General features: G+C 66.8%; 60 protein-coding genes and 2 pseudogenes (2 of these 62 only partly in view). 40 read left to right on the forward strand and 22 right to left on the reverse strand.

What is annotated here, in order from left to right:
* On the reverse strand, positions 1-106 hold the start of the coding sequence (locus SALPAC4_RS0108415) for an acyltransferase domain-containing protein (RefSeq protein WP_019869939.1). Its footprint begins 926 nt before the window's first position; only the first 106 of its 1,032 coding nucleotides appear in the window; the start codon lies at positions 104-106; the stop codon falls past the left edge of the window.
* 257 nt (positions 107-363) lie between these two features.
* Between SALPAC4_RS0108415 and SALPAC4_RS0108420 the strand changes: the two genes are divergently transcribed.
* The 10 genes from SALPAC4_RS0108420 (at position 364) to SALPAC4_RS0108465 (ending at position 7,330) form a co-directional block, all read left to right on the forward strand.
* Positions 364-771 carry a hypothetical protein gene (locus SALPAC4_RS0108420; RefSeq protein ID WP_019869940.1) on the forward strand — a complete coding sequence of 136 codons (408 nt, stop codon included), beginning with the start codon at positions 364-366 and terminating at the stop codon, positions 769-771.
* Positions 768-1,289 (forward strand): 3-hydroxyacyl-ACP dehydratase FabZ family protein, encoded by a 522-nt coding sequence (locus SALPAC4_RS0108425; RefSeq protein WP_019869941.1) that lies wholly within the window; start codon positions 768-770, stop codon positions 1,287-1,289. Before SALPAC4_RS0108420 ends, SALPAC4_RS0108425 begins: the two co-directional genes overlap by 4 nt.
* Entirely contained in the window at positions 1,286-2,803 is a 1,518-nt protein-coding gene (locus tag SALPAC4_RS0108430; protein ID WP_019869942.1) for a peptide MFS transporter, read from the forward strand. The genes SALPAC4_RS0108425 and SALPAC4_RS0108430 overlap by 4 nt, the downstream gene beginning before the upstream one ends.
* An 81-nt stretch (positions 2,804-2,884) precedes the next feature.
* Positions 2,885-3,226 (forward strand): TcmI family type II polyketide cyclase, encoded by a 342-nt coding sequence (locus SALPAC4_RS0108435; RefSeq protein ID WP_019869943.1) that lies wholly within the window; start codon positions 2,885-2,887, stop codon positions 3,224-3,226.
* A 12-nt stretch (positions 3,227-3,238) separates the two neighbouring features.
* Positions 3,239-3,667 (forward strand): cupin domain-containing protein, encoded by a 429-nt coding sequence (locus SALPAC4_RS0108440; RefSeq protein ID WP_019869944.1) that lies wholly within the window; start codon positions 3,239-3,241, stop codon positions 3,665-3,667.
* Entirely contained in the window at positions 3,664-4,959 is a 1,296-nt protein-coding gene (locus tag SALPAC4_RS0108445) for a beta-ketoacyl-[acyl-carrier-protein] synthase family protein (protein ID WP_019869945.1), read from the forward strand. Before SALPAC4_RS0108440 ends, SALPAC4_RS0108445 begins: the two co-directional genes overlap by 4 nt.
* Positions 4,956-6,200 (forward strand): ketosynthase chain-length factor, encoded by a 1,245-nt coding sequence (locus tag SALPAC4_RS0108450; RefSeq protein ID WP_019869946.1) that lies wholly within the window; start codon positions 4,956-4,958, stop codon positions 6,198-6,200. Before SALPAC4_RS0108445 ends, SALPAC4_RS0108450 begins: the two co-directional genes overlap by 4 nt.
* A gap of 57 nt (positions 6,201-6,257) precedes the next feature.
* Positions 6,258-6,515 carry an acyl carrier protein gene (locus SALPAC4_RS0108455; protein WP_019869947.1) on the forward strand — a complete coding sequence of 86 codons (258 nt, stop codon included), beginning with the start codon at positions 6,258-6,260 and terminating at the stop codon, positions 6,513-6,515.
* 1 nt (position 6,516) lies between these two features.
* Positions 6,517-6,975 carry an SRPBCC family protein gene (locus SALPAC4_RS0108460; protein WP_019869948.1) on the forward strand — a complete coding sequence of 153 codons (459 nt, stop codon included), beginning with the start codon at positions 6,517-6,519 and terminating at the stop codon, positions 6,973-6,975.
* 49 nt (positions 6,976-7,024) lie between these two features.
* On the forward strand, positions 7,025-7,330 hold the full coding sequence (locus SALPAC4_RS0108465) for an antibiotic biosynthesis monooxygenase family protein (protein WP_019869949.1): 306 nt from the start codon (positions 7,025-7,027) through the stop codon (positions 7,328-7,330).
* Positions 7,331-7,565: 235 nt separating this feature from the next.
* Here SALPAC4_RS0108465 and SALPAC4_RS0108470 read toward each other — a convergent pair.
* From SALPAC4_RS0108470 to SALPAC4_RS0108480, 3 genes and pseudogenes are all read right to left on the reverse strand, one after another.
* Positions 7,566-8,330: pseudogene (locus SALPAC4_RS0108470) on the reverse strand (IS1634 family transposase); the annotation flags it as partial.
* Between the two features lie 627 nt (positions 8,331-8,957).
* On the reverse strand, positions 8,958-9,704 hold the full coding sequence (locus tag SALPAC4_RS0108475) for a SchA/CurD-like domain-containing protein (RefSeq protein WP_019869951.1): 747 nt from the start codon (positions 9,702-9,704) through the stop codon (positions 8,958-8,960).
* 135 nt (positions 9,705-9,839) lie between these two features.
* Positions 9,840-10,295 (reverse strand): DUF1772 domain-containing protein, encoded by a 456-nt coding sequence (locus tag SALPAC4_RS0108480; RefSeq protein WP_019869952.1) that lies wholly within the window; start codon positions 10,293-10,295, stop codon positions 9,840-9,842.
* Positions 10,296-10,482: 187 nt separating this feature from the next.
* Here SALPAC4_RS0108480 and SALPAC4_RS0108485 point away from each other — a divergent pair, with 187 nt between their 5' ends.
* The 5 genes from SALPAC4_RS0108485 to SALPAC4_RS29115 are packed head-to-tail and all read left to right on the forward strand — an operon-like array spanning position 10,483 to position 13,528.
* Entirely contained in the window at positions 10,483-10,944 is a 462-nt protein-coding gene (locus SALPAC4_RS0108485) for a DUF1772 domain-containing protein (RefSeq protein ID WP_019869953.1), read from the forward strand.
* Positions 10,945-11,002: 58 nt separating this feature from the next.
* On the forward strand, positions 11,003-12,064 hold the full coding sequence (locus tag SALPAC4_RS25220; protein WP_019869954.1) for a methyltransferase: 1,062 nt from the start codon (positions 11,003-11,005) through the stop codon (positions 12,062-12,064).
* Between the two features lie 49 nt (positions 12,065-12,113).
* Positions 12,114-12,863, forward strand: coding sequence for an SDR family NAD(P)-dependent oxidoreductase (locus tag SALPAC4_RS0108495; protein ID WP_019869955.1), 750 nt, complete (start codon positions 12,114-12,116; stop codon positions 12,861-12,863).
* 3 nt (positions 12,864-12,866) lie between these two features.
* Positions 12,867-13,220, forward strand: a complete 354-nt coding sequence (locus SALPAC4_RS0108500; RefSeq protein ID WP_019869956.1) for an antibiotic biosynthesis monooxygenase family protein — start codon at positions 12,867-12,869, stop codon at positions 13,218-13,220.
* Positions 13,217-13,528 carry an antibiotic biosynthesis monooxygenase family protein gene (locus tag SALPAC4_RS29115; protein ID WP_033775430.1) on the forward strand — a complete coding sequence of 104 codons (312 nt, stop codon included), beginning with the start codon at positions 13,217-13,219 and terminating at the stop codon, positions 13,526-13,528. The genes SALPAC4_RS0108500 and SALPAC4_RS29115 overlap by 4 nt, the downstream gene beginning before the upstream one ends.
* 276 nt (positions 13,529-13,804) lie before the next feature.
* On the opposite strand, the gene SALPAC4_RS0108505 is transcribed toward SALPAC4_RS29115, so the two are convergent.
* The 3 genes from SALPAC4_RS0108505 to SALPAC4_RS0108515 form a co-directional block, all read right to left on the reverse strand.
* On the reverse strand, positions 13,805-14,812 hold the full coding sequence (locus SALPAC4_RS0108505; RefSeq protein WP_019869957.1) for a beta-ketoacyl-ACP synthase 3: 1,008 nt from the start codon (positions 14,810-14,812) through the stop codon (positions 13,805-13,807).
* 109 nt (positions 14,813-14,921) lie between these two features.
* A complete protein-coding gene (locus SALPAC4_RS0108510; protein ID WP_019869958.1) occupies positions 14,922-15,956 on the reverse strand; it encodes a hypothetical protein in 1,035 nt (344 codons plus the stop codon).
* 153 nt (positions 15,957-16,109) lie between these two features.
* A complete protein-coding gene (locus tag SALPAC4_RS0108515; protein WP_019869959.1) occupies positions 16,110-16,601 on the reverse strand; it encodes a MarR family winged helix-turn-helix transcriptional regulator in 492 nt (163 codons plus the stop codon).
* Positions 16,602-16,711: 110 nt separating this feature from the next.
* Between SALPAC4_RS0108515 and SALPAC4_RS26285 the strand changes: the two genes are divergently transcribed.
* The 3 genes from SALPAC4_RS26285 to SALPAC4_RS0108530 all read left to right on the forward strand — a co-directional run bounded on the left by SALPAC4_RS26285 (position 16,712) and on the right by SALPAC4_RS0108530 (position 19,643).
* Entirely contained in the window at positions 16,712-17,149 is a 438-nt protein-coding gene (locus SALPAC4_RS26285; protein WP_019869960.1) for a DUF6069 family protein, read from the forward strand.
* A gap of 148 nt (positions 17,150-17,297) precedes the next feature.
* Positions 17,298-19,157: an asparagine synthase (glutamine-hydrolyzing) gene (gene asnB, locus SALPAC4_RS0108525; RefSeq protein WP_019869961.1), complete on the forward strand. Its 1,860-nt coding sequence runs from the start codon at positions 17,298-17,300 to the stop codon at positions 19,155-19,157.
* Positions 19,158-19,208: 51 nt separating this feature from the next.
* Positions 19,209-19,643 carry an SCP2 sterol-binding domain-containing protein gene (locus SALPAC4_RS0108530; RefSeq protein ID WP_019869962.1) on the forward strand — a complete coding sequence of 145 codons (435 nt, stop codon included), beginning with the start codon at positions 19,209-19,211 and terminating at the stop codon, positions 19,641-19,643.
* 3 nt (positions 19,644-19,646) lie between these two features.
* Here SALPAC4_RS0108530 and SALPAC4_RS0108535 read toward each other — a convergent pair whose 3' ends face one another.
* Complete coding sequence (locus tag SALPAC4_RS0108535; RefSeq protein ID WP_019869963.1) at positions 19,647-20,378, reverse strand: hypothetical protein; 732 nt, start codon at positions 20,376-20,378, stop codon at positions 19,647-19,649.
* 575 nt (positions 20,379-20,953) lie between these two features.
* Between SALPAC4_RS0108535 and SALPAC4_RS0108540 the strand changes: the two genes are divergently transcribed.
* A complete protein-coding gene (locus SALPAC4_RS0108540; RefSeq protein ID WP_019869964.1) occupies positions 20,954-21,157 on the forward strand; it encodes a hypothetical protein in 204 nt (67 codons plus the stop codon).
* Positions 21,158-21,680: 523 nt separating this feature from the next.
* Here SALPAC4_RS0108540 and SALPAC4_RS0108545 read toward each other — a convergent pair.
* Positions 21,681-23,576, reverse strand: a complete 1,896-nt coding sequence (locus SALPAC4_RS0108545) for an AfsR/SARP family transcriptional regulator (RefSeq protein ID WP_223874721.1) — start codon at positions 23,574-23,576, stop codon at positions 21,681-21,683.
* A 153-nt stretch (positions 23,577-23,729) separates the two neighbouring features.
* Between SALPAC4_RS0108545 and SALPAC4_RS0108550 the strand changes: the two genes are divergently transcribed.
* The 5 genes and pseudogenes from SALPAC4_RS0108550 to SALPAC4_RS25230 all read left to right on the forward strand — a co-directional run.
* Positions 23,730-25,322, forward strand: a complete 1,593-nt coding sequence (locus SALPAC4_RS0108550; protein ID WP_223874722.1) for an MDR family MFS transporter — start codon at positions 23,730-23,732, stop codon at positions 25,320-25,322.
* 384 nt (positions 25,323-25,706) lie between these two features.
* The gene (locus tag SALPAC4_RS0108555; RefSeq protein WP_019869967.1) at positions 25,707-27,404 is read left to right on the forward strand and encodes an acetyl-CoA carboxylase carboxyl transferase subunit; all 1,698 of its coding nucleotides are present in this window, start codon (positions 25,707-25,709) and stop codon (positions 27,402-27,404) included.
* A gap of 17 nt (positions 27,405-27,421) precedes the next feature.
* Positions 27,422-27,877 (forward strand): acetyl-CoA carboxylase biotin carboxyl carrier protein, encoded by a 456-nt coding sequence (accB, locus tag SALPAC4_RS0108560; RefSeq protein WP_019869968.1) that lies wholly within the window; start codon positions 27,422-27,424, stop codon positions 27,875-27,877.
* 4 nt (positions 27,878-27,881) lie between these two features.
* A complete protein-coding gene (locus SALPAC4_RS0108565) occupies positions 27,882-29,243 on the forward strand; it encodes an acetyl-CoA carboxylase biotin carboxylase subunit (RefSeq protein ID WP_019869969.1) in 1,362 nt (453 codons plus the stop codon).
* A 187-nt stretch (positions 29,244-29,430) separates the two neighbouring features.
* Positions 29,431-30,595, forward strand: a pseudogene (locus SALPAC4_RS25230) (ISL3 family transposase); the annotation flags it as partial.
* A gap of 459 nt (positions 30,596-31,054) precedes the next feature.
* Here SALPAC4_RS25230 and SALPAC4_RS28365 read toward each other — a convergent pair.
* The 5 genes from SALPAC4_RS28365 to SALPAC4_RS0108590 form a co-directional block, all read right to left on the reverse strand.
* Positions 31,055-31,393, reverse strand: coding sequence for a hypothetical protein (locus tag SALPAC4_RS28365; RefSeq protein ID WP_223874723.1), 339 nt, complete (start codon positions 31,391-31,393; stop codon positions 31,055-31,057).
* Complete coding sequence (locus SALPAC4_RS0108575) at positions 31,390-32,115, reverse strand: ABC transporter ATP-binding protein (protein WP_027644312.1); 726 nt, start codon at positions 32,113-32,115, stop codon at positions 31,390-31,392. Before SALPAC4_RS0108575 ends, SALPAC4_RS28365 begins: the two co-directional genes overlap by 4 nt.
* Entirely contained in the window at positions 32,112-32,264 is a 153-nt protein-coding gene (locus SALPAC4_RS27920; protein ID WP_188116846.1) for a hypothetical protein, read from the reverse strand. The genes SALPAC4_RS0108575 and SALPAC4_RS27920 overlap by 4 nt, the downstream gene beginning before the upstream one ends.
* A 53-nt stretch (positions 32,265-32,317) precedes the next feature.
* Positions 32,318-32,848, reverse strand: a complete 531-nt coding sequence (locus SALPAC4_RS0108585; RefSeq protein WP_027644313.1) for a PadR family transcriptional regulator — start codon at positions 32,846-32,848, stop codon at positions 32,318-32,320.
* A 257-nt stretch (positions 32,849-33,105) separates the two neighbouring features.
* A complete protein-coding gene (locus SALPAC4_RS0108590) occupies positions 33,106-33,687 on the reverse strand; it encodes a hypothetical protein (protein ID WP_223874724.1) in 582 nt (193 codons plus the stop codon).
* A 314-nt stretch (positions 33,688-34,001) separates the two neighbouring features.
* Here SALPAC4_RS0108590 and SALPAC4_RS0108595 point away from each other — a divergent pair, with 314 nt between their 5' ends.
* Positions 34,002-34,208, forward strand: a complete 207-nt coding sequence (locus tag SALPAC4_RS0108595) for a hypothetical protein (RefSeq protein WP_019869973.1) — start codon at positions 34,002-34,004, stop codon at positions 34,206-34,208.
* Between the two features lie 59 nt (positions 34,209-34,267).
* Here SALPAC4_RS0108595 and SALPAC4_RS0108600 read toward each other — a convergent pair whose 3' ends face one another.
* Complete coding sequence (locus SALPAC4_RS0108600; protein ID WP_019869974.1) at positions 34,268-34,744, reverse strand: peroxiredoxin family protein; 477 nt, start codon at positions 34,742-34,744, stop codon at positions 34,268-34,270.
* A 114-nt stretch (positions 34,745-34,858) separates the two neighbouring features.
* Between SALPAC4_RS0108600 and SALPAC4_RS0108605 the strand changes: the two genes are divergently transcribed.
* Complete coding sequence (locus SALPAC4_RS0108605) at positions 34,859-35,497, forward strand: TetR/AcrR family transcriptional regulator (protein WP_019869975.1); 639 nt, start codon at positions 34,859-34,861, stop codon at positions 35,495-35,497.
* Positions 35,498-35,577: 80 nt separating this feature from the next.
* Here SALPAC4_RS0108605 and SALPAC4_RS0108610 read toward each other — a convergent pair whose 3' ends face one another.
* Positions 35,578-36,600 carry a phosphatidylinositol-specific phospholipase C domain-containing protein gene (locus SALPAC4_RS0108610; RefSeq protein ID WP_019869976.1) on the reverse strand — a complete coding sequence of 341 codons (1,023 nt, stop codon included), beginning with the start codon at positions 36,598-36,600 and terminating at the stop codon, positions 35,578-35,580.
* A gap of 302 nt (positions 36,601-36,902) precedes the next feature.
* Here SALPAC4_RS0108610 and SALPAC4_RS0108615 point away from each other — a divergent pair, with 302 nt between their 5' ends.
* From SALPAC4_RS0108615 to SALPAC4_RS0108625, 3 genes are read left to right on the forward strand one after another with little or no spacing between them, the layout of a single operon-like run.
* The gene (locus SALPAC4_RS0108615) at positions 36,903-37,439 is read left to right on the forward strand and encodes a PadR family transcriptional regulator (protein ID WP_019869977.1); all 537 of its coding nucleotides are present in this window, start codon (positions 36,903-36,905) and stop codon (positions 37,437-37,439) included.
* Positions 37,436-38,125, forward strand: coding sequence for an ABC transporter ATP-binding protein (locus SALPAC4_RS0108620; protein WP_019869978.1), 690 nt, complete (start codon positions 37,436-37,438; stop codon positions 38,123-38,125). The genes SALPAC4_RS0108615 and SALPAC4_RS0108620 overlap by 4 nt, the downstream gene beginning before the upstream one ends.
* Positions 38,126-38,130: 5 nt before the next feature.
* Positions 38,131-39,600, forward strand: a complete 1,470-nt coding sequence (locus SALPAC4_RS0108625; RefSeq protein WP_019869979.1) for an FtsX-like permease family protein — start codon at positions 38,131-38,133, stop codon at positions 39,598-39,600.
* 70 nt (positions 39,601-39,670) lie between these two features.
* Here the strand turns inward: SALPAC4_RS0108625 and SALPAC4_RS0108630 are convergent, their stop codons facing one another.
* Positions 39,671-40,444: a TetR/AcrR family transcriptional regulator gene (locus SALPAC4_RS0108630; protein WP_019869980.1), complete on the reverse strand. Its 774-nt coding sequence runs from the start codon at positions 40,442-40,444 to the stop codon at positions 39,671-39,673.
* Between the two features lie 216 nt (positions 40,445-40,660).
* Here SALPAC4_RS0108630 and SALPAC4_RS0108635 point away from each other — a divergent pair, with 216 nt between their 5' ends.
* From SALPAC4_RS0108635 to SALPAC4_RS0108650, 4 genes are all read left to right on the forward strand, one after another.
* Positions 40,661-41,659, forward strand: coding sequence for a daunorubicin resistance protein DrrA family ABC transporter ATP-binding protein (locus tag SALPAC4_RS0108635; RefSeq protein ID WP_019869981.1), 999 nt, complete (start codon positions 40,661-40,663; stop codon positions 41,657-41,659).
* Positions 41,656-42,471 carry an ABC transporter permease gene (locus SALPAC4_RS0108640; RefSeq protein WP_019869982.1) on the forward strand — a complete coding sequence of 272 codons (816 nt, stop codon included), beginning with the start codon at positions 41,656-41,658 and terminating at the stop codon, positions 42,469-42,471. Before SALPAC4_RS0108635 ends, SALPAC4_RS0108640 begins: the two co-directional genes overlap by 4 nt.
* A gap of 381 nt (positions 42,472-42,852) precedes the next feature.
* Complete coding sequence (locus SALPAC4_RS0108645) at positions 42,853-43,149, forward strand: DUF1540 domain-containing protein (protein ID WP_018732065.1); 297 nt, start codon at positions 42,853-42,855, stop codon at positions 43,147-43,149.
* Positions 43,150-43,445: 296 nt separating this feature from the next.
* The gene (locus SALPAC4_RS0108650) at positions 43,446-44,285 is read left to right on the forward strand and encodes a DUF2470 domain-containing protein (RefSeq protein WP_019869983.1); all 840 of its coding nucleotides are present in this window, start codon (positions 43,446-43,448) and stop codon (positions 44,283-44,285) included.
* Positions 44,286-44,401: 116 nt separating this feature from the next.
* Here the strand turns inward: SALPAC4_RS0108650 and SALPAC4_RS0108655 are convergent, their stop codons facing one another.
* Positions 44,402-45,112 carry a DUF2470 domain-containing protein gene (locus tag SALPAC4_RS0108655; RefSeq protein WP_019869984.1) on the reverse strand — a complete coding sequence of 237 codons (711 nt, stop codon included), beginning with the start codon at positions 45,110-45,112 and terminating at the stop codon, positions 44,402-44,404.
* A gap of 48 nt (positions 45,113-45,160) precedes the next feature.
* Between SALPAC4_RS0108655 and rpsD the strand changes: the two genes are divergently transcribed.
* Positions 45,161-45,769 carry a 30S ribosomal protein S4 gene (gene rpsD / locus SALPAC4_RS0108660; protein WP_019869985.1) on the forward strand — a complete coding sequence of 203 codons (609 nt, stop codon included), beginning with the start codon at positions 45,161-45,163 and terminating at the stop codon, positions 45,767-45,769.
* 170 nt (positions 45,770-45,939) lie between these two features.
* On the opposite strand, the gene SALPAC4_RS0108665 is transcribed toward rpsD, so the two are convergent.
* Complete coding sequence (locus SALPAC4_RS0108665; RefSeq protein WP_019869986.1) at positions 45,940-46,908, reverse strand: NAD(P)/FAD-dependent oxidoreductase; 969 nt, start codon at positions 46,906-46,908, stop codon at positions 45,940-45,942.
* A 390-nt stretch (positions 46,909-47,298) separates the two neighbouring features.
* On the opposite strand from SALPAC4_RS0108665, the gene SALPAC4_RS0108670 reads away from it, so the two are divergent.
* Positions 47,299-48,246, forward strand: coding sequence for an NAD(P)/FAD-dependent oxidoreductase (locus SALPAC4_RS0108670; RefSeq protein WP_027644316.1), 948 nt, complete (start codon positions 47,299-47,301; stop codon positions 48,244-48,246).
* Positions 48,247-48,296: 50 nt separating this feature from the next.
* Here SALPAC4_RS0108670 and SALPAC4_RS0108675 read toward each other — a convergent pair whose 3' ends face one another.
* Positions 48,297-48,572 carry a hypothetical protein gene (locus SALPAC4_RS0108675; RefSeq protein ID WP_019869988.1) on the reverse strand — a complete coding sequence of 92 codons (276 nt, stop codon included), beginning with the start codon at positions 48,570-48,572 and terminating at the stop codon, positions 48,297-48,299.
* A gap of 1 nt (position 48,573) precedes the next feature.
* Here SALPAC4_RS0108675 and SALPAC4_RS28370 point away from each other — a divergent pair, with 1 nt between their 5' ends.
* Entirely contained in the window at positions 48,574-48,909 is a 336-nt protein-coding gene (locus SALPAC4_RS28370) for a hypothetical protein (protein ID WP_033664754.1), read from the forward strand.
* A gap of 366 nt (positions 48,910-49,275) precedes the next feature.
* On the forward strand, positions 49,276-49,971 hold the full coding sequence (locus SALPAC4_RS0108680; protein ID WP_019869989.1) for a DUF2975 domain-containing protein: 696 nt from the start codon (positions 49,276-49,278) through the stop codon (positions 49,969-49,971).
* 68 nt (positions 49,972-50,039) lie between these two features.
* Here the strand turns inward: SALPAC4_RS0108680 and SALPAC4_RS0108685 are convergent, their stop codons facing one another.
* Complete coding sequence (locus tag SALPAC4_RS0108685; RefSeq protein ID WP_019869990.1) at positions 50,040-50,276, reverse strand: hypothetical protein; 237 nt, start codon at positions 50,274-50,276, stop codon at positions 50,040-50,042.
* Positions 50,277-50,360: 84 nt separating this feature from the next.
* On the opposite strand from SALPAC4_RS0108685, the gene gadC reads away from it, so the two are divergent.
* From gadC to SALPAC4_RS0108700, 3 genes are all read left to right on the forward strand, one after another.
* Positions 50,361-51,908 (forward strand): putative glutamine/gamma-aminobutyrate antiporter GadC, encoded by a 1,548-nt coding sequence (gene gadC / locus SALPAC4_RS0108690; protein ID WP_050564974.1) that lies wholly within the window; start codon positions 50,361-50,363, stop codon positions 51,906-51,908.
* 261 nt (positions 51,909-52,169) lie between these two features.
* Entirely contained in the window at positions 52,170-53,216 is a 1,047-nt protein-coding gene (locus SALPAC4_RS0108695; RefSeq protein ID WP_019869992.1) for a S1 family peptidase, read from the forward strand.
* 156 nt (positions 53,217-53,372) lie between these two features.
* Positions 53,373-54,419, forward strand: coding sequence for a S1 family peptidase (locus tag SALPAC4_RS0108700; RefSeq protein WP_029126509.1), 1,047 nt, complete (start codon positions 53,373-53,375; stop codon positions 54,417-54,419).
* Between the two features lie 47 nt (positions 54,420-54,466).
* Here the strand turns inward: SALPAC4_RS0108700 and SALPAC4_RS0108705 are convergent, their stop codons facing one another.
* Positions 54,467-54,743, reverse strand: partial view of a pentapeptide repeat-containing protein gene (locus SALPAC4_RS0108705; protein WP_019869994.1) — the end only. It continues 419 nt past the right edge of the window; the window shows 277 of its 696 coding nt (coding positions 420-696); the start codon falls outside the window, past its right edge; its stop codon occupies positions 54,467-54,469.

Genomic DNA, 54,743 nt, shown 5'->3' on the forward strand with positions numbered 1-54,743 from the left:
AGACCGGTTCTCGCCGGTACAGCCCGTTGGCCATACCGACGTGTTGCGCTCCCTGCCCCGGAAAGAGCAGTGCCACCGGCAGCCGGCTTGGGGTGCTCAGGTCCATCGAATGCCTCCTTCGTCAGCGGTAACGGCAGCACACGCCTCGTCGAAACCTCCGCACCGGACGCACGCGGCCTACCGTCCCGAGCATCGTGAGATTCGCGCCTCGAACCTGACTCGATGGCGGGCGGAAATCCCCATTCCAACAATCACCCAGAGGGGGCGAAACTGGGGCTTCCGCTAATCCTCGAGCCCACCTCTAGCCCCCACTGCGAGGCTGCCTCGGTAACGGCCGGACGATGTGCGAAAAGGGGATGGGCGATGGCACGCACAGCCACACCGCTCACAGCGGTTGACGAGGTGAGGGTGCTATCGACGCACGAGGCGGTGGGTTCCAAGCTTATCGTTGCCACCGATCCGTACCTGCCAGGCCACTACCCCAACCAGATGCTCTATCCAGGAGTATTCATCCTGGAGTCGGTCCGGCAGACCCTCGACGCGCTACTGGGTGTCAATGGCCCACCGGTCGTAGCCACCCTGACCCAGATCTCCTCGATGCGGCTGTTCGCGCCGCTGTCCCCCGGCGATTCCCTGACCGTCCTGGTGACGTGCCAACCGGCCGAGTGCGCCGAGCGCGCCGCCAGCGCCCGATGCACGAAAGCGAACGACGGCCAGGTCGCGTACCTCAACATCCGGTTTGTTACGACCGAAGCGGAGGAGCCGCGGTGACCGACCACGGTGAGCTGTACCGACTACTGCCGCACCGGCACCCGGTCCTGCTGGTGGACAGGATCGTTGACGGCGAGACCATCGGTGCCGGGCCGGGTAGCTGGCTAAGCGCGATCAAGGCCGTCAGCGGCTCCGAGCCCTGCTACGCCGGCCTCGGACCAGATGCGCCGCGATCGGCGTTCGCCTACCCGACGGCCCTGCTGCTCGAGTCGTTCATCCAGAGCGCAGCGGCACTCTGGGCGCGCACCTCCGCCACGCTCGGGCGAACGCACGAGGGAACGCTCGTCCTCGGCGCTGCCCGACAGGTGGCCGTGCAAGGTACGGCGCATCCCGGTGACACAGTCCAGCACCGTCCTCGACTGGAACGGGTCAGCGCCGGCACCGCCTTCGCCACTGGTACCAGCGTACTTGCCGACCGGCCGGACCAGACACTGCTCACCATAGGCTCACTGGTTCTCGCGCTCCGGCCGCTCGCCCCGGCTAGAGCCCTACCCGGCCTGGCCAAGGTAAGCCAATGACCGCCCTCGATAGTAAAACCGTCCGGCCGGAACAGGCTGCCTCGGTCTGGTCATTTTTTCGGGACCGTCGTTTCACGACGCTGTTCGTCACCGATCTGTGGGAACGGTTTAGCTTCTACGGCATGCAGGCGCTGCTGTTCCTGTATGCGGTGGCGCCCGAGGAGGCCGGCGGCCTCGGGCTGGACGCGGGCACCGGCGGAGCAGTGTTCGGGCTCTATATGTCGACCGTGTTCATCGCCAGCCTACCGGGCGGCTGGGTTGGTGACCGGCTGCTCGGACCTCGCCGGGCATTACTGGTCGGCGCGGTCAGCATTGCGCTCGGGCACTATGTCCTGGCCATACCGGTCCGGTCCACCTTCTATCTCGGGCTACTGCTCGTAGCGATCGGAACCGGGCTGGTCAAGCCCAACCTGCCGGTGCTGTTCAGTGTGCTATGGCCCCGGGCGACCAGCTCGCAGCGTGAGGCGGCGTTCTCCGTCTTCTACATGAGCATCCAGGTCAGTGCCCTGATAGCCCCCCTGGTGACCGGCCTACTCGGCGAGAAGGTGAACTGGCATCTGGGATTCGGAGCCGCGGCAGTCGGAATGACGATCGGCGTATTGCGGCTGCTGATCGGCCTCCGTGACTTCGGCGCCGACGGGCTCGCGCCAACCAGCCCGGCTACCGACCTGGAGCGCCGGCGTGTCCTCCGTCGGGCCGGCCTCGGGCTGGGAGCCGTCGCACTGCTCTTCGCAATCGACGTGGCAGTGGGCACATTCAGCGTAGAGCACGCGCTCGGCCTACTCGGTCTCGGCTCACTCGCCGCACCGGTGCTGTACTTCCGGTACCTGTTACGCCGCCCGGAGTTCGGTCCGGCGGAGCGGGCTCGGGTACTCGGCTACGTCTGGGTACTCATCCCCTCCGGGGTGTTCTGGATGCTCTTCAGCCAGCTCGGCTCCACGTTCAGCCTCTTCGCCAGGGAGGAGACCGACCGACGCGTCGCCGGTTGGGAAATCCCGGCAAGCTGGTTCCAATCCCTACACCCGCTCTTCCTTCTGCTGGTCGCTCCGCTCTCCGCCTGGCTCTGGGTGCGGCTTGGTAACCGGACGCTCGCCCCGATCAAGCTAGCCGGGGGACTGCTGACCTCCGGGTTGGGATTCGTGGTGATGGCAGGTGCGGCCGCCGTAGCGGCCGCCGGCGTCCAGGTCTCGCCATGGTGGCTCGTGGCGGCCTTCTTCGCGCAGGCATGCGGGGAACTGACCTTCGGGCCGGTCGGACTCAGCGTGACCGCCGAGATCGCGCCACCGGGCTACGCGAGCCAGATGATGGGGCTGTACTTCCTCGGCGCCGCCTGCGGTGCCGGCCTTGGCGGGCAGTTGTCCCGCCTGATCGAGGTGGTGCCACAGCCCGCGTACTTCGGCGCCTTCGCCGTGGTCGGGCTACTCGGCGGTTTGCTGCTGGCCGCCCGTGGCGACCGGCTGTCCCGACAACTCGGCCTCGGGGAGCCCGTCCAGCCATCCGCTGTCGGCCCTTAAGCCGTCATCGCCAGCATCTGTTCATTCCGTCCCGCCGTCGTAGCCGAGCCGGCGGCCAGTTCCGAGGAGGTATGGAGCCCCGTGGAGAGCCGCACGCTCATCGTCGCCCGTCTGAACCAGGCGGACCGCCAAGCCGTCGCCGACATCTTCGCCGAGTCTGACGCCACCGACCTGCCGCACCTGATCGGCGCACGCCGACGCAGCTTGTTTTGGTTTCACGGGCTCTACTTTCACCTCGTCGAGTCCCGACAGGACATCAACTCGAGCCTGTACCAGGCCCGCAGCCATCCCCTATACGACGACATTCACCACAAGCTCGCTAGGTACATGACGCCCTATGACCCGGACTGGAAAGAGCCGAAGGACTCGATGGCTGAGCTCTTTTACTCCTGGGAAGCCAACGACTCGATTGATCGGTCCTGAAGGGATCAGAAGATGTCCACGACCACCGTTCCCCACAAGGTGACCTCCACGGACGTGGAGCCGAACCGACGTCGCGGCGGCGACCTGCGGGTGATGCTCAGCCCGAAAACCGTCGGTGCCACCTCTGGCTTCATGGGCTCCGGCCGTCTGGAGGGCGGCGAGTACGTTGCCGAGCACTACCACCCACACTCTGAGGAGTTCCTCTACGTCACCAGCGGCACGATCAAGGTCCGGCTGGACGGCGTTCCGGTCGAACTCGGCCCCGACGAGGCAATCATGATACCGATCGGCATGCGACACCGCATCGAGAACCCGGATGAACAGCCCGCCACCGTCGTGTTCCACCTCAGTCCACTCGCCCCCCGACCCAACCTCGGGCACGTCGACTGTGAGGAACTACCCGGCCCAGGGAGCCTGCCTGAGGTGGGGGGTACATCGTGAGCGAGCGCCGTGTCGTGATGACCGGCATGGGGGTGGTCGCCCCGGGCGATCCGGGTCGGGAGGCCTTCTGGGATCTGGTCTCGTCGGGCCGGACCGCCACGCGGACCATCTCGCTGTTCGATCCGGCCCCGTTCCGCAGCCGGATCGGCGCGGAGTGCGTCTTCGACCCGGAGCGGGCAGGCCTGTCTTACCAAGAAATCCGGCGGACCGACCGGGCGGGGCAATTCGCGCTGGCCGCCACCCGAGAGGCAGTCGCTGACGCCGGCATCGACCCGGGGGTAAGCCCGCACCGAATCGGCGTCAGTGTCGGCAACGGTGTCGGCAACGCGATCTCCATGGAGCAGGAGTACCGGGTGGTCTCGGACAACGGCCGCGCCTGGCTAGTGGACCACCGGTACGCGACGCCACACCTGTACTCGTACGTGATGTCCAGCTCGCTGGCGACTGAGGTTGCCTGGGCATCCGGCGCTGAGGGACCGGCTACGGTGATCAGCACTGGCTGCTGTGCCGGGATCGACGCCGTCGGTTACGGCTTCGACCTGATCCAGGAGGGCAGCGCCGATGTCGTCCTGGCCGGCGCCGCGGACGCACCGATCTACCCGATCACGGTCGCCTGCTTCGACACGCTGCGTGCCTCGTCCACCAGCAACGACGACCCGGAGCGCGCCTGCCGTCCGTTCGACCGACGACGGAACGGGCTGGTTCTCGGCGAGGGCTCGGCCGTGTTCGTGCTGGAGGAGTATGAGCATGCGGTGCAGCGGAACGCACGGATCTACTGCGAGGTGATCGCCTACGCGGCACGGGCCAACGGCTATCACATGACCGGCCTCAAGGAGGACGGGCGGGAGATGGGCGAGGCCATCATCGCGGCGATGGCCCAGGCCAAGTTGAACCCGGACGATCTCGACTACGTCAACGCCCACGGCTCCGGTACCCGGCAGAACGACCGGCACGAGACGGCGGCGTACAAGCGCAGCCTCGGTGAGTACGCCTACCGGCTACCGATTAGTTCGATCAAATCTATGGTGGGGCACTCACTGGGTGCCATCGGCTCGATCGAGATCGGGGCCAGCGCGCTGGCCATTGACCGCAACGTGGTGCCGCCGACGGCCAACTACACCGAGGCCGACCCGGAGTGCGACCTGGACTACGTGCCGCTGACCGCCCGTGAGCAGCCGGTGGACACGGTGCTGAGCGTGGGTAGCGGCTTCGGCGGTTTCCAATCGGCGATCGTGCTCGCCTCGATCCGAGACACGGCTCGGGGCGCGCACCGCAGGAGGGTAGCGGCATGAGCGGCGACGTGACGAACCGCGGCCGGGTCCGCCCGGTCATTACCGGGCTGGGGGCTATCGCCCCGACTGGCAACGACGTGGCGGCCCACTGGGCCAGCGCCCGGAACGGCAAGAGTGCCCTGGGAGTGATCTCCCGCTTCGACAGCTCCGGCTATCCGGTCCGGGTCGCCGGGGAGGTTCGCGACTTCATCGCGGCCGACCATGTGCCCAGCCGGCTGCTGCGCGAGACCGACCCGATGACTCACTTCGCCCTCGTGGCGACCCGGCAGGCCCTCAACGACGCCGGAGTGAACCTTGCCGACTACTCCGACCTGGATCTCGCAGTGATCACTGCAAATTCGTCTGGTGGGGTGGAGTTCGGGCAGCAGGAACTGCAGAAGTTATACCAGGAGGGGCCGCATGCCGTCGGGGCATACATGTCGATCGCCTGGTTCTACGCGGCGACCACTGGCCAGCTCTCGATCCGGTATGGCATGCGCGGCCCCTGCGGGGTAATCGTTTCCGAGCAAGCCGGCGGGCTCGACGCGCTCGGCCAGGCCCGGCGAGTGCTCGCCCGTGGAACCCGGATGGTGCTCGCCGGGGGCACCGATGCGTCCTTGTCGCCGTACGGCCTGGTCTGTCAGCTCGCCAACGGCTTGCTCGCCGACGGTGACCAGCCGGACCGGGTGTACCTGCCCTTCGACAGCGGGGCGCACGGCTACGTCCCGGGAGAGGGCGGGGCAATGTTCACCGTTGAGGACCTGTCGATGGCTCGCGCTCGCGGGGTGCCGCGGATTCACGGGGAACTTGTTGGTTACGCCGCGACCGTCGATCCTCGGCCGGGCAGCGGTTCGGAGCCGGGGCTGCGCCGGGCGATTGAGGTGGCTCTGCGCGACGCTGGGGTCACTCCAGGGCAGGTGGATGTCGTCTTCGCCGACGGTGCGGGCGTACCGGCTCGCGACCGACAGGAGGCGGCGGCGATCAATGCGGTCTTCGGGTCGCGCGGGGTACCGGTGACGGTGCCGAAGACCATGACTGGTCGACTCTACGCCGGTGGCGCTCCGTTGGACGTAGTCACCGCACTGCTCGCCATCCGGGACGGGGAAATCCCGCCGACCGTGAATATCGCCGATCCGACGTACGCGGCGGAGCTGGACCTGGTACGGGATCGACCGCGACCGGCCCCAGTACGGACCGTGCTGGTGCTAGCGCGTGGCTTCGGCGGATTCAACGCGGCCGTGGTGCTCACCGCGGTGGACTGAACCACTCCGCGCTCCGCGGAGTGGTTCGGCGCAGCCAAATCGACACGAGGAGGAAACGTGAGCGAACTGACCATGGATAGCCTGAAGGCGATCATGCTTCGGTGCAGCGGAGTGGAGGAGGGTGTCGACCTAGGCGGCGACATCGCCGGCCAGGAGTTCCGTGACCTGGGGTACGACTCCCTGGCGGTACTGGAGATGACCAGCCAGATCCAGCGGGAGTACCAGTTGGAAATCCCGGACGAGGCGATCGAGGAACTGAACAGCCCCGGGGATGTCCTCCGCTACGTCAACGACCGCCTCACCCCGGCGGCCTGAGATGACCCGCACCGACAACGAGATCGTCATCGCGGCACCGATGGAGCTGGTCTGGTCGATGACCAACGATGTGGCGTCGTGGCCGCAGCTGTTCAGCGAGTACCAGTCCGCCGAGATCCTGGGGCGCGACGGTGACACGGTCCGTTTCCGGCTCACGCTGCACCCGGACGAAAGTGGCCAGGCGTGGAGCTGGGTGTCGGAACGAACACCGGATCCGCTCACCCGGACCGTGCGGGCACGACGAATCGAGACTGGTCCATTCGATTTCATGCGCCTCTTCTGGGAGTACCACGAGGTCGACGGCGGCATCCGGATGCGCTGGGTTCAAGAGTTCTCGGTCCGTACAGGGCTGCCGTTCGGCGACGAGGCGATGGCGGAACGGTTAAACATCAACACGCGGCGGGAGATGAACCGGATCAAGGGCCTCGTCGAGCAGGCGGCAGCAGCCGGGGCGCGCTGACGATGCTGGCGTTCCGCGGCCGATGCGAACCCGGCGGAGAGGAGAGGGTATGTCACTGCGGGTGTTGTTACAGATCGACATCCGGCCTGGATGGGAAGAGGATTTCGAACGGCTGTGGTACGGCCACGCCCGGTATGTGAACCGATTGGGGGACAACCACGGGCAGTCGCTGCTGCGACGAACCGACGGGGCCGGTGGCTACGTCGTGCTCACCGACTGGACCAACGAGCCGGCGTTTCGTGCGTTCGAGCAGAGCCCCGAGCAGCAGAGTTACCTGAAGAAGCTGTGGCCTATGCGGCAGGGCGGCAGCATGTCCCTACTGACGGTGGTGACCGAACTGGCCGGCACTGCCTGACAGCCCGGTGGGGCCGGTGCTGGACTCACGCGGTTCGGCGCCGGTCACACACTGGCGGGCTGGCTGGGCGGAACCAGCGCAACGCGGTCCCGGGTTCGACAGTTGGTGGGCAAGCGGTGGTGGCGGATTGCCGGTTGATCTGCGTGATGGGCATGAGGAGGCTTCGGGGCCGTTTACCCACGGCTCCGAAGCACGTTTTCCCAGTTCAGCGGCTATTCGGCGGTTTTGATACCGCTCATCTTGGCGGGAGCGGGACACCGCAGTCGGTGAAGAGTTTGGCCTGGGTGTCGGTGAGCCGGGTGGTCTGCTGGAGGCTGCCGGCCGGGCCGGAGAGCGTGACCTGGTGGATCCGGCCGAGCTCGGCGGCGATCTTGGGCCAGGTCTGCTCGGTGCGGCGCTCAGCGACCCGGCTCAGGAGCAGGGCGAGCCAGCACAGCAGCACGTGAGCGCGTATCCGCTCGTTGAGGCGGTGGTAGACCGGCCGCAGGTCGAGGGTGGATTTCATCGCGCGGAAGGCGCGTTCGGCTTCGAGTAGGTTCTTGTAGCCGAGCGCGACGTCCTCGGCGGACAGGTCGGGGTCGCTGGTCGCGAGGAGGTACTTGCCGTCCAGGCGGGCCTCGGCGGCGACCTTGGCGGCGTCGATGGACAGCCGCCCGGCGGTGGGGTGCTGCTTGAGCCAGCGGCCGAGGGCAGGATGGTCGCGAAGAGCGCACTCGGCCTTGTGGTGCGGGGCGTCTGAAGGGGCGGCGGGGCGCTTACCGGTCTTGGCCGCCTTGGCCTTCGCCTTGGTCGCGTCGGTTTGGCGGGCGGTCTTGATGCGCGTCAACTCCTCGCGGATCGCGGCGAGTTGGTCTTCGCGTCGGGCGGCATCACGTTCGGCCTCGGCGGGATTGTGGCAGATGATGAAGCGCCTGCCCTCGTCGCCGTCGAGGCGGACCTCCTTGACGCGCAGGTTGTCACGCACTTCCTGGTAGCGGCCCTGGCGGGCCAGGGCCTGGTCGGCGCGGTGGGAGTCTCCACAGCCCGTCGAGCAGCCAGCTCGCCCGAGCGGCCGGGAGGACTCCACCGTCAGCGGCCCGGTCTCATCGGCGCCCAGCGGCGGGGCGACTTCGTCCTCCTCGCCGAGGTAGCGGTTGATGGAGGCGACCAGGCGGCGCACCCGTCGACGTCCAGACGGTCCTCGCGGCCGAAGTTGACCAGCACCTCGGCCTGCGTGGTGCCGCCGACCCGCCGGAGGTGGGCGAGTTGGAGGTAGCGCACCACCGACCCGTCCTTGTTCCGCCGCTGGTACTTCCGCAAGTACATGCCCGCATCATCAGGCAACAAGCCTGATCCGGACAATACCCACCGCGAATCCGTTTGCCCACGCCTCTGGACAGTCTCAACCGGACGCCAGCCCTCTCACCTGCACAGATTCGCCGCCGCTCCGCCCCGCATGCCCACCAACTGTCGAACTCGGGGCGGCCAGCAGGCCACATGGCCCACGCGCCAGAGCCGCGGCACCCCCCCTGGATGACGCGAGAGACGCTCCTAAAGGGCGTTCCAGAACGGGACCCGACGCCCGGCGCGGCAATGCGTCGGACGTCGTTCGGGAGCATCTGGCAGCGGTCCGTTAGACGGCTGGCGGTCAGTTGAGCACGGCAGCCGACAGGTGCGTGACACACCGCATCTGGTGTCGGGCGAGGTGGCTCGCTAGATCCCACGTAGCCGGTGCGTCGGCCAAATACGGGGTAAGCCAGGCGTCGGTGACGACGGCGAGCGGCAGAGCGCGGAGGAAGGCGGTGACGTTGGATTCCTCGCGGCTGTCGTACTGAACAACCCGGACAACGACATCCTCTTTGACCAACAGGAAGGTGCAGACGATTGAGCCTTCACCGGCCTCGCCGGCGACCGGCGGGGCCAGCCGGGTGAATGTGGGAATGGCGGCCAGGGCGCCGGGTAGCTCGTCGGCTGCCTCTGGCCGGATTCGGTAGCGAAGCGCGACGAGCCCGGCAGCGGGCCGGTTGTCGACCTGGTTTAGGTCGAGCACGTTCATCAAGCTCCGGTCGAAGTGGGCCATGAACCCCTCCGGGGTCTCGGTGTCTCGGGGTGCGGCGAGGTAGGGCATCAGCTCCCTCTCCGCCTCGCGCACTCCCTCCTGCACCGACATGTGGCGCCTGATGTCGGCGACGGCGCCACCCTCATGCTGGATTACCCGCACGATGGTGTCCTCTGCGATGAAGAGGCCGGTACAGAGCAGAAAACCGATCTCCTCGCCATCGGGGTCGCGGAGCACAGGCGAGTCGACCCGCCGGAAGTTCTCCGGTGAGAAGATCTCCGCGATTCGGTCCTCGTGGCCGGGTTTGACTCGATAGCTTATTCCGGCGAACGGCATGTGCCCTCCTGAGGTGCCGGTTACAGGGCACCGCCGAAGGGCGGGCCCGGGAGTTGACCGACAGCCGGGTGGCCGCCGGGTGAATGCGCCCGCCGACGGCCGGCAATCAGCTTTGGCAGGTCCGGCATATACCGCTCAGGTGGCCAGCAGCACCGCGACGATGTTGACCAGCAAAGCCACAGCCGCCAGAGCTGTGCGCAGCAGGTGCCAGGCGCGCCACTTGGGCCGCGGGTCGGACCAGTCCGCAGGCAGCGTGCCGTCGGGCCCTCCCCAGATCTGCCGGTTGATCGGCACGTTGCCGAGATGCGAAACGGCTTGAACTCCGATAATGAGCACCGCTCCCACGACGAAGAACAGCTTCGCTTCCAGCGGCCCGGCCAGGACCGCCAACACCAGGGCGGCCAGGGTCGTCGTGTTGGTGATGATCGGCATCGTGGGGTGGTAACCCTTACCGAGCAGTTGGTGTGCCTCGACGTAACGGGACGGCGCCATAGCGAGCAACGCCGGCGCGACGCTGACCGCCACGGCGAAGAAAACGCCGAGGGTGATGCCACTTCCCAACAGCAGGACGACGCTGAGCAGCTCGATCACGTTCGGTCTCCATCAACTCGTTGTGGCGCTACCCACAAATGGTCCAATGATCGACTCGAACGCCGCTGGGACGCGGATGGAGGCCGCAGTTCCAGCCGTCCTCGAGGCCCCGTCGAGTAGCGCGGTCAACAGTAAGCGCCGAGATCGCAAGTGCCCCGGCGGGGGACGCGGTGAAGGGAGGTTCGGGGTGGTACGTGTATTGCTGCCACTAGCGCTGGTGTTCAGCGGCTTCGCGGCGGGAGGACTGATGATTTCCTCCCTGGGCGGTGCCCCGTTGCTGCTGGCCCTGCCGACCGAACGCTACATTCCGGTGCACCAGTTCCTGGTCACCCGATTCGACCCCTTCATGCCGATCAGCATGACGGTGACGCTCGCCCTCGACCTAGCTCTCACCCTGATCGGCCCGTCGCCCGCCTTCCGGCTGCTGACCACGCTCGCGGCGGCGCTGCTGGCTATCGCGATGATGGTGTCGCTGACCAAGAACGTGCCAATAAACCGTTGGATCTCCACCCTCGATCCGGAGCAGCTACCCGACGACTGGCAACGGCTGGACCCGCGAGTCCGCTGGCGCAACTGGAACCTGGTTCGCACGGTACTCGCGGTGACAGCGCTCCTGCTGAACACCTCGGCCGTCGCTGTCCTGCTCTGACCCGTCACCGGAACTGCTCGGTCCCGCGACCCACTTCGTCGCCTCTGGGGAGGAAGTCATGGAAGCCGAAATGACAGGGGTCGTCGGCCCCGCGATGGCGGCACTGCCGCCCCACCTGCGTCTACTGCTACTCACCGACGGCAAGCGGATATCTCAGGTCATTCACGTGCTGGCCGAGTTGAAGGTCGCCGACGAGTTGGCGGACGGGCCACGTACGGTAGCGGACCTGGCGAAAGTGACGAGCACGGACACTGACGCGCTGCGACGGGTGTTGCGGGTCGCTGCTAGCTTCGGCGTTTTCGCTGAGGAGCCCGACGGCCGGTACGTGCTGACGCCGGTCGCCGAAGCACTGCGGACTGAGGTGCTCAACAGCCAACGGGACCTCGTGCTGTTCAATGGCGACGAGATGCTCTGGCGGTCCTACGGAGAGCTGATGTACACGCTCCGCACCGGTCGTCCGGCGTTCGACAAGGTGTACGGCAGGTCGTTCTTCGCGCACCTCGCAGCCGAACCCGCAGCGGGCCGCCTGTTCGACCGGGCGATGACGCAGATGAGTCGGGCCACTTCGGAGCTCTTCATCAACCAGTACGACTTCAGCCGGTTCACCACCCTCGTCGACATCGGCGGCGGCACCGGCCTCTTCCTCACCAAGCTGCTGCGGGAAAACCCCACGCTACGCGGTGTCCTCTTTGACCGGCCGGCCGTGGTCGCGAACGCGCACCGCTGGTTCGACGACGCGGGCGTAACCGACCGCGCCACCGTACTCGGCGGGGATTTCTTCGGCGAACTTCCACCCGGGCACGACGCGTACGTACTCAAGGCGGTGCTGCACGACTGGCACGATCCCGACGCGGTACGGATCCTCCGACAGGTCCACCAAGCCATGGCGGGCCGACCGGACTCCCGATTGCTGATTTGCGAGTTCCTCGTCGCTCCCGCTAACCAGTGGGACCGCGGAAAGCTACTCGACCTCGATATGCTCCTGCGCTTCGGCGGCCGCGAGCGAAACCTTGACGAATGGCGTGTGCTACTCGCCGAGGTCGGCTTCCGGCTGCTCAACGAACCAGTGACCGGTCGCTGGGCCGTTTTGGAGTGCCAGGCGGTGACCGACGCCGACTGACGGCGGCGTCACGATGACCAAGGATCATTCCAGAGATAGGAGTACACACGTGCAGCTACAACTCGTCGGGAAAAATGCCGTCGTCACCGGTGGTTCCCGTGGAATCGGCCGGGGCATCGTGCTGGCCCTGGCCCGGGCCGGTGCCAACATCATCACCTGCTACCGGCAGGAGGGCGAGGCGGTACGGACCCTGGAGCGTGAACTCAAGGAAACAGACGGCAATCACCACCTAATCCAGGCCGACATCAGCAGCCGGGAGGATGTCGAGCGGTTGGTCGAGGAAACCCGGACGCGTCTCGGGTCGATCGACGTACTGGTCAACAATGCCGGTGTCATCAGCCACGTACCCTTCGGTGAGCTGCCGCTCGAGGAGTGGCAGCGGGTGCTGGACACCAACCTCACCGGTTCCTTCCTGCTCATCCAGAAGGCTCTCGGCCTGCTGTCCGAGAGAGCGTCGGTAATCAATATTGGATCCCGGGCAGCAGTGGCCGGCATCCCACTGCGCAGCCACTACACCGCTTCGAAAGCCGGCATGATCGGCCTGACCCGTTCGCTGGCCAAGGAGTTGGGCAAGCGAGGTATCCGGGTCAACCTGGTGGCGCCCGGTGTGATCGATACCGACGAGGAGGGAAAGCTCTCCGACGCTGAGCGGGAGCAGTACCGACAGCGCTACCAGCACATGATCGCTCTCGCCCGGTTCGGCCGTCCGGTCGAGATTGCCGGCGCGGTGCTTTTCCTCGCCAGTGAGCTGTCCACTTACGTCACGGGTGAAACCATTCATGTTGACGGAGGCGTGTGAGCCATGGGGCACTTCCGGGTCTTACTGACTGTTCAGGTGGTATCCGGTCGGGAAGTAGAGTTCGAACACGAGTGGCTGGCCGGACGGGACGTCATCGCCGGTCACCCTTCGAACCGGGGGCACTGGCTGTCCCGGGCCAAGAACGACTCCTCGACGTACTACGTGATGAGCGATTGGATCGATGAGGCATCTTTTCGCGAGTTCGAACGGAGCAAGGCCCACCTGTCGCACCGACAGAAGCTGCACCCCTTCCGGGTCAGCGGCTCGATGGTCACCATGTCTGTGCTCTCTGGTTGCGCCCACGCCGCGGCTACCGAGGACTCGCGCTCCACGGTCGCCGAAGGCGCAGCCCGATGACTGACCCACACCGGGCCCGGGTTCTGCTTTTTTGCCGAGCCGTAGGCACCGGGGAGGCGTTAACCGCGGCTTACCACACGATCAGTGATGCCCTGGCCGGAACCCCCGGGCTGCTCCACAATGAGTTGCTACGGGACAGTACAGACCCTACGAACTTCATCGTCCTCAGCGAGTGGGAGAGCATTGGCGCATTTCACTCGTGGGAATCCGGCACTGGGCATCGCGACACCACCGCACCGCTGCGGCCGTACCAGGATCACTCACGGGGCCGCCCATTCGGCCTATACGAGGTCGTCGGCTCCTACTGACCCGTGGTGAGCGGTGGTGCCCTGGCAGAGGCCAGGGCACCACCGCTCACCACGGTCCTCTACCGCTCCCGGATAACGGGCGACCAAATCAGCCTTTCCGGTCCAGCCGCCTTCCACCCATCAACGGTGCGCTACCCAAACTCGCATGGTGAGACGCGGCAGAGCTCGCATGGGGGGGGGCGTGGATGAGTAACGCCACCGCGTCGAGTCGACCCACGTGGGCAGGGCCTGGTCCTGGTGCTCGACCAGGCCCCGTCGCCGCCGTGCCGGTTATCGTCAGGGCAGGTGAACAACTTGTCCAGCGAAGAGCAGCCCAGCACCGAAGCCAATCAGCAGCGCCGTGTCGCCGCTGCTCGTCTGGCCTGAGCTGAGCAGCTGCTCCATGGCCAGGGGAATAGAGGCGGCCGATGTGTTCCCACTGGCGATGATGTCCCGCGCTACCGCGGCGGACTCAGGCAGCCCTAGTTCAGTCACCAGGGCCTCGGTGATGAGCAGGTTCGCCTGGTGCGGGATGAAGGCATCCAGTTGCTCGATGGTGAGCCCAGACCGGTCCAAAATCTGTTGGATAGCAGGCACCAATTCGTTCGTCGCCCAACGGTAAACCTTCCAGCCGGTCATGGTGATGGCTGGCCAGGAGTCTTCTGGGCCACTCCGCAGGTCTCGGGTCCAGCTCGAGGTCATCTTCAACGCACTGTTACGCGACCCATCGGCTCGCCAAACGACGGGACCGATGCCAGCGGTCGCTGACGGCCCGACCACGACCGCGCCCGCACCGTCGGCGAACAGAAACGCGGTGTCCCGGTCGGAGTGGTCGAGGATGTCAGTCATCCGCTCGGCACCGACTACCAGTACGTAGTCAACCTGACCGAGGCGGACCATGTCGCTGGCGAGGGACAAGGCGTGACAGAAACCCGCGCAGGCCGCGGAGATGTCAAAGCCCGTGGCCGTCCGGGCACCGAGTCGGTGCGCCACCTCAACCGCGAGCGCTGGCATCTGCTCCAAATAGGTAATGGTAGCGACAATGACACAGCCGATCTGGCCGGCAGTCATGCCGGCCGAGGCCAGGGCCTTCTCCGCCGCAGCGGTCGCCATTAGGGGGAGGCTCTCACCGTGCTCGGCGTACCGGCGGGTCCGGATCCCCGACCGGGAGGCGATCCATTCCGCGTCCAAGCCGGTGTTAGCGGCGATATAGGAGTTGTCAACGACCCGATCGGGGCGGTACGTGCCGATACCGAGAATCCGGCTGCCACGCGGCTGGTTAGTGGTCTGAATGGGATGTGTCATCAGCCCGCTCTCCTTGGGATGCAGGTCCTCGTGGGTGTAGCGGCGTACCGTCGGGCCACCACCCGCACTCTCGTGATGGCCCGACGGTACGCCGTGGCTCGGTTGGGAGTTAGCGCCGCAAGCCGTTGGCGACGCTGACAGGCGGGGCGTCCACGTGCTCGACGGGACTAGGGGTCTCGCGACGGGGCCGGGAGGCTTTCCTGGGCTCCGACCGCTGCCTGCGCTGGCCATAGCGGGTCATGCCCCACGGCTTGTAGGTCGACACAGCGGTCATGAAGATCAATATGCATACCGCAAGTCCGGAGCAGATCGCCAGCGGGATGCCGGTTTGCCGGACCTCTTCCACCGGCGCGCCGGCCAACACCTGATTGTAGGCGGTCAGAATTAGCTGATGAATGACACCAAATCCGAAAATCATCACCAATACGGTGGTGACGAATTTGGTGGCTACCCAGTGCCGGCGCATCAGATGCCACTTCGTTCCAGCGGCACCAACAACCCCTGTGAGCAGCGCGAAGAGGCTGGTCATGCCGAGGAAGATCTGATCCAGCAGATTCATCATGTCGTAGACGGAATATTGCGTCCGGGGGTCATCGGTGAGCACCGCAGTGATCGCCATGGCCAGCATTCCCATGATCAGCCCTAACCAACCGACAGAAATCGCAACGTGCGCGGTGAGCATCACCTTGCGCAACGGTTGAGACACCACCCGGGAGGGCTCACGCACGGTGCGGAACCAGGCGTTCGCCGCGGGCAGGTACATGAAAGCCACCCCGGCGACTGAGGCGAGTGCGCCGATGACCCCCAGGATGACCTGTGCGGTGCCATCGATCGGCCTTCCGGCGATTCCAAAGAGCCCGAGCACGGTAAACATCAACCCCAGCAGGCCGAATATGGTAAGCATCACCCGGCCCCACTGTCGGCCTTTGCGCATCATCTCCACGAAAAAGCCGAACATTGCAATGAAGGCGATGGTCAACACGAGATCAGTGGTGGCGCCCAGGTCGTTGCCACTGGAACCATATTTGCCGGTGAGTTCGAGAACGTTGCTGAGCAGAGCGGCAACTGTGCCGACGATGACCGACCAGTACGCGAACATGATAGCCACCGGCGGTGCAATCACGGTGTCCTTGGATGGGTTCACGGACTCAGACCCTCCTGTCCAGGCTCACGGGGGTCCGGACACCGCACCGAAATCCATGCGCGCCGGACCCGAGCAAGCCTGGAGGAAGGTTCTCGAAAGTCACTCAAGCCCGGTTGGGGCGGGTGGCTAGCCGGCTCAGCGCGACCAGCGCGTTCAGTGCGAGACGTCCCCCTCGGTTAGGGAAGCGGTGAACTTCGTCAGCAGTCGGGCGAACTCCCGTTGGTCCTGCTCACTCCAGCCGGCGAACAGCCGCTTGTAGAACGCCCGGCGGGAGCGGTGGGCGTTCTGGACGGCCTCTACTCCCAGCTCGGTCAACTCCAGACAGATCCGGCGGCCATCGCGCTGTGACGCCACCCGGCGCAGATATCCGCTATCGATGGTCGCCGCGACGACCCGGCTGGCCCGCGACGGATCGATGTCGAGCCGCTCCGCCACGAGCCCGACCGTCACGCCCTCCTGGCCCGGGAGCGGACCGACCTCAACGGCGTCGACCACCGCAATCTGCTGCAGGTCAACGTGCGGCTGATCCTTGACCGCGGAGCGGCCGAGGGTACGGCGAGCTTGCCGACGGCGGATCCTGGTCATCGCGTGTTCGACGGCGACCAGTACCGGGTCCATGTCGGTGACCGTCTCGGTGGCGGGCATTCCCCCACTGTAGTGCTTCAGCAGATCCAACCAACATGTCTATGCTTGAGTCCGACAAGTGCCTGAGACAAAAGTTGGCACGAAGCACCGACTGACGCGGAGGAACATCCATGCAGACCGAAACGGCAACCCCGGCCAACGTGCACCCGGGCGTGCGTCGCTGGCGACGGCTTTACGCGGCGGTCGGCGCCGCGATCGTCAACCTGGCCATCTGGACCCTCGCGGTACCGATCGCCGGAGTCGACCTCCAAGCAACCAGCGGTCCCGGCTCCACCGAGCTGGAACCAGTCCCGCTGGCAGCAGTGATCATCATGTCCCTGCTCTCCTCCCTCGCCGGCTGGGCGTTGCTGGCAGCTTTCGAACGCTTCACCGACCGAGCCTGTAGTATTTGGACCATAATCGCCCTTCTTGTCCTACTCATCTCCTACGGAGGCCCACTGCTCGGCGCCGGGCTTTCGACCGGTTCCCGGATCACGCTGGCGTTGATGCACACGGCAGTAGCGGCGGTCCTCATCCCCGTGCTGCGCAGCACGTCCCCTACCCGCTGACTCCTCAAACCGCCCGGCGACCGGCCTGCGACGGGTCAGTCGCCGGGCAGTGCTGAACCAAGTTCCAGCGGCCCTCGAGTCGAGCTCTAGGGCGGGATATCACGCTGTTGACGTACCGCGACGTGGTGCCCCAAGACTTGGAGAGCGGATGTGCGGAATCGCCGGTTGGGCAGACTTCGGTGGCGAGATCTCCCACGACCCCGACGTGGCCCAGGCGATGGTCGCCACCCTCACCTGCCGAGGGCCGGACGGCCACGGGCTGTGGCTCGACAGGCAGGCAGCCATCGGGCACACCCGGATGAGTGTGATCGACCTCCGCGGCGGGCAGCAGCCGATGACTGCCGACGGGCAGGGCCGCACTCACGCGGTGCTGACCTACTGCGGAGAGATCTACAACTTCCAGGAACTACGACGGGAACTGCAAGGACGAGGACATCGCTTCCGCACGCGCAGCGACACCGAGGTCGTGCTCCACTCCTGGCTCGAATGGGATACCCGGGCACCTGAACGACTAGAAGGAATGTTCGCGTTCGCGGTCTGGGAGCCGGCCCGGCACCGGCTCTTCCTGGCCCGCGACCGGCTGGGCGTAAAACCGCTCTACTATGCGCGGTGCGGCGATGCGTTTCTTTTCGGCTCCGAACCCAAGGCGATCCTGGCCCACCCGGCGGTGCCACGGCTGGTTGACGCCGACGGTCTTCGGGAAGTTTTCTCTGAGGCCCGCACCCCCGGCTCCGGAGTGTTCCGACACATCCGCGAGCTGCGGCCCGGCCACTGGATGGAGGTCCACCCGGACCGAGTGGAGCAACGCCGCTACTGGTCGTTGACCGCGACAGCACACCGGGACGACATCGAGACGACGGTCAACACCATTCAACAGATGCTCGGCGGCATCGTCGCGCGGGAATTGGTTTCGGATGTCCCGGTAGCGATGCTACTCTCCGGCGGCCTTGACTCAAGCGCTCTCACCGTGCTGGCCGCGAGAGCACGGCAGGCACACGGTGGTCCTCGAGTGCATTCGATCACCGCCAACTACCAGGGCTACAGCGAACACTTCCAGCCAGACCTCGTGCGCAGCGCCCCGGACGCGCCATACGCCCGCATGGTCGCCGAGCACGTCGGCGCGGACCACCTTGAACTGACTCTCAGTTCCGCCGACCTGATGAACGCCGACTCCCGGCTCGCGTGCCTGCTCGCACAGGACGTACCCACCCCGTTCGGTGATATGGACACCTCGACCTATCTGACCTTCCGGGCTGTACGGGAGCACGCGAAGGTCGCGCTAACCGGGGAGAGTGCTGATGAGTTATTCGGCGGCTACAGCTGGATCCACCTGACCGATCTCGCAGAACAGCCGATGTTCCCCTGGGTGTCGTTCGAGCAGTGGCATCCCGGCACCCGCGACGGGCTGGGACGTGGACTGCTTGACCGGGGTCTGGCCACCAAGCTCGACATGGATGGGTACTACGCCCAAGCGTACCAGCGGGCGCTTTCCGAGGTGCCGGTGCTCGACGGGGAGACGCCCGAGGAGCGTCGGATGCGCGAGATCTGCCACCTACAACTGACCCACTGGCTACCCATGCTGCTAGACCGTAACGATCGCCTCAGCATGGCCTCGGGGCTGGAGGTTCGTGTCCCATTCTGTGACCACCGCTTTGTCGAGTACATGTTCAACGTCCCCTGGTCGCAGAAGACCTTTGACGGGCGGGAGAAAAGTCTGCTCCGAGCCGCTGTGGCGGACCTGCTGCCGGACGCCGTGCTGCAACGCCCGAAGAGCCCCTTCCCGGTCAATCAGGATCCGGCCTACACCCGTGCACTGCACGAGGCAGTGGCCGACACCCTAACCGACCCGAACAGCCCGGTCGCACCCCTCATCGACCATGCCGCGGCACGGGCAATGACCGAGGAAACCAACGGGGGCGTCCAGGACTGGTTGTTCCGAATGAACTTCGAGATGGTCCTCCAGCTGAACTCGTGGCTGACCAGATATCGCGTTGACCTAGCTCTTTAGCGAACTGCCCGCCCGGATGGACGGACCGACCGACCGACCGAAGGAGAGCACATGATTGACCAGGACGACCGACTCAAGCAGCTGTTCAACCTTGTCGAGACGGTCCCACACGATCAGCTCGCGGAGGCGCTCAACGCGCAGTCAGGTGGTGTCCCAGCCGCACTGGATCTGATCTTCGCCCTGCTGGCCTCCGAATTTAACCCGGCCAAGGCCAAGGGCAAAAAGGGCGTCTTTCAATTCGAGGTGCTGGCGCCAGACGCCACCTACGAATACGTGGTCCACGTCGAGAACCACACGTGCCAATGGCAGCGTGGACGGGCGGAGGACCCGGACATCGCCATCGGCGTCAAGCTGCCCGACATGCTGCTGATGGGCATAGGAAAGCTTCCCGGCGCCAAGGCGTTTATGACCGGGAAACTGAAGATCCGGGGTAACCCATTGTTCGGCACCAAACTGGGCGACTGGTTCGATCATCCGCCTGTGTGAGGTTCATAAGGCGGTCGGCGCCGAGGCGCGAGCCCCAGCACCGCTGCTGTCCGTGGTAACCCCGCCGACCGGCGGACGGTGCGTCCCAGTAACGGGACGGCAGGACAACAGATGTATCGTACCGCCGAGCACGGCCAGCTCGAAAGAGACTGCTCCGCTGATCTCTTCCACCAGCGCGTTGGCTAGGTCAGTCACCCACATCAACAGTGCGGGTGTAAGAGTGGGGGCGTTGCGCACCCGAGGCAGTACAGCCGCCGTCCGAGTGCCACCGTCCGCGGGGATTGTGGCGATCGGCTTAGTTGTTACGTGCTGACGCCGCACCGCGCCCGTGTGCTGGTCAAGCACGGTGGCATCTCGCCAGACGCCTTGGCCAAGATCCTCGTCGAGCCCGTGGCAGCTGAGTAGTCTGATCTCGCCTTGTTCCGGTTCGACGGTCCCTCGCACGGACACCTCCGCCGCGATGAAGTGTTGCAGCACCACGGCTAGGATCTGATCAGCAGGATCGCAGGATTCACGGGCGTTCGGAGTACCGACATCCCGGGCCGCGAGCGCCCCCAGCTCCAGTACCGTCTGGTCGCAAGTATCCGATGGGAGGTTGTGCCACACCGGCCCGACTTGCCGCATGCTGCCGTCAGGGCGGATCAGGCTGCCGCGAACGGTCAGCGGCTCAGCAAAACCTTCCAACCCGGCGGCAAGCACCCGCGTGACATCATCCGCGTCCGCCCAGCAGTCCATCCGGCCGCTAAGTACGAGCGTTGACGGGACATGCCACCGCCGTCGCATTCGTCGCAGCGCGTCGATCTCCGCACTGTGCGGGTCAGGTAGATTCGACGAGCCGTCTAGCCAGCCGACCGACAGGGTGGGTGGCCGTTCCGATCGGGCCGGCTGCGACGTGTTGTTCCGGGCTGCGGAACATTGAGTTCCGGGCCCGACCTGATCAAATAGCGCCGCGCACCACCTATTCGATCTGAACATCTGCTCAACGTACATACCGTCGCCGCTGCTTGACAAGCCGGCAGGTTCAGCCGGTCACAGTATTTGATCTTGCCGCTTGCGTGGGACAGATTTCACCGTGCGCCCAATGAAGTGATCTAAGCAACGCATAAGGGTAAATTAGTGCGAGACGGGTGCAGACGGCGAGTCGGGCGGGCGTGGACATAGACGTGGAGCCGTCGATAGGCACGTCCTTGCGACAGATCCGCGTCTTCGAGGGGGCTCCACGTGATTACCTATCGTGCCATGGTCGACGTCCCCAGGGCCCGGGCGCCCGCACCGGCACGCGGGCGTTGACCTACTTCTACCAGGCGTAAATGGTGCTGGTCTGGTTCCGCAAGGCCGAGGACGTGGCCCGGCTCGGCGCGGGGTTCGACGTGTCACGGGCGACCACCTACCGCTACCGCGACGATGGCATCGCTGTGCTCGCGGCCCAGGCGCCGGATCTGCACACCACTCTGCGGGGGTGGCCGACGACGGCTGGTCCCATCTCATCGCGGACAGGAACTCTTCTACTGTGACTGACTCGCCGAGACCAGCTTCTCGGTGAAGGGCGAGGTGATCGACGCCTGCCGTTCCGGGAAGCACCGCCTTCGGCGCGAACGGCCATACACCCCGATAGTCTACAAAACTGAACATCCGAGGCGCTACTCGGGCACCTGCACGACACCCGTAGCGCCCGCGAGTTGGGCATCACCGCCGCGCCGAACTGGTCCGCAACCGAGCTTGATTTTCCAACCCTGGCCGATTCCGGCTACGAAAGCGCAGGCCACGGCATCAAGACTCCGACCAACAGCCGCCTGGGGCAGCCGGCTCGCGCCCGACAACCGCGCCTACAGCCGGCTGCTGCGCGGCCTACGCTGGCGGAGCGGTCGCGGCTTCGCTTGCGCGGAAAGGCTCAGTGTGCATGGACCCGTGCCATGCACTGATCAACCCGTAGCCCTTAGTCCTGTCTTCTTACCTCGGCAATAGCCATGATCAACCACGGACTACGAGCATGATCAATCAGGATCAATACAGGCCGACTCCAGGTTAAAAGATCAATCAGGTACGTGTGACGCCCTCTTGAGAGGCGGCGACCGTACGTCGCGCTCCAGGCCGGGGTAGCTCGCTGACCGACGCCAGCGGACGATCGATCTCGAGAAAGACACGCTGCGTCATCATCCGGACGGCCGGGTCGATCCGATATACGAATATCCTACCCTCTTCCCTCTCCGAATCCACACTGGCTAGCTGCACCTCAACTAGCCTTTCCAATGCGGATTCGGCGGTGACCGGGTCAGCGTTGAGCATCTCAGCAGCTGAGTCCACAGTCAACGGCTCTTGCGCCTGCAACACGAGCCGGCGGCAAATCGCGGCCTCTGCCTGGGGTAGTAGCCTGTAACGCGCTGACACGCTAGCGACAACATCGAGTTCGGACTCTGTCCCGGCAGCCGCCCATCCTCCGCCGGAGTCGAGTCGGTCAGTCAGATGGCGAATCTGCCAATGCGGGCGCAGCACTAGCCGGGCTGCCGCCGAGCGCAGGGCCAGCGGCAAGCCACCACAGATCCGCACCAGTTGCCGGGCGGACTCCAAGTCCCGATCGACGCGGCTTTGTCCGGCGACAGTGGCGAGCAGTTGCAGGCCGGCCTCCTCGGATAGCGGGGCGAGTTCAACCATCGCGCCCGCCGCAGGGACATCCAGTCGGCGGAGTCCGGCAATTAGGGTGGCGCAACCCGCGCCGCTCGGCAGCAGTGGCCCGAGCTGTTCGGCGTGCGACATGTGGTCGAGTACCACCAGCGCCCGGCGTCGCGCGGTCCAGCCACGGAACATCGCGGCCCGGGCAGCCATCCCCTCCGGGATGCGACTGGCCGGCACGCCGGTCGCTTGCAGGAACCCGGCGAGAACCTCACCGGGTTTGGTGTTCGGATCACTGAAGCTGGCATAGAACTGGCCGTCGGGAAACTCACCTTGGACGCTATGGGCGGCGTGCACACAGAATGCGGAGCTGCCGACGCCAGGCGGGCCGGTCACCGAGAGCGTGGCTGGGCTTTGTCGCTTTCGGTCGGTCAAGAACTTTACCAGGTACACAAGTTCCCGCTCACGGCCGACGATGGGGACGTCGGGAGGCAGCTGGGCTGGAGGATCGATGGCCCGCACCGCCTCACCACCGAGAACGCCGTTGGGGTGCGCCAGGCCGGGATCGGCGGCGAGCACCGCTCGATGCAGACGTTGCAGCTCCGGCCCTGGCTCAAGGCCGAACTCTTCGATTAGTGCCTGCCGTACCCGGCGGAACACCCCGAGCGCCTCGGAACGGCGGCCTACTCGATAGAGCGCGATCATCAGCCTGGCATGCAGGTTTTCGTGGGTGGGGCTGCGGGCAACGTGGGCGCTCAGCTCGCTGATGAGTTCGGTGTGCCGGCCGAGTTGGAGGTCGGCGTCGAGTCGCGCCTCGAGAACGCTGTTTCGAAGTTCCTCGAGCCGCACGACATCTCCACGCAGGACCGGCCCAACCTGGACATCGGAGAGAACGGGCCCACGCCACAGCGCTAGCGCCTCGTGCAGGGTCTCTGCGGCGGCCTCGACGTGCCCCCGGGCGAGCGCCTCCCGGCCATGCCGCGCCAATTCCTCGAAGTGACGGACGTCTAAGGCCTCCGGGGGCAGTTCGAGCAGGTAGCCACTGGGCCGGGTGCGCAGCAGTACACCCGATGTCGACCCGTCCCGTCCCGCACTCCGATCGAGCAGCTTGCGCAACTGGTAGATGTAGGTCTGCAGGGTGGTCTGCCAACTCGACGGAGGGCAATCCTCCCACAGCTCGTCGGCGAGCTGACGGGTCTGCACGAGGCTGTCGGCCCGCGCGGCGAGAAGAGCGAGCACCCGGCGCAGCTTGGGCGCCGAAGGCGTGATCCTGGTGCCGCCATTGGTCACCTCAAGTGTTCCGAGCATTCGAAACCGCGTCATGGGGGGTGCACCTCCGTGATCTGGCGTCCGCCCCTTAAGGGGCACCGATCAATGTAGTGGACCATCTCATGCGGTGGGGGGGGATAGTGTCATCCAATTACATGTGCTAGCCGCATACACATCGAAACCCGACCCACTACGTTGGGAGACCTCGTGAGCAGCCAAGCCCGGACGGCGGACGACATGTCGCCACCACTTAGCCGTGATGTGCGTCTCGTGCTCGCCGCACTGCTGCTTTGCACCTTGATTTCTATGCTGGACCAGGCGATAATCGCGACGGCCGGCCCGACAGTAGTGGATGAGCTGGGCGGATTGTCCGACTACGCCTGGGTTTTCACTGCTTACATGCTGGCTTTCAGCATCACCATGCCCGTGTACGGCAAACTTGGGGACCTCTTCGGTCGGAAGCCCGTCTACCTGGTAGGTCTCGCGCTGTTCCTGGGCGGCTCGATCGCCTGCGGCGCAGCCCAGTCCATGGGGCAGCTGATCGCCTTCCGGACGCTGCAGGGCCTGGGGGGCGGCGGCCTAGTCGTGGTGGGCATGGCGATCCTTGGTGACCTGCTGGCACCCCGCCTGCGAGCCCGGTACCAAGCGTGGTTCGCCGCGGTATTCACCCTGGCCAACCTGGCGGGTCCGTCGATCGGCGGAGTAATCACTGATCAGCTCGGCTGGCGTTGGGTGTTCTTCGTCAACGTCCCGATCGGTCTCGTTGCCATAGCGCTGCTCGGGTTCTTCTTGCAAGCCACCCGCCCCACCGGGCGGCCACGCATCGACTATGCCGGCATCGTGCTCCTCAGCGGCTTCGCGGTCACCACCGTCCTGGTCAGCACCTGGGGTGGAACCCGGTACGCCTGGAACTCGTCGATGATCGTCGGGCTCGGGGCACTCGCGACGCTGCTGCTGATCGCCTGGTTCTTGGTCGAGGTAAGGGTTGCGGAGCCCCTCATCCCGCTGCGGCTGTTCCGGAACCGCAACTACACGGTGTCGGTTGTGGTGGCCTTCGCCGGAAGTATCGCGTTCTTCGGCGGCATCAACTTCATCCCGTTATTCTTCCAACTCGTCGCCGGGGCGAGCCCGACAGCGACTGGCCTACTGTTCCTGCCCGCCATGGTCTGCGTGGCGATCGCTTCGCTGATAGCCGGGCAGGTTATCGGCAAGACCGGGCGCTACCGGTGGTTTCCCGTGGCCAGCATGGCCACCGCACTTGTCGGCATGGCGTTGCTCTCCACGATGAACAGCGACACGCCTCAACTGCTGGCCGCTGGCTACCTCGCCCTGGTCGGCTTCGGTATCGGCCTGTCCCAACAGGTCGTGACGCTGATCGCGCAAACGGCCGCGCCGCCGGCGAACCTCGGTGTGGCCACCTCGACCGTTGGCTTCCTGCGCAACATGGGGGTGGCCGCCGGAGCTGCAGCTTTCGGCGCGATCACCAACGGTCGGCTGGCTGAGGAGCTTTCCCGGCGACTACCCACCGAAGAGGCCGCTCGATTGGGGAAAGGTTCACTAACTCAGGAATCGGTCGCTACACTGCCTACTGCGGTGCAGCAGGCGGTGGCCCACTCCTACGCGACGGCGCTGACAACGGCCTTCCGCTGGACGATTCCGGTACTGCTCCTCGGCCTCCTGGCCGCGCTGCTACTAAAAAATCGGCCACTGCGGCCTCGAGGTGCACCGGAGACAGGCGCGCACCGCCCGCCGACCGCCGACGTGCATCATCCAGGTCCGGTCGTAGAACGCTCCGGCTGACGCCCCCAACTTCCACAGGCATCGATCGCCCTGGCCTGGTGCGTCCACTAGCCCATTTCCAGGCTGTCCAGAGGGCCTCTAGCGGTCCTTGAGGCGAGTTGACCACTATCAATCAGGTGAGTCCCCTAGGTGCTTTCCCTCGACCGAGCGACAACGCCCGGCCCCGGCCAGAAGCCCTACCGCGTTGGTCCCGGCTTCGTCAACGGATACGTCCGTGGCTTCCGGGCGTCGAGGAGTGGCTAGCGGTGACCATTGCCTGCAGCCCCGTGCTGCCATGCGTCAGTTTGACGCCCCTGTTCACTGGTCAGCGATCTCCCGCATCACCGACCGCCGGACAGGGACGGACCCGCCCGGGACACGGGCGCAGCGATGGAAGGGCGACCGATGACTGAAGCTGCACTCCGGTCCATCAACGCGGACCCGGGATGGACGGCCTGCGCCCATTGCCGGAACCTGCTCTACCGCAAGCGGTGGATGCGTGACCTGTACGTGTGCCCCGACTGCGGGGCGCACGCCCGAGTCACCGCGCCGGACAGGGTGGACCAGCTGCTGGACTGCGACGGCCGGGAGTCGATCGATGCCGGAACCGGGCTGGTCGACCCCCTCGGCTTCACCGATGTCCGCCCCTATCCCGAACGGCTGACCGAGGCCCGGGCGCGGACTAGATTAGACGAGGCGGTGATGTGCCTGCGGGGCAGGATCGACGGCCGTCCGGTGGTGCTGGGGGTGATGGACTTCCGCTTCCTCGGCGGCAGTCTCGGTGCCGGCGTCGGGGAGCGGGTCACCAGGGCCGCCGAGGCGGCCCTGCACGACCGGGTCCCATTGATACTAGTCACCGCATCGGGGGGCGCGCGGATGCAGGAAGGCGCGTTGGCCCTGATGCAGATGGCCAAGACCAGCCAGGCGCTGGCACAACTCGACGACGCGGGGGTACTGACGGTCTGCGTGGTCACCGACCCTACCTACGGCGGCGTCGCCGCGTCGTTCGCCAGCCTCGCTGATGTGATCCTGGCGGAGCCAGGTGCGCGGTTGGGTTTCGCCGGGCCCCGGGTCATCGAACAAACGATCCGCCGCTCGCTGCCGGCCGGGTTCCAATCCGCGGAGTTCCTGCTCGAACGGGGCCTCATCGACGCCGTGGTGCCGCGGGACCAGCTGGCCGCCACCCTCGGTCGGTTGATCGACACGGCGGGCCACGGCCGGGGCCTCCCCGGCGGCGTGGGCTGGCTGGCCGCGACCAGTGCGGATAACAAGCTGCCGCCCGTCGTGCGCGATCCCGGGGCGCTCGCCCCCAGCGACCCCTGGCAGACCGTGCAATGGGCCCGGCACCCGGAGCGACCAACCACCCTGGACTACCTCAGGTACCTCAGCGACAGCTTCGTTGAACTGCGCGGTGACCGCACCGGCCAGGACTGTCCTGCGGTCGTCGGCGGGCTGTGTCGGCTGGACGGGCGGCCGGTGATGGTGATCGGCAACCAGAAGGGACACAACACCCGGGAACTAGTCAGCCGAAACTTCGGCATGCCCAGCCCGGCCGGCTACCGCAAGGCAGCACGGCTGATGCGACTTGCCGAGAAGTTGGGCCTCCCCGTGGTCACCCTGATCGATACCCCGGGAGCAGATCCGGGGCCAGAGGCGGAGGAACAGGGCCAATCGGTCGCTATCGCAGAAAACCTACGGCTGATGGCCCGCCTGGCAGTGCCGGTAATCGCAGTGGTGACCGGAGAAGGCGGCAGCGGAGGCGCGCTCGCTCTTGGCGTGGCCGACCGTGTCTACCTACTCGAGCACGCGATCTACTCGGTGATCAGCCCCGAGGGGTGCGCGGCCATCCTGTGGCAGCGCCCCAATGAGGCAGCCAAGGCCGCGGCGGCCCTCCGGCTCACCGCCCGGGAACTGCTCGACCTGAGGGTCGCCGATGGCGTGATAATCGAGCCGAAAGGCGGCGCGCACGCCGATCACCTCCAGGCTGCTGAGGCACTGCGACTCACAATCGGCGAGGAGTTGGGCCAACTCGAACGGCTGCGGCCCGAAGAACTCGTACGGCAACGGCGGCAACGGTATCGCCGGTTCGGCACACCGGCCTGAGGCAGAGGGGGAGACCGATGGAGGATATCAATGCCGTACTCGACAAAATTTGCAGCAGCGCCATTCAGTTGGTGCAAGCGACACCAGGCGCGGTCAGCCGGCTGCGGTTGCAGGCCGGGAGCGCTACCGTCGAGATGGAGTGGGTGGCCCGCGGGACGCAGTCTGGCGATCTCCCACCGCCGGCGGTAATCACCGCTGAAACCGTTGCCGACGAAGGGGCGGAGGTGACGTACCTCCGAGCACCCATGATCGGTACCTTCTACCGCTCGCCTGCCCCCGGCGAACCGCCATTCGTCCGGGAGGGGGACATGGTGGAGGCCGGCACCCAGGTCGGGATCTTGGAGGCAATGAAGCTGATGAACCCAATCGAGGCCGACCAACCCGGACGAGTGGTGGAGGTCCTCGTCAGCGATGGCACGCCGGTCGAGTACGACCAGCAGCTGATTGTGGTCACGCCGGCCCTGGACGGGTGAACCGATGTTCAACACCGTGTTGATTGCCAACCGTGGGGAAATCGGCCTACGGGTGGCCCGCACCTGCCGGGAAATGGGGATCCGTACCGTCGCGGTCTACGCCACCGCTGACCGTGACTCGGCGGTGACGCGGTTTGCCGACGAGGCCCTGCATATAGGACCCACACCGGCAAAACGCAGTTATCTCAACATCGCCGCGGTAGTTGAGGCGGCGTTGCGCGCTGACGCAGATGCGATTCACCCAGGCTACGGCTTTCTTTCCGAGGACGCCGACCTCGCCGAGGTCGCCGCACAAAACGGCATCACGTTCATCGGCCCCCGCCCAGAGGTGATGCTTCGGCTGTCGGACAAGGCCGCAGCTCGGGCAGTGATGGCTGACGCCGGTCTGCCGGTGCTACCAGGCAGCCGCACCGCGGTCACCATGCTGGCCGAAGCAGAGGCGATCGCGCAGGAAATCGACTATCCTCTAATCATCAAGGCTGCGGCCGGCGGCGGCGGTCGCGGAATGACTGTGGTGTGGCACCGGCGCGACCTGCCGCGGGCCTTTGCCGAATGCCGGTCCTCGGCCCAGGCAGTGTTCAACGACAGCCGCGTCTACCTGGAGCGCTACCTGGAGTCAGCGCGACACGTCGAGATCCAGGTGCTCTGCGACAACCACGGCAACGCAATCCACCTCGGGGAACGAGACTGCTCGGTGCAGCGGCGACACCAGAAACTCATTGAGGAGGCCCCGGCGCCCAATCTCCCTCCCGGGCTCGCCGACGAGATGGGCGCGGCGGCGGTACGGGGCGCACTCGCGGTCGGCTACTCCGGAGTGGGCACCTTCGAGTTCCTCGTTGACGAGGATGGCTCGGCGCACTTCATGGAGATCAACTGTCGAATCCAGGTGGAGCACCCAGTCACCGAAATGGTGACCGGCATTGACTTGATTCGGGAACAGATTCGGGTGGCCGCCGGACGCCCGCTGGAGCTGAATCAGGCGGACGTTACTCGCCGCGGCGCGGCAATTGAGTGCCGGGTTAACGCGGAGGATCCTACCCGTGACTTCCGGCCCACTCCCGGCCGAATCGACGAACTCGACTTGCCTGGTGGCCCGTTCGTGCGGGTGGACACGCACTGCCGGCCGGGATGGACGGTAGTTCCCGACTACGATCCTCTGTTGGCCAAGCTAATCGTCTGGGCCGAGGACCGAGAACGAGCACTCGCCCGGATGGATCGGGCCCTGTCAGAGTTTGGGATCACCGGCAAGGGCATGTCCACGACGAAGGAGTTCCTTCGTGAGGTGGTAGTCCACCCGCTGTTCCGGCGAGCCAAGCACTCGACCGGGTTGGTGGGTCAGATGCGCGTCGAGGCCGACGCTGACTGACCGCACGCCAGCGGTGACTGGGCCCCTGTCCGGCCACCTGCCATCGCTCCGGCAATCTCATAGGGGCCCGATATTCCTGTCACTGAAGGACTTCGGAACAGCTCGTTGGTCTGTCTGGGACTGCGTAGATTTCGGCCCTGTCTCACTTTCGGTGGTGACGGAGGGTGGCTGGTGTCGTTGTTCCTGTGTGGATGATGTCAATGGGCTTGTACAGACGGTGTTCTCGGGGCTGTCCCCGCTGGTCATCGAGGACGTGGCCGACGAGGGTGAGCGGATCGTGGTGCTGGCCCGCACGCCCCGGGACGCTGCGGTCTGCCCGATATGCGGGGCCTCGTCGGGACGGGTGCACGGCTATCACTGGCGGACGGTCGCGGACGTTGCGGTCGACGGGCGGCGGGTGGTGGTTCGGGCGGGTGCGGCGTCTGGTGTGCCCCACGCGCGGCTGCCGCCGTACCTTCCGGGAACAGGTCTCCGGGGTGCTGGAGCGATACCAGCGCCGCACGGCTCGTTTGGACAGGCAGGTCAAAGCCGTGGTCAAGGAGTTGGCGGGCCGGGCAGGGTCGCGTCTGCTGGCGATCTTGGCCATGGGCTTGTCCCGTCACACGGCCCTGCGCGCCCTGCTGCGCATTCCCTTGCCCACCGGGCGGACGCCTCGGGTGATCGGCGTTGACGATTTCGCTCTACGCCGGCGGCACCGCTACGCCACCGTGGTGATCGACGCCGAGACCCATGAGCGGATCGAGGTGCTACCCGACCGCACCGCCGACACGCTGCAAGCGTGGTTGCGCGCGCATCCCGGCGTCGAGGTCGTGTGCCGAGATGGCTCGGCGACCTACGCCGAGGCCATCCGCCGCGCCCTGCCCGACGCGGTGCAGGTCGCGGACAGGTGGCACCTGCGGCACAACCTCTGTGAAGCCGCTCTGAGCGAGGTGAAGGCGCACAGCGCCTGCTGGGCAGGTGTGCTGGACGCACCCATCTACGACGGCCCCCGCGCGCAGACGACCCAGCAACACTGGCACCAGGTCCATGACCTGCTCGACCAGGGCGTGGGCCTGCTGGAATGCGCCCGCCGCCTGCAGCTATCCCTGAACACCGTCAAACGCTACGCGCGAGCCGACCGGCCCGAGCGGATGCTCCGCGTCCCCAAATACCGTGCCAGCCTCGTCGACCCCTACCGTGAGCACCTGCGCAAACGTCGGGCCGAGGACCCCGGCGTCGCCATCGTGCACCTCTTCGACGAGATCAAGGCCCTCGGCTACGAGGGCTGCCTCAACCTCCTGCACAAGTACATCAACCAAGGCCGCGCGGACGCCGACCGCAGCCACATCTCCCCACGCCGCCTCGCCCGGATGCGCCAGTGCGGCGGTGAGCGCCACGAAGCCGAGGCCGCCTCCCACCGCGCCCACGGCCGACGCCAGCCCGACCTCGGCCGCGGTGAGGATCCGCACCTGCGCGGCCGACATCCCGGCTAGCCGAAGTGCGGCGAGCCGGCGATCTCGTTCTTGTGAACCCCAGCGGACCGCGTTGACGACCAGTGCGAGTAGTGGAAGCAGCAGGGCCGCGAGGCCAACCGGCACCGCCAGGCGCAGCCCGCCCGGAAGGCGAGGAACATCCTGGGGCTTGGCACCCCAACCGGAGGAGGGGACGTAGTCAGTGGGAAAAGCCGCGGGATCCGCGCCCATCCACAGGACCCACTCGCGCGGCCCGGTCAGGCCGGCGTCCCCGACAGTGCCGATGATCGATTGCGGGTATCGCTCGCGCAGCGTGACGTCCGTCTCAGTGCGGCCTCCACCTCCGGGGAGACGACGATCTCACCCGGACCCGGCAGGCGTTCCAGCCCTGGTGGTGGCGGCGCATCCGGCCGGATCGCGGCCACCTCTTCCACCAGTATCGGCTAATCCAGGTAGACATCGCTCCACCCCACGATTGAGCAGCGTGCCCGCCGACCGGTGCTCGCCCTTCTCCAGGGTGGGGGATCGGTCCGCCGCGCGGTCCCGCTGAGCCTCGCTCAGTGGCAACACGGCCGCGCCGGCGAGCAGGAACAGCGCGGCCACCGCCATGCCGGCAGCCGTGAAGATGAATCGCAATCGCAATCGCGGGCTACCGAGCGCCAGTTGCCCGGCGAGTCCGACGACTCGGGTCAGGTTCAACGCGGCACCCCTGTCGCCGGGACGGCCATCCGGCCGTCCCGCAGCACCAACTCACGTTCCGCGTACGCGGCGATCTTGTCGTCGTGGGTCACCAGCACGAGGGCGCAGTGACGGTCTCGCACCTGCCGGGTCAGCAGCTCCATCACCAGTTCCCCGTTGGCGCTGTCGAGCGCTCCCGTTGGCTCGTCGGCGAAGATGACATCCGGGTCGGTGGCCAGGGCTCTGGCCACCGCCACCCGCTGCTGCTGACCGCCGGACATCTCACCGGGCCGGCGCCCGGCCAGGTCCACGACGTCGAGGTCCTGTAACCATCGCCGCGCGGTCTCCTCGGCCGGTTTCCGGCCGGTGCCGTTGAGGCGCAGGTTCAGCGACACATTTTCCAGGGCGGTTAGCTCCGGCACCAGGTGCCCGAACTGGAAGACGAAGCCGAAACGTTGGCGACGTAGCGCGCTGCGCTCCGCGTCGGGCAGGGTACTCAGGTCCCGACCGTTGAGGCACACCTGCCCCTCGTCCGGAGTTACCAACCCCGACAGGCAGTGCAGAAGCGTCGACTTGCCGGAGCCACTCGAACCAATAATCGCGATACTGTCGCCACGCGCGATGGTCACCTCGACCCCGTCCAAAGCGCGGGTCAGTCCGTAGTTGACTCGAAGCCCCCGCGCCTGCAGGAAGGGTGGACCAGGCTGGTCCGGCGCCGACGAAGGCTCCATTACCTGGTTCATCCCGCGGTGACCGCATCCTTCTGCGAGTCACTGGCCTCCAGCTCAGGCTGCCCCTCGGCCGAGTGCGCCTCCGGTCCGGTGGCGACAGTATTCCCTTCCCGCGGACCATCCTCGTCAACGCGGGCATGCTTGGGTTTGTAGGTAGACATACTACTCCTTCAGGTTGAGCCCGGGCCCGGGCGCGACAGCCTCCGTCAGCGATTCACCCGATGAGATCCTGTCGAATCTTGGCCATTCGCCGCTCCGTCGAATCGATCCAACGAAGGTCGGCATCGAGGTGCAGAATCGCGAGGTCAGCGGCGATCACGTCGATGTCGCGAGAATCGGGAGAGGACTTGATTTTCGTCATGTCCCGCATAAGCGCACGGTGTGCCGCCCGCTGCACATCGAGCACCCGAGTGGCATCTCGTTGGGTCAGCACGGCGAGCAACACTTTGGCGTACAGGTCCGGCTGGAGGTACGGCTGAATTCCCTCTGGTTGAAAGAACCAGTGCTCCAACCCGGCTGCACCCGCCGGGGTTACCTCGAAAGATGTCCGCTCCGGGCCGCCGGCTCGCTCGACCCCCACCACATCCACCAGGCCGTCACGCCGCAGTCGTTGGAGGGTGCTGTAGATCTGACCAGAGCGCAACGGTCGTCGGAGCCCGAGCACGGCGTCGTACTGTCTCCGCAGCTCATAGCCGTGCAGGGGACGCGGTTCCATCAGGGCAAGCAGGGTTTCTGGCACCGGCACGTGGAGCAGTATCCACTGAGTGGCTAGTGTTGGCAACCAGACCGAGCTGACCAGGCGCCACCGAGCGGTGACGTGACCCGGCCACCCGTAACACTCCACGAATGCCTGGCGCTGGCGCCGCCCAGCAACGCCAGACTCCACCCGCCCGCACCGTTCGGCGCACCGACGGCGCAGTGTGGCGTTCGTCGAAACGATGCACCGCCCGCCGACAGCGGGTGAGGTGCCGGTTTCGACACCTCACCGGGACCGCGCACCCGCTACTTTTCGCCTACCACCAGCTCCAGAACCCGCTTCACGTAAGTGGCGAGAGCAGCCTTGATTGCTGATTCATCGGGCAATGGCGAGTCGCTGACTCCAATAATCACATTCACGGCCATTGGCCCATCTCGCGCTAAAACCAGGTCTCGACGAAACTCCATTCCTGGCCCAGTCCGCGGGTCGGACCTATCCAACATGAAAAAGGCCATCTCCCCCACGCCGTCCAGCGGTTCAGACTCCATCGGGAATTCCGGATCCGCCGACTCCGAAGGCTCCAGCTCCGCCGACTCCGAAGGCTCCAGCTCCGCCGACTCCAAAGGCTCCAGCTCCGCCGACTCCAAAGGCTCCAGCTCCGCCGGCTCCGAGGGCTTTAGGCCCGCAGTGACCTGGACACTGACCCCCGTCGAACCACCCGGCGCCGCCGCACGGACCTGACATTGCCGGAACTCCATAACATCGGGCCATGGCTCGGAGTACGTGATTTCCGGAGACGCTCCAGTAAGCTGGATCAACCAACTGTGATCCAGCCGATCACAAATGTCATCCAACAGACGATAGGTGACGGTCGGAGCGACCGACACTGTCGGCGCAGCATCCCGCGAGGGCGAGGCCTCCACACACGCGGAAAGCCCCAGGACCAGTAGCGCCGCAGCGCCCCTGCGAATTACACCCGCAATCATGGGCGCAACCATTCCATACCTGACCAACCCTACAGCGAGCTGCAGCTGCCCAGTTCAGACAGCCTCGAAATCGTGACCTTGCCGCATCCTCCGCCACTGACCAGCACCACGCTTCGAGGTCTGCTGTGGCGCCAAGGAATTAACCACGACAAGCCAGGTTCAAATTAGAGTAAACGGGGAAAAGTAGCCGCCAGCCGACGTCGAGGGAGGCGACCATGGCGAGTCCGATACCGGAGTTGGACACGGAGGACCTGCGACAGATGGCGGTACGAGGTGGCATCGAGGGCGCGGTCGACATGGACCGGGAGGAACTGCTGGATTCCCTGATCGCCCGCCCCGGCGAGGGGGCCTGGCAGGAGGACCCCAAGCCGGCGGCGGTCAACCCCAACACCTACCGCTACCAGGCTCCCGACGAACAGTAAGGCCCGCGCGGAACCACGATCGACGGGATGCGGCAGCTAAGTTGGATGCCGGTGGGCGGTCAGCTGTGCTCGTTGAGGTAGCGGATCAGGCCGGCGACATCGTCGGGGACCAGGCGGCCGATCGCTCCGCTCGAGTAGACAGCCGTCAGCACGGTGCCGTCCGGCGCGAGGACAAACCCGGTCGACTGCAGGTGGTGCGGCTCGTCATTGACGTAGGCGCCCGTCACCTCGGCCACCGTGGCGATGTCGGCGCTGTGCCCGACGGGGAAGCCGATCCGACGATCCGCCACGAGCTGGCGGGAGGTTTCCTCGTCGTCGGAGGAGAGCGCGACGACCCGTACCCCGAGTTCGGTGAGGGTGTCGCTGGCCCGCTGGAACGCCGCGAGCTGTGTGTTGCAGTACGGACACCATGATCCACGGTAGATCAACACAACACCGAACTGGCCGGCGAGGTCGTCGGGCAGGTTGAGCGTGCCGCCACCGACCGCGGGGACCTGAAGGTTCGGAAAGCGTTGTCCGTTATTGAGACGAGCCACGTCGTTCTCCTTATCGCGCCGGCGCTCCCAGGCGCCGATTTACTGGACTGACTGGTCCAGCGTAGGAAGCAAAAACTGGACCAGCAAGTCCAGTTTTCTTGCTAGGCTTGTGCCATGACCACCGCGCAGCACACCCCCAAGCTGACCGCCCGGGGGGCGGCGACCAGGACCCGCATCGTGGCGGCCGCAGCCAACCTCGTACGCGAGCATGGGGCGGCGGGCACGAGCCTCGACGATGTGATGGCGGCGAGCAGAACCAGTAAGTCGCAGCTGTACCACTACTTCGCGAACAAGGAAGATCTACTCCGAGCGGTCGCATGGCAGCAGACCGATCGAATCGTGGAGGCGCAGCGCCCCGAGCTGGACCAGCTGGACTCCCTGGCCGGCCTGCGCCGCTGGCGCGACAAGTTCGTCGCGGCGCGCGACGAGGCTCAAAATGTGGGTGGTTGCCCGCTCGGCTCCCTGGCCGGCGAACTCGCCGACGGCGATCCGGAGAATCGCGTCGTGCTGCAGAAATGCTTCACCGCGTGGGCATCCCCACTGCTCATGGGGCTGACCACGATGCGCGACCAGGGACAGCTGAGGCCGGATGCCGATCCGGACGCACTGGCCGAAGCCATCATGGCTGCCCTACAGGGCGGGCTGCTGTTGAGCAACACCTACCGGTCCAGCCGCCCACTCGCCCGCGCGCTGGACATGGCGATCGATCACGTAACCAGTTTCGCCACCGTTCGGGGAGCCGCGGTGGGGTAAGTTCCGCCTGGTCCGCGCGTACCGGCGACAGGTATCGCCGCCGGCACGCCGCGGACCAGGGCGAACCAGAGCGAGCGCGGTTACGGAGCCTCGCCCTGCTCCCCGCGCGGCACCACCATCGACTGGATCTGTGGCAGCTGGGTCCAGTCACTGGTGATGACGCTGGCGTTGGCGCCGGCCAGGAGCAGCAGCCGGTCCCGGGCCTCCGCTTCGGTGGGGTTGGTGCTGCTGATAGCGGGCGCCACCGAGTGCGCACTGGTCATCACCAGCACGTAGTTGTTCTCCGCGAACCAGGTGGTGTCACGGTTGAACCACCCGGAGGCCCCACTGTCGAAGACGACGAACCAGGGGCGGATGTCAGCGTCGTACTGGTCCCGGGGGTCGCCGCTGGCGGCGCCCCTGGCGGCGGGGAAGATCTGCGCATTCTCGATCTCTCCCGCTGCCGCGAGATCACGGAGATGCCCAGCGTACTGCTCGTTGGTCGGCCACCAGTCGAATGGATTGTTGTTCTCCACGGTGCCGGGGATGACGTGGAGGAGCACCCGTCCGGCGAGTTCCTCCCGGGTGGGCCAGTTTCCCAGCCGGGCCGCCTCGTCGAGGGAGTCGTACCATCCGCCGTCGGGCTTGGCCAGCAGGTCTGCGGGGCGGAAGACACGATCGCCGAGGCGGCTCCGGACCAGGCTGTCAACCTGGTCCACACCCATGCCGAAGGCGGTGGCGAGGCCCATCTTCGGCTCGATCTTGAGCATCAGGGGACCGCTGTCCGGGTGGGCTTCGAGCCAGACCCGGATGTTGTCCAGACAGTCACCGAGGTGCTTGTTCCGGCTACCGGCGTAGAGGTCGGCGAGGGTCGACCCGGTGGTGCAGTTGTTGTTGTTACTCAGTGGCTCGTCGTGGCTGACCTTCCACTTCCTGGTGAAGATGTTCGGCCAGATGTCGATCTCGATCAGGCTGGTACCGGTATCCAGTGCCTCAGCCAGATATTCGAAGGCCCCCTGCTCATAGGTGTTGTGGAGTCCGACAGTGGTCGCGGACGCGAAGGGCATGTCGTTGGAAGGGGCGGCCACGGCTGGTTGGACCGGCACCGTCAGGCTTACGATCATGATGGCGGCGACGGCCGATGCGCGACGTGCTAACACTCATCCTCCTCGATGCTCGGGGGTTAGCCGAGGCTAGCAGTAGATCGATGGCCGTAGGTTTAATGGCAGGTTTGACCTAAGTGCTATCTGGTCGAGCACCGAGAGCGCGGCAAGGTTCGATGTAGGCGGCCGAATTCCGGTCCAGGTGCCGGGGGCGCGGTCGAGCCGGGCGTCACCTGCGGACACAGTCGAGGTTCACCCGTTCCAAGTGGGACAGCGCGCCGGAAACTTGACGTCAGCTATTCGCTCAGTGAATAGTAGCGGCCATGTCCACGCCATACGTGTTGATGGGGTTGCTCGCTGGCGGGCCCAAGCACGGGTACGACCTGAAGCGCGCACACGACGCCCGACTACCCAGGGCGAAACCGCTGGCCTTCGGCCAGGTCTACGCGACCCTCGGCCGGCTGGCCCGAGACGGCCTGGTGACTCCAGCGGGTCAGGACCAAGACGCCGGACCGGAACGCACCTCGTACACGCTGACCGATACCGGCCGAACGGCACTCACCACGTGGCTCGCGACAGTCGAGCCCCCGCTGCCACACCTGACCAGCGTGCTGCTCGCCAAGGTCGTGGTGTCCCTCCTGGTCACCGACATCAGCCAAGCCCGCAGTTACCTGGTGACGCAGCGAGCGGCGCACATGGCCCGGCTACGGGAGCTCACCGCGCTGAAAGCCGATCCGGACGCCACGCTCAGCGACGTGATCGCAGCCGACTACGGCATCGCCCACCTCGATGCGGACCTGCGGTGGCTCCAGACCACCCTGTCTCGCGTCGCTGACCTGAACAAGGAGATAGCTCGATGAGCATCCTGCACGCGCGCGGTGTGGTCCGCGCGTACGGGCACACGCCAGCCCTGCGCGGCGTGACCCTGAACCTGACGGAGGGCGAGATCGTCGCTGTGACCGGGCCATCCGGCTGCGGCAAGTCGACGCTGCTGCACTGCATGGCCGGCATCCTGCGGCCGGACGCCGGCGAGATGATCTATCGCGACCAGCGCATCGACACCTTGTCCGAGGGCGAACGGTCACGGCTGCGGCGCACCGAGTTCGGGGTGCTCTTCCAGTTCGGGCAGCTCGTTTCGGAGCTGACCGCCGCGGAGAACGTGGCGCTTCCGCTGTTACTCGCCGGCACGGGGCGGCGAGCGGCGCGGACCGCGGCGCTGTCGTGGCTGGACCGGCTGGGTGTGGCGGACCTGGCCGACCAGCGGCCGGGGGAGATGTCCGGGGGCCAGCAGCAGCGCTGTGCGTTGGCCCGGACGCTGGTCACCGAGCCGCGGGTGCTGTTCTGCGATGAGCCGACCGGCGCACTGGACTCGCTCACCGGCGAGCAGGTACTCAGCCACCTGGTACGGGTTGCCCGCCAGCAGCGCACCACCGTGCTGCTGGTCACCCACGACGCGCAGGTGGCCGGGTACGCAGACCGCGAGGTCGCGCTCCGCGACGGTCAGGTGGACTCGAGCGGTTTCGGCGTCGAGGTAGCGGGCCGATGAGACCGATGACGCTGCTGCGGTTGGCCCTCGCCGGCACCCGTACCGACGCGGTGCGGGTGCTACTGACCGGCTTCTCCGCCGGCCTGGCTGTCCTGGGGGTCCTGGCCGCACTGACCGTGGTCGCGATCCCCACAGTCGCGAACGGCGGCAACAACGTGTCCCCGCAGTACCGCAACGCGCTGCTGGCCGAGGCGGGCCTGCGGCCCGGGGTGGTGTTCGCGCTGGTCCTGCTGACCGTGCCGGTGCTGGCGCTGGCCGGCCAGTGCGCGCGGCTCGGCGCCCCGGCTCGGGACCGTCGGCTGTCGTCGATCCGGCTCGCCGGCGCGACACCGGGCCAGACCGTGGCCATCGCGGCGACCGAGACCGGCGTGGCGAGTTCGCTCGGTACGCTGGCTGGCCTCGGCATCTATCTCGGCGGCCGGGAATTGCTGCACCGGCCGGGGGCCGACGGCCGACTGCCGCTGCCCACGGACGTGCTGCCACCGTGGTGGGCGCTCGCCGCGGTCTGCGTCGGCATCCCGCTACTCTCCGCGCTGGTCGCCGCCGTCATGCTGCGGCGGGTCGTGGTGACGCCGTTGGGTGTGGTGCGACGGGTACGAGCCAAGCGGCCGAAGCCGTGGCCCGGCGCTCTCATCGCGGTCGGTGTCGGCACCACCGCACTCATCGTCCCGCTACAGCGGGGGTTCGGTTCCCTGCCGCGCGAGGTCTTCCTGCTGCTGGTTCTGTTCGCGATGCTCGCCGCGACGGCCGGGACGGTGTTGGGCACCGGCTGGATCTCGTACCGCGTCGGGCGGCTGCTGCACCGCTTCGCCCGCCGACCCGCCGGGCTGATAGCCGCCCGGCGGCTGATGGCCGACCCGTGGAACGGCAGCCGGACCCTGGCCGCGCTGCTGGGTTGCCTCGTGCTGGCCGGCGGCGCGGCGGTCCTCCGCGCGTGGTTCGCCGCCGACTTCGCGCTGGAGAACGAGGTGAGCCGACGTTCCGCGGCGGCGCAGGGCAGTGACTACATTCCTTTCGGACAACAGCCCCACCTCGAGTCGCTCTACCTGGTCAACCTGGCGATGACGGTTGGGCTGCTGATCGCTACCGGCGGCCTGGTCGTGGCCCTCACCGAGTCGGTCACCTCGCGCCGACGGGCGTACGCGGCACTGGTGGCCACCGGCGTCGGGCGCGGCACCCTGGCCCGAGCCGTGCTCTGGCAGTCAATGGCGCCGGCGGCGCTGGGCGTGCTGCTCGCGCTCGCCGTGGGCACCGGGTTGGCGTACGGCCTCTTCGGCACAACAGTGACCGCTTACGACTTCAGCGTCTGCCCGGCGGGTGACTGCGAGCCACCGCGGATCGCCCAGAATGTGCCGTTCCCCCTGGTCGATGTGGCCCTGTTCGGCGTCGGCGGCCTCGTGGCGCTGCTGGCGGCCGTCGGCGTCGGCCTACTCTTCCTGCGGGCCAGCACCGCACTGGAGGAGCTGCGCGTCTGAGTGCGCAGAGGGCGGCGAGGGCGGCGAGGGCGGCGAGGGCGGCGAGGGCGGCGAGGGCGGCGAGCAGCGGCTAACCCCTTTCCGCACGGGCGGCGACGTGGGCCTCGATGCCCTTGATCAGCTGCCGCAGACCGAACGTCAGGTTGGGCTCGACCTCCCGGGCGGCCCCGTCGGCGGGGCCGCCCGGGAGGTCGAAGGTGCCGGCCGACTGCAGGGCGCTGAGAGTGGGGAAGCGGTCCGGGCGGGCCACCGCGGCCAGCGCCTCCCCGAAGGAGATCAGGTCGTCTTCGCCGGCCGCCCGGGCCAGGTCGGTGGAGATCCGGGCCAGGCCCTGGGTGGCGCCGGTGAGGAAGAGGGCGAGCGACATCATCTCCTCGTACGTCAGGCCGATGTCTTTGATGACGGCCAGCAGCGCCTCGAGCCAGGCCAGCTGGTTGGGGCCGATCGGTTGGCTGACCTGGGCCCGCAGCATCCACGGGTGGGCCTGGTAGCGGTTCCACAGGGCCATTGCCCAGGCCTCGACCCGCACCTGCCAGCCGCCGGGCACCGCGTCGAGGTCGGGCGGCGCGCCGGAGGCCTCGTCGAACATGGCCTCCACCAGGTGCTTCTTGCTCGGCACGTAGCGGTAGAGGGACATCGGGGTCACCTCGAGCCGCTTGGCGACCTGCTGCATGGAGACGGCGTCGATTCCGTCGGCGTCGGCGATCGCGATGGCGGCCACGACGACCTGGGTGGCGCTCAGCCCGGGCCTCGGCCCGGGGCTGCTGCGCGGGCGGTCGCCCTCGCGCCAGAGGAACTCGAAGGTGCGTGACCCACCACCCGCCGGAGTCTGCCCGGAACCCATCGTGCCGCCCTTCCGTTGACACCCCACGCTAACCGTGTATAGCGTATAGCCATCAGTATAGGCCATATACCGCCTGGGCTATACCGCCTGGCTAATGCAGCCTGGGGTCATATGCAGTCTAGGCCATATACCGTGCCCGCCGGAAGTCGGTCCGGCCCTGTGACGGCACTGGCACCGCCACCGCCGGGAAGCAGCGACAGGAGAGGTGTGAGGGAAATGGAGCACGAATACGCGATTCAGGTTCGGGGCCTCCGAAAGGACTACGGGAGGGTCGAGGCGCTCAGGGGGGTGGATCTGGACGTCCGCCGGGGCACCCTGCTGGCCCTGCTCGGCCCCAACGGCTCCGGTAAGACCACCGTGGTGAAGACGCTGAGCACGCTCACCCGACCCTCGCGCGGGTCCGTCGTCGTCAACGGCTACGACGTGACGCGGCGACGCAACGGAGTGCGGAGCTCAATCGGGATGGTCAGCCAGTTCGTCGCACTCGACTGGCTGCACAGCGGCCGGGAAAACCTGGTGCTGCTGGGCCGACTCCAGAAGCTCAGCAAGACCAACGCCACCCGCCGGGCAGCGCAGCTACTGGAACGATTCGAGTTGACCGAGGCCGCCGACCGGCCGGTCAAGACCTACTCCGGGGGTATGAAGCGCCGGCTGGACCTGGCCGCCAGCCTGATCGTCACCCCACCCGTGCTGTTGCTGGACGAGCCCACGACCGGCCTCGACCCGCGCAGTCGGGCGGTGCTGTGGGCGGCGATCAGGCAGCTGCTCGGCGAGGGCATCACCATCCTGCTCACCACGCAGTACCTGGAGGAGGCCGACCGGCTGGCCGACCAGATCGCCGTCCTCAACGACGGCCGGATCATCGCCCGGGGCACCGCCGGCCAGCTCAAACAAGGCGTGGGCCGGGAGCGGGTGGCAGTCGTGCTGAGCGACCCCGAGGACTTCCGCCGGGCCGGTGACCTGCTCGTCGGGGCGGGCCTCACCCGCGACCCGGAGACTCGAACGATCAGTTTGGCGATCGATGGGCCGTCGCGGGTCAAGCACCTGCTCGACCTTCTGGCCGAGCACGGCCTGGCGATCGACTCGCTGTCGCTGACCAAGCCCACCCTGGACGACGTCTTCTTCGCCCTCACCCAGCGGGCGAGCGACCCTCCGGAGGCCGACCCGATGCCCGCCCGCCGCGAGCCCAACGACGAGCTGGGAGCCCTCCGATGACCAGCCAGACCCAGACCGGCGAGGGCGTCGCCCGGCCGGACACCCGAACGAAGCTGTACTGGGCGATCAACGACAACCTCGTCCTGATCGGCCGACATCTGGGGCACCTGACCCGTAGCCCCGACCAGCTCTTCACCGCGCTCATGTTGCCGGCGACCCTGCTGCTGCTGTTTCGTTTCATGTTCGGTGGGGCGATCGACGTCGGAAACACCGCCTACGTCAACTACCTCGTCCCCGGCATTCTGGTCATCGGCGTCACGATGGTCGCTGTTTCCACCAGTGCGGCCGTCCAATCCGACATGCAGGAGGGCGTGGTCGACCGGTACCGCACGATCGCCATGGCGGATTCCGCGGTAATCATCGGTCACGTCGTCGCCGCCGTCGTCCGCGCGGCGATCTCGTTGGTCGCCATGGTTGGCCTCGGAATCGCCGTGGGATTCCGCCCGGCCGGCTCCGCTCTCGACTGGGTGCTGGTCGCCGGGACGCTCCTCCTCTTCGCCTTCTCACTGGCCTGGGTCGCCGCCGTGCTCGGCCTGGTCGCCAGGTCGGCGGACGGCGCCAGCGGGCTCGGCCTGATCCTCATGTTCAGCCCCTACGCCAGCAGCGCCTTCGTCCAGCCGGAGACGCTCCCCGACGGTCTGCGCGGCTTCGTCGAGCACCAACCGGTGACCCTGGTTGTCGACACCGTTCGCGCGCTCCTGCTCGGGCTGCCGGTCGGCAACACCGGCTGGTACGCGGTGCTCTGGTGGGTCGCGATCCTCGGCGTGGCGGCTCCGGTGGCCACCCGGCTCTACCACCGCCGGTACGCGTGAGGGCCGAAACCCGTACCGACTGCCCTTCGTACGTCCGTGGGCGGCCATCACTCAAACGGGTCGGAGTTCGGCCGACATCCTGCCTGAAATTGCCGAAGTAAAACGCCGAATCAACGGCTACAGCTAGGTTTAGCGAGCAGGCAAAGCAAGACTTACCTAACCTAGGTAAGGCTTACTTACTCCGCTCACGTGCGGCAAACAACGAAACATGATTATTCTTTACCGGGTGAGGTTTACTGCTACAGTGTTGGCGTTGGAAAAGCCCGCAGACCTCACCGGCTCCACGTTTACGTCTCGCCGCTGCGGCAATACGGACTGACACCTTGTTACGCCGCGCTGGCTCGTTCCGGCCTGCCGGCCCGCACGGCCTTGGAGGCATCAATGAAGACTCTGCTGCAGTCACCCCCAGTCCGCGAATGCGCCGCCACGGCGTGCAGTTTCAACGACGGCGGCTGCCACGCTCCCGCGATCACCGTGGCCTCGGCGGGTGACGCCGCGTCCTGCGCGACGTTCGTGGAGTCCACCGTCTCCGGCGGGGTCGCCGAGGTGACCGGTGCGGTGGGCGCCTGCGCCCGCTCCGAGTGCACCTTCAACACCAACCTGGCCTGCACCGCCGAGTCCATCACCGTCGGCCCCGGCGCCACTGCCAGCGACTGCCTCACCTACCGGCCCGCCTGACCACCGGCGCACCGGTCCACCCAAAGCCCTCGGCGTAGCAGCCGGGGGCTTTGGTGTGTGCTCGGACAGCCCGCCGCAACCCTCGACGGCTCCCCCGGCGCCGACTGGCTCACGGTGAACTGCCTCACCTGCGACCGCGACAGCCGAGCAGCGCGCTTGGCAAGGTTAGCCTTACCTATTAGAGTCGAGTCCCGAGGCCGAGCTCACTTCACTTCCATGGCCGAGGGGACTACATGGCGTTCCATCCAGGCGACTGGCCAGCGAGTCTGACCGGTTCAGCGCTCGCCCCTGGGGCGATGTCGGAAACGGCGCTCGCGGGCACCCGCATCCTGCCGACCGACCACCACGCGGTGGTCTCGCGCTCCGCTCTCTCCACCGCCACGTCCCTGCGGCTGCGTCTCGGCGACACCGCGATTGACCTGATCCAGTCGCACGCCGTGCTGCCCGACGGCACGGTGATCCTGGCCGTTGATGCGATGGGCCCGACCGGCGGTCTGCTGGTGGCGGCCCGTGGGCGACGCGGAGAAGTGCAACTCGACGTCACCCAGCTCGTCCCGGTCGCCGTTCGCTCCCGAGTCCGGGCCAGAGTGCGGGTAACGGGTACCGCGCACCGATTCGACCCGGCGAACCTGGAGTCCTGCGACGCCGACACGGTGATGTCCCTGCTCGACCTGCCCCCCGTCGCGCTCTGGACGGTCGAACCGGTCGAGGTCACGGTCACCAGCGGCGAAGACGAAGCCCTGGTGGGTGCCAGCGCTTACCGAGCGACCTGCCCGGATCCGCTCGCCACGGTCGAAGCCACCCACCTGCAGCACCTGACCCGGCACCACCGGGACGCGGTGGAGCAGCTCACAACCCTGGTCAACCCGGAATTGACGGCGAGGGCGACCCGAGTCGTGCCGGTTGCGGTTGACGCCGACGGCGTGGTGCTCCGCGTCGAGGCACCCGACGGCCATCTGGATGTCCGGCTGCCGTTCGCCCGCCGGGTCACCTCCAGCGCCGACCTCACCGCGGGGCTGCGGGACCTGCTGGCCAAGGCCGCACCGCACCGGTCCGACGCCACGCCTCACGGCACGGCCGCGACTGCCACCCCCTGCGGCCTGCCAGCGGCGGAGTGCGCGATTCCGTCCATCTGATCGTCAAACCAGCCCGGGCCTTCCGATCCCCAACTCAGCCCGGGCCTTCTGAACCCCAACTCAGCCCGGCCCGCCTGATCCCCAGCTCAGCAGCGAGCGGGTGACGAGGCTGCCGATCACCGGATCCGGGAACGCCGGCCGCAGGCGGCACCTCGCTCCACCAGCGCGGCCATACGCTCGCGGAGCTCGTCCGGGTGGCGCAACGCCGGAGTGAACCCGAGCCGGACGTCGCGGTGGCCGCTCGCCCGCTCCAGCCGGAGCACCAGTCCGTACCGGTCCAGGCGAAGCGGAACGACCCGCCGTACGCCGTACCGGTGCCGTGGTGCGACCAGACGGCAGAGCGATTCGACCGTACGTGGGTGGTGGCGGTCGAGGTGGCAGAGGAGTTCCGCCTCCTCGGCGGCGAGCGGGTCCGGTTCGGCGGCGGCGAAGTCATCCGGGTCCACTGTCGTGGTGGCTCCGTCAACGCTGAGCTCGACGGCGGCGAGGTCGAACTCGACAGTCAGGTCCTCGCTATCGCCGGTGTCGCCGAGGGCGACCGGGGTGAGCCAACCACTGAGCGTGACCCGGCCGCGGACACGCTCCCGGACCGGCGTCGGCGCCACATCGGTGATCTCAACGACCGCCGCGACCTCGCGTTGGCGGGTGATGTCGGTGGCTAACCGGCTGTTGACCGGGAGGTCCATCCGGATCCGGCCGCGCGGATCGAGCGCGTGCCGGTTGATCAGGTCGGCTCGGTGCCCGGGCGTCCGGAGCTCCAGCGAGGTGGCCGCAGCGACGATCGTCCGCAGCCGCTGCGCGGAAGCCTCGGGGTGGGTGTTGCTCAACCTGACACCTCCTATTAGGTTAGGCTTACCTTACTAGAGAGGTGCAGAATGAACCAGTCCCGCCCCAAGGTCAAGCGCTCCCGCGCCCTCGGCATCCCCCTGACCCCGAAGTGCGTGCGCTACTTCGAGCGCCGCCCCTTCCCACCCGGTCAGCACGGCCGATCCCGCAAGAGCACCAGCGACTACAAGATCCGACTCCTGGAAAAGCAGCGGCTGAAGGCGCAGTACGACGTCAACGAAGGACAGCTACGACGGGCATTCACCCGGGCCGCCCAGCTGGAGAGCAAGACCGGCGAGGCCCTCATCATCGACCTGGAGACCAGACTGGACGCACTGGTACTGCGGTCCGGACTGGCGCGGACGATCTACCAGGCCCGACAGGCGGTCACCCACCGACACATCACGGTGAACGGACGCCGAGTCGACCGCCCGTCGGCCCGGCTGCGCCCGGGTGACGTCATCGCCGTCGCGGCCGGCAGCCGCACCAAGACGCCCTTCGTCGTCGCGGCGGCCGGGGCGCACGCCACGGAGAAGTCCGCGCCCTACCTGGCGGCCGACCTCGCCGACCTGACCGTACGACTGCTTCGGCTGCCGCTACGGTCCGAGGTGCCGGTGACCTGCCAGGAACAACTCGTCGTCGAGTACTACTCGCGCTAGGCCGTTGGAAGGCTGGCGGCTGTCGTCCGGGGACTCGTTAGCTGCGCCGAACACAGCGGCACCGACGATGGCGCGGTACCAACGATGGCGCGGGACCGGGCCAGCGGAGGATGCCTCGGTCCACGCTCATCGGAAGGCGAAACCGCGCCGGCCCGACCCGCACGACAGCCCTAACCGGACTCCGCCGACCGAGTAGCCGCGACCGCCTGTCGGGTCTCCTCCGCGATCAGATCCATGTTGATCGCCGCTGCCGCGACGGCACCGCCAGCCGCGGCGGCACCCACCTGAGCGGCCAGGTCGGAGACGTTGCCGGCGACCCACACGCCGGCAGCTTCGGTGCGCCCGAACGGGTCCGCCGGAACGTACTCACCCACCCCGCTGGGGTGGACAACCGGCTGCAGCCCGAGCCCCGCCAGGAACCCGGCCCGCGCCACCAGCCGTGGTGCGATCGACAGGGCGTCGCGGCGTACCACCGTGCCGTCATCCAGCCGCACCCCGACCAGCCGATCGTCGGCGACCTCCACCGCCGCCACAGTGCCGGTCACCACCCGTATGCCCCGGGCGGCGAGTTGCTCGGCCTGCTCCGCGTCCGGACCAGCGCTCTGGTGGGTGAAGTACGTGATGTCACCGCTCAACTGCCGGAAGAGCAGCGCCTGGTGCACCGACATCGGCCCGGTGGCCAGTACGCCGATGGCTTGGTCCCGGACCTCCCAACCGTGGCAGTACGGGCAGTGGAGTACATCACGTCCCCACCGTTCCCGCAGTCCTGGAATCTCCGGCAGCTGATCGACCAATCCGGTCGTCACCAGCAACCGGCGGGCCCGTACCGACTTGCCATTGGCCAAGGTGATCGCGAACCCGTCACCGTCGCGTGCCGCCTCCGTGACCTCGCCGTTGACGACGTGGCCGCCGTACCCGCGTACCTCGGCCCGACCGCGCTCCAGCAGCTCGGTCGGCGCCATCCCCTCACGCGCCAACAACCCATGCACGCCCAGAGTGTTGGGGGCGTTACGTGGGGCACCCGAATCGATCACCGCCACCGAACGGCGGGATCGCGCAAGCATCAATGCCCCGCTGAGACCGGCGGCACCGCCGCCGACAACCACCACGTCGTAGCTACTCATCAACTGATCGGTCATCCTGACCACCTCCCCGGGGCAACCATGCACGGACGACGACTTGTCGGCAAAGTGCGTTGCCAACCCAGCAAAGACTCGCCTGGCGCCCGCTGAGGTCCCAACATCGCCCGCACCGCTCTTCGCGATCCCGCACGCGTGCACCACGCCCCAACGGACCAGCACATGGTCCGGCGGCCGGGCGACCACCTTGCACGTGTGCCGGAACTGCGGTCAGGATCACCGCTAAAGCGAGGTCGTCGATAAGGGGCACGGTAGCGGACTCATCGGACATATCGGTCTCTATCGGCACCTATTCATCCGCCGCCCCGCCTGGACGGGTTTGCCGAAACAGCGAAGAGATTTGCCACCGTAGCCCCACCCGCGTGATGGTCGCCCAGGGAGGGGATCAAGATGACCGATCAGTTTATGAGTAGCTACGACGTGGTGGTTGTCGGCGGCGGCATCGCCGGCCTCAGCGGGGCACTGACGCTCGCACGGGTCCGCCGTTCGGTGGCGGTGATCGACTCAGGCGCCCCTCGCAGCGCCTCAGTCCAGAGCTTGCACGGGTTGTTGGCCCGGGACGGGATGGCGCCGACCGAGCTGCTGGAGCGCGGTCGGGCCGAGGTACGCGGGTACGGGGGGCACGTCGTCAACGGCGAGGTCACGGAGGCGACACGCGACGGTGACGGGTTCGCGGTGACGCTGGCCGATGGTCGCTCGGTGCGGGCCCGCCGGTTACTGGTGGCCACCGGAGTTACCGACCTGCTGCCAGACATTCCAGGACTGCGGGAACGGTGGGGACGCGACGTGTTCCACTGCCCGTACCACCACGGCTGGGAGGCCCGAGACCAGGCCATCGGGGTGCTCGGCACCGGCCCGATGGCTGCGCATCTGGCACTGATGTTTCGACAGCTGAGTACGGACATCACATACTTCACGCACCTCTCGGACGGCCCGGAATCAGAGCAGGCCGAGCAGCTCGCCGCGACGGGGGTGCGGCTGGTGGCCGGTGCGGTGGCGGCGCTCGAGGTCGCCGACGACCGACTCCGCGGGGTGCGTCTGGTCGACGGCACCGTGGTTGGTCTGGATGCCCTGGCGATCGCGCCACAGGTGATCCCACGAGCCGAAGTCCTCGCGGGGTTCGGGTTGCGACCAGTTCGCCATCCAATCATTACCGGTGAACAGATCCCGGCCGATCCGACGGGGCGCACCGAGGTTCCAGGGGTGTGGGCCGCCGGCAACCTCATCGACCTGGCCCATCCGGTGGGCGCTGCGGCCAGCGGCGCCAATGCGGGGGCAGCGATCAACGCCGACCTCATCACGGAGGAGATCCAACAGGCGGTCGGAGCCACGGGATAGTCGCTTCCGGGTCTCAGCTGCGACTCAGGACCGGTGCGAGGCGGAAGGAACTAAGGGCAGGTCACCGATTTCGTCTCTATCGTCTCATCGCGCCCGATGAAGCTGCTCCACATGCTCGTGAAGTTGCCACAGTCGGTCGTCCAGGACGAGCTACCTGCCCGGAGATCGCCCAAGTGAACGAGCTCGTCGGTCGGCTCGCCGCCATCGCCCTCAACGCCGGTGCTGTACACCCACGTTCCGGTCAGCGCACCGGGCGAGTAGATGGACGTTTCCAGCTTGAACGGCCCCGACCCGACGATGCGCGAGCACAGCTTGACTTCTTGCACGGTGCTGCATTTCTGGGTCGAATTGGTGCTGGGCTTGGCCGGTGATGACGATGCCGACACGGTTCGTGTCGGTGCACTGGAGGGGGCGGGAGCATTGGTCGCGGTCCCCCCTGCCGGCGCCCGGGAGGGGGATTCGGATTCGGATTCGGACGGAGACGGGGACGGGGACGAAGAGGGGGATGGTACGAGTGCGGCGGTAGTCGGTGCGGGTTCGGTGCTGGGGGGGCTCTCGGCCGCAACGTCGGTAGGCGAGGGCTGCGCCGGTGCGTCCTGTAGCGCACTGAAACCGACCGCGGACAGGGTGACCGCCAAGGACACCACAACAATCAGGTGCTGACGCCGCAGTCGGGCCGGGAGCAATCGACTCGCACGCTCACGCCACTCGGCGTGACGCTGGACCCGCACAGCGTCGGCCGGCCGTTTGTCGCCGCCGTCACTGTCCGGTGGCAGCGAGGGTGTGTTGACAGCGAGCCCCTCCGCAAGAGAGTCGCCGGACTTGGGCGAGTCAGTCATGGGCTCCGATCCCGGGGTGTCGAGGTGATGGTCGGCAGGCGACGCGAGATCGATTGTGGGCCTAAGGTGAGATTCGGTCAATTCGCGCCTGTTCGATGCTTTAGGGGTTAACAGGCCATTGCCGAGCCGCTATCGTGACTGATCCCTGGAGGCCCGGGACCCAGCGGAGCGGGGAGTTACGGTGAGCGCGATGACGACGGCGAGTGTGCGCCTGCTGACCGGCCTACTTGGCGTAGCCGCCGCGGCCGTGCTGGCGTTGGGCGTGTGGCCGACCGCGGTCGGCCCGTCCGGCCTGGACCTGGACCCCGGCCTGTCGCGGGCATTTGGGCCGCAGCCGTTGCCGTCGGTGGAGGTGCGGCCGGGAGAGCGGTTCGCCGAACGGCAGCAGTCTTCCGGGTACGCGTACCCCCAACTGTTCACCTGGACGCAGACGTCCGACGGCACCCGGGATGCGGCGACCGGGCTACCACCGGTGGAGCTGTTCACTCCGTCGATGGGCCTCTCCATCCTGGCGCCGAGTTGGGCCGAACGGATCGGCCTGGCCGGGCCGCGACTCGCCACCCAAGGGCTGATCTTGTGGGTGCTCTGGTTGCTGTGGCGCATAGTGCGCACGGTTCCGCCGGTGTTCACCCCCGCCAACACGCGCCGGCTGGTCCACATCGGCCTGATCGTGGCGATTGGTGGCAGCGGCGTTCAGCTACTCAGCTTCGCAGCTCACCAGGCAATCGTCGCCCGCTCCGCAGCCGCCGGAATCCTGGAGGTTGTCTTCTCGTTCTCCTTCACGCCACTGATGATTGGCGCGATCGTCCTCCTACTTGCCGCCGTCTTTCGGCACGGAGTGCGGCTACAAGCGGACCTCGACGCGTTGGAGTCGAGGTCCGGATAAGCGGCGCGCTGCTTGCCGCGCGCGTCGTACGGGGGGCGGGGACCACTGACGGCGGGGAGGCGGGGTAACTAACCCTCGTCGCGCGGGTCACCGAACCGCACCCGGTACCACTTGCGCAGCACGAGCGAGCAGAGAAGCAGCCCACCTGCGGCGAGGAGGAGCCAGCCCGAGTGCCGGCCCGCCGAATGAGGCGCATGGATAATTTCGTCGAGGAGGACGATCAGACCACTGACAGCGGCGAGGCTGGCAAGGAGGGCGGAGAGCACGCCCCCGAGGGTGATAACCCCCTCCGCCCAACTGCGCACGCTCTACCTCCCGAAACAGCGATCGTACGCCGGCCGCACACGTAGGGTAAGTCGGACGGAGCTTGGTTACCGCCGGGGGTCGTGATGGCTTCCTCAGACGTAATGCCATCGGCCAAAAGCCCAGCGAAAATCACTGTTGTCGGGTTGGCGATGCTCAACATCGTCGCGGTACTCAGCCTGGACGGCCCGCCGACCGAGGCCGCATATGGGCTGGGCGCAGCTTTCTTCTACCTTTTCGCGGCCGCCTTCTTCCTCATTCCGGTCTCGCTTGTCGCCGCCGAACTCACCACCGGATGGCCCGAGAAGGGCGGCGTGTTCAGGTGGGCCGGAGAGGCGTTCGGGGCCCGCTGGGGGTTCCTGGCCATATTCCTGCTTATCGCGCAGGTGACGATCTGGTTCCCACTCGTCCTGACCTTCGCCGCGATCTCTCTAGCCTACACCGGTCCACAGGCCACAGTCGACGAGAAGCTCTCCGGCAACCAGCTCTACGTGCTGCTCTCCGTGCTTGCGGTCTACTGGCTCGCCACCGCCATCGCCGCCCGCGGGGTAGCCGCCTTCACCCGACTCGCGAAGTGGGGTGGGATTGTCGGAACGATCATCCCCGCTGCCGCCCTCGTCACCCTCGGCGCCGCCTACCTGGTCTCCGGTGGCACGCCTCAGATCCAACTGGACTGGGGTGCCGCGATTCCCGACCTGAGCAGCATAAACAACCTGGCACTCGCCGCGAGCATCTTTCTCTTTTATTCCGGCATGGAGATGAACGCGGTCCACGTCCAAGACGTTAAAAACCCCGATCGGGGCTACCCGGTGGCTATTCTGATCGCGGCGGTGGGAACAGCGTCGATTCTCATCCTGGGGACCCTCACGATCGCTCTCGTCGTACCAAAAAGTGAGACCGGCAGCACCGAATCCCTGCTCATCACCTTTATCGACGTGTTCCACCGGTTTGGCTTGTCCTGGGCCACGCCGATTCTGGCGTTCGCACTCGCGATCGGCGTCCTGGCCGGCATCGTCACCTGGGTGGCCGGGCCATCCACCGCCCTACAGGCAGTGGCGAAAGCCGGCTACCTTCCCCCCTCCTACCAGGCCACCAACAAAAACGGGATGCCCATCCGGATCATGCTGCTTCAGGCAGCGGCGGTCAGCGCCGTGGCGGTGGTGTTCGTCTTCATGCCATCAGTGGAGGCGGCCTTCCAGATCCTCAGCCAGCTCGCCGGGCTCCTCTACCTGGTCGTCTACCTGATCATGTTCGCCTCGGCCATCCATCTCCGCTATCGCCAACCCGACCAACCACGGCCATACCGGGTGCCGGGCGGGCTGGCCGGCATGTGGGTAATCGGCGGAACCGGCTTCGTCGCCTCGGCACTCGCCCTCACCTCCAGCCTCGTACCGCCGAGCCAGATCGGCGTCGGCAGCCCCGCCCTCTACCTCGGCCTGCTGATCGGGCTGGCCACCCTGATCATCACCACCCCACTGCTGCTGTACGCGCGCCGGAAGCCGCACTGGCGCGACCCGGCCAGCGAGGTCGCACCGTTTACCGATGAGCCCCGCGACGACCGCTCCGGCGGAACTCCCACGCGGAGACAGGGCCGCGCCGACAAAGAAGCAGCAGAGGCCGAGGCTGACGAGTGACCTGAAAACGGTTCTGAAACGGCGCCTCATTCACGTTCAATGAACGTGATCACCGTCGCGGGAAAGTCCCGATCTCCAGGCGCACAGCACTCAGGGTCGCCCGTTGCTAGCCACCAAGATCGGCCCGATTGCCTATCAATATCGACATTGTCAAGCATCGAACATGCTGTTAAATTAATTTAACTAATCGTTTCACGCCGAATAATCTTCATGGGCCAAGGCTCGTGCGGATAACGGCTGCTGCCCCTTAGGGGAGGTTCAATGAAATCCACCCTGCCTTCGTTCCGTCGGGTTGGTGCCGTCGCCGCAGCCGGCACACTCGTCGCCAGCGGACTCCTGGGAGCACCCACCCAAGCCGCACCCGCCTCCCCCGAAACCGCCACCAACCTCGCCGAACGCCTCGGCGACCGCACCGCCGGCATCTACGCCGACCACAACGGCACCATGATCATCACCGTCACCGACGAAACCACCGCCCGCCAGGTACGCGCCGAAGGCGCCACCCCCAAACTCGTCACCCGCAGCGCCGCACAACTCCGAGCCGCCACCACCGAACTCGAACGATCAGCGAAGATCCCCGGCACCGCCTGGTGGACCGACCCCACCACCAACCAAGTCGTCCTCTCCATCGACAGCACCATCACCGGCGACAAACTCACCCAAGTGAAAGAAGCAGCCGCCCGCACCAACGGCGCCGTCCGCATCGAAACCCGCGCCGGGATCCTCAGCACCGACGTCATCGGCGGCGAAGGTATCTGGAACTACCGGTATCGCTGCAGCCTGGGCTTCAATGTAAAGACCGCTCCCAACAGCTACTACTTCCTCACCGCCGGACACTGCATCACCGGGACCGAAAGCTGGTACGGGAACTCCAGCAGGACAAACCTGATCGGGCCCGCGCTCCACAAGAGCTTCCCCGGCGACGACTACGGCATCGTCTACTCCCAGAACGGAAAGCAGGATTACGGCCACGTCAAGGTCGGCAACAGTTGGCGGGACATCACCGCCAGCGGTGATGCCTATGTCGGTCAGGATGTCACCCGCACCGGCTCCACCACCGGCACGCAGAGTGGCGCGGTGGTCGCCGTCAACGCCACGGCCAACTACGCGGTGGGGCCCGTTTACGGGCTGGTCGTCACCAACATCTGCTCCGCCGGTGGCGACAGCGGCGGTCCGATCTTCGCCGGCAACACCGCACTCGCCATCCACTCCGGCAGCCAGGGCGGCGGCTGCCCCAACGCGAACGCCCGCGGCTTCCACCAACCGGTCGGGGAAGCCCTGGCCGCGTACGGCGTCTACGCCTACTGACCGGCAGCGGGACGGCGGGCCGCCAGCCGTGCTGGTGGCCCGCTGCACGGCCGGCCGACTGGGCAATAGCCGCGCGCTGGGGTTCAGCGAACTTACCTCATAAGTTCACCTATATCCATCTTATCTAATATCGAAGGCGACGATAGCTTAACGCCCATGAAGTCCACTATGCCTTTGTTCCGTCGGGTTGGTGCCGTCGCCGCAGCCGGCACACTCGTCGCCAGCGGACTCCTGGGAGCACCCACCCAAGCCGCACCCGCCTCCCCCGAAACCGCCACCAACCTCGCCGAACGCCTCGGCGACCGCACCGCCGGCATCTACGCCGACCACAACGGCACCATGATCATCACCGTCACCGACGAAACCACCGCCCGCCAGGTACGCGCCGAAGGCGCCACCCCCAAACTCGTCACCCGCAGCGCCGCACAACTCCGAGCCGCCACCACCGAACTCGAACGATCAGCGAAGATCCCCGGCACCGCCTGGTGGACCGACCCCACCACCAACCAAGTCGTCCTCTCCATCGACAGCACCATCACCGGCGACAAACTCACCCAAGTGAAAGAAGCAGCCGCCCGCACCAACGGCGCCGTCCGCATCGAAGCCCATAACGGCACCCTCACCACCGACATCATCGGCGGGGAAGCGGTCTGGAGCGTTAGTAGCTGGTGCAGCCTGGGCTTCAATGTGCAGACCTCCGCCGACGACTACTACTTCCTGACCGCAGGGCACTGCATCAAAGACACGGGTGAGTGGTACGGGGACTCCGGCAGGACAGACGTGATCGGGACCGTGGTCGGCAAGAGCTTCCCGGGAGACGACTACGGCCTGGTCCGCTACGAACCCGGAAAGGAGGGATATGGCCACGTCAAAGTCGACAACAGCTGGCGGGACCTCACCGCCAGCGCCGAAGCCTACGTCGGCCAGGACGTCATGCGCACCGGCGCCACCACCGGGACGCACAGCGGCACGGTTACCGCCCTCAACGCCACGGCCAACTACGCGGCAGGCCCCGTCTACGGCCTGATCGTCACCGACATGTGCGCCGAGGGAGGCGACAGCGGTGGCCCGGTCTACGCCGACAACTTCGCACTGGCCCTCCACTCCGGCAGCAGCCACACCGGCGCCTGCGAAAACGACATCTACAGCTACCACCAACCGGTGGTGGAAGCACTAGCCGCGTACGACGCCTGGGTCTACTGACCCAGCAGCAGGGCGGCGGGGCGCCCAGCAGTGTCGGCGGCCCGCCGTCAGCCCTCGACCCGGATGCCGGCCGCCTGGGCCAGGCCGTACGAGAGGCTGATCAGATCTTCGTGGTCCACCACGGCGCCCCGCCAACTGGAGAAGTCACCGACACCGGCCAGGGTGCAGCCCCGAAACCGGGTGCCCTCCATCGACGCGTGATGGAACACCGCCCCGGTCAGGTCGCAGCTCCGAAACGTCGCACCCCGCAGGTCCGCGTTGGTGAAGTCGGCGCCCTGAAGGTTGCAGTCCTCGAACCGCACCGCGTCGAAGGTCGTCATCCGC

Origin of the sequence: Salinispora oceanensis (assembly GCF_000383575.1) — a bacterium.
GTDB lineage: Bacteria > Actinomycetota > Actinomycetes > Mycobacteriales > Micromonosporaceae > Micromonospora > Micromonospora oceanensis.

Coding starts and splice junctions, on each gene's coding strand:
- SALPAC4_RS0108500 (WP_019869956.1), top strand. CDS start 12,867: ATGGGGCACTTCCGGGTCTTACTGACTGTTCAGGTGGTATCCGGTCGG.
- SALPAC4_RS0108545 (WP_223874721.1), bottom strand. CDS start 23,576: ATGACGCGGTTTCGAATGCTCGGAACACTTGAGGTGACCAATGGCGGC.
- SALPAC4_RS0108700 (WP_029126509.1), top strand. CDS start 53,373: ATGAAGTCCACTATGCCTTTGTTCCGTCGGGTTGGTGCCGTCGCCGCA.
- SALPAC4_RS0108595 (WP_019869973.1), top strand. CDS start 34,002: ATGGCGAGTCCGATACCGGAGTTGGACACGGAGGACCTGCGACAGATG.
- SALPAC4_RS0108575 (WP_027644312.1), bottom strand. CDS start 32,115: ATGAACCAGGTAATGGAGCCTTCGTCGGCGCCGGACCAGCCTGGTCCA.
- SALPAC4_RS0108460 (WP_019869948.1), top strand. CDS start 6,517: ATGACCCGCACCGACAACGAGATCGTCATCGCGGCACCGATGGAGCTG.
- SALPAC4_RS27920 (WP_188116846.1), bottom strand. CDS start 32,264: ATGTCTACCTACAAACCCAAGCATGCCCGCGTTGACGAGGATGGTCCG.
- SALPAC4_RS0108620 (WP_019869978.1), top strand. CDS start 37,436: ATGAGCATCCTGCACGCGCGCGGTGTGGTCCGCGCGTACGGGCACACG.
- gadC (WP_050564974.1), top strand. CDS start 50,361: ATGGCTTCCTCAGACGTAATGCCATCGGCCAAAAGCCCAGCGAAAATC.
- SALPAC4_RS0108440 (WP_019869944.1), top strand. CDS start 3,239: ATGTCCACGACCACCGTTCCCCACAAGGTGACCTCCACGGACGTGGAG.
- SALPAC4_RS0108610 (WP_019869976.1), bottom strand. CDS start 36,600: ATGATCGTAAGCCTGACGGTGCCGGTCCAACCAGCCGTGGCCGCCCCT.
- SALPAC4_RS0108635 (WP_019869981.1), top strand. CDS start 40,661: ATGGAGCACGAATACGCGATTCAGGTTCGGGGCCTCCGAAAGGACTAC.
- SALPAC4_RS25220 (WP_019869954.1), top strand. CDS start 11,003: ATGGAAGCCGAAATGACAGGGGTCGTCGGCCCCGCGATGGCGGCACTG.
- SALPAC4_RS0108665 (WP_019869986.1), bottom strand. CDS start 46,908: ATGACCGATCAGTTGATGAGTAGCTACGACGTGGTGGTTGTCGGCGGC.
- SALPAC4_RS0108450 (WP_019869946.1), top strand. CDS start 4,956: ATGAGCGGCGACGTGACGAACCGCGGCCGGGTCCGCCCGGTCATTACC.
- rpsD (WP_019869985.1), top strand. CDS start 45,161: ATGAACCAGTCCCGCCCCAAGGTCAAGCGCTCCCGCGCCCTCGGCATC.
- SALPAC4_RS0108565 (WP_019869969.1), top strand. CDS start 27,882: ATGTTCAACACCGTGTTGATTGCCAACCGTGGGGAAATCGGCCTACGG.
- SALPAC4_RS0108695 (WP_019869992.1), top strand. CDS start 52,170: ATGAAATCCACCCTGCCTTCGTTCCGTCGGGTTGGTGCCGTCGCCGCA.
- SALPAC4_RS26285 (WP_019869960.1), top strand. CDS start 16,712: ATGCAGACCGAAACGGCAACCCCGGCCAACGTGCACCCGGGCGTGCGT.
- SALPAC4_RS29115 (WP_033775430.1), top strand. CDS start 13,217: ATGACTGACCCACACCGGGCCCGGGTTCTGCTTTTTTGCCGAGCCGTA.
- SALPAC4_RS0108640 (WP_019869982.1), top strand. CDS start 41,656: ATGACCAGCCAGACCCAGACCGGCGAGGGCGTCGCCCGGCCGGACACC.
- SALPAC4_RS0108605 (WP_019869975.1), top strand. CDS start 34,859: ATGACCACCGCGCAGCACACCCCCAAGCTGACCGCCCGGGGGGCGGCG.
- SALPAC4_RS0108630 (WP_019869980.1), bottom strand. CDS start 40,444: ATGGGTTCCGGGCAGACTCCGGCGGGTGGTGGGTCACGCACCTTCGAG.
- SALPAC4_RS0108670 (WP_027644316.1), top strand. CDS start 47,299: ATGACCGATCAGTTTATGAGTAGCTACGACGTGGTGGTTGTCGGCGGC.
- SALPAC4_RS0108540 (WP_019869964.1), top strand. CDS start 20,954: ATGGTGCTGGTCTGGTTCCGCAAGGCCGAGGACGTGGCCCGGCTCGGC.
- SALPAC4_RS0108680 (WP_019869989.1), top strand. CDS start 49,276: ATGACGACGGCGAGTGTGCGCCTGCTGACCGGCCTACTTGGCGTAGCC.
- SALPAC4_RS0108420 (WP_019869940.1), top strand. CDS start 364: ATGGCACGCACAGCCACACCGCTCACAGCGGTTGACGAGGTGAGGGTG.
- SALPAC4_RS0108465 (WP_019869949.1), top strand. CDS start 7,025: ATGTCACTGCGGGTGTTGTTACAGATCGACATCCGGCCTGGATGGGAA.
- SALPAC4_RS0108650 (WP_019869983.1), top strand. CDS start 43,446: ATGTCGGAAACGGCGCTCGCGGGCACCCGCATCCTGCCGACCGACCAC.
- accB (WP_019869968.1), top strand. CDS start 27,422: ATGGAGGATATCAATGCCGTACTCGACAAAATTTGCAGCAGCGCCATT.
- SALPAC4_RS0108615 (WP_019869977.1), top strand. CDS start 36,903: ATGTCCACGCCATACGTGTTGATGGGGTTGCTCGCTGGCGGGCCCAAG.
- SALPAC4_RS0108505 (WP_019869957.1), bottom strand. CDS start 14,812: ATGACACATCCCATTCAGACCACTAACCAGCCGCGTGGCAGCCGGATT.
- SALPAC4_RS0108625 (WP_019869979.1), top strand. CDS start 38,131: ATGACGCTGCTGCGGTTGGCCCTCGCCGGCACCCGTACCGACGCGGTG.
- SALPAC4_RS0108430 (WP_019869942.1), top strand. CDS start 1,286: ATGACCGCCCTCGATAGTAAAACCGTCCGGCCGGAACAGGCTGCCTCG.
- SALPAC4_RS0108535 (WP_019869963.1), bottom strand. CDS start 20,378: ATGGACTGCTGGGCGGACGCGGATGATGTCACGCGGGTGCTTGCCGCC.
- SALPAC4_RS0108475 (WP_019869951.1), bottom strand. CDS start 9,704: ATGCCGTTCGCCGGAATAAGCTATCGAGTCAAACCCGGCCACGAGGAC.
- asnB (WP_019869961.1), top strand. CDS start 17,298: ATGTGCGGAATCGCCGGTTGGGCAGACTTCGGTGGCGAGATCTCCCAC.
- SALPAC4_RS0108530 (WP_019869962.1), top strand. CDS start 19,209: ATGATTGACCAGGACGACCGACTCAAGCAGCTGTTCAACCTTGTCGAG.
- SALPAC4_RS0108555 (WP_019869967.1), top strand. CDS start 25,707: ATGACTGAAGCTGCACTCCGGTCCATCAACGCGGACCCGGGATGGACG.
- SALPAC4_RS0108645 (WP_018732065.1), top strand. CDS start 42,853: ATGAAGACTCTGCTGCAGTCACCCCCAGTCCGCGAATGCGCCGCCACG.
- SALPAC4_RS0108515 (WP_019869959.1), bottom strand. CDS start 16,601: ATGCCCGCCACCGAGACGGTCACCGACATGGACCCGGTACTGGTCGCC.